The sequence below is a fragment of the Acidimicrobiales bacterium genome (genome assembly GCA_035533095.1).
Taxonomy (GTDB): Bacteria; Actinomycetota; Acidimicrobiia; order Acidimicrobiales; family Palsa-688; genus DATLUM01.
The window spans coordinates 1-40560 of sequence record DATLUM010000042.1; the positions used below are offsets into that span (position 1 = coordinate 1).

The window sequence follows — 40560 nt, forward strand, 5'->3', positions numbered from 1 at the left end:
GCCGCGACCGCAAGCTGGGCTACGAGTCGTTCGCAATGCCCGATGAGATATGGGACCGCGCCCTCGAAGTGCAGGGCGCCCTCTCCGAGCGCGGCCAGCTCCGCGCCGTGAAGTTCCCGGACCTGCTCATCGCCGCCACCGCCGAACGGCACCGGCTCGTGGTGATCCACTACGACGCCGACTATGACCTCATCGCCGGCATCACCGATCAGGGTTGCGAATGGGTCGTGCCTCAAGGATCGGTCTCCTGAGGGCTGTCTCTCGGCATCCTGCCGGGGATTCGTTGCTCACCATCAGTGAGTCCGAGGGACCACCCACGATTTGCCCAGGATTTGCGCGGGCGTGACGGTCGGCGACAGCCCGCGGCAACCACCGGCAAACGGCTCGCCCGCGAAGCCCCACGTCACACGCCAAAAACGGCGACCAGTGGCAAGCGATGACTAGAAACGGAGGCGGGTTTACGACTCGTTAGCAGTGAGTCCGATTCGGCCGCTCTCGCACCTCTCCCTGGGCACAACTCTAACCTCTTGGCAGCTTCGCCCCTCGGAGGAGGATCCTGGCCACCGGCGCGGACGTCGGCCGGCGGAGCGGGTACCTCCTCCACTTCGGGAAACGAGGGGCCGACCGGCTCTATTCGCACGGCTCACCGCTGGGATCTAATGGGGCCATGAGCGGCGACACCATGACGTTCGCTCAAGGCGCGCGCGGGCTGACCTCGGCGGAGGCGCGGGCTCGGCTGGTCCAAGACGGGCCAAACGTCCTGCCCGCCGCCCGGACGACGGCTCCCTGGCGGCTGCTCGCCGCCCAGTTCACCCACTTCTTCGCCGCTTTGTTATGGGTGGCCGCGGGGCTGGCTGCGCTGGCCGGGATGACGCAGCTGGCTGTGGCCATCGTCGCCGTGGTCCTCGTCAACGGGGGATTTGCGTTCGCCCAGGAGTACCGGGCCGGCCGGGCGGCGGCCCGCCTGCGATCGATGCTTCCCCGACGGGCTCGGGTCCGGCGTGACGGTGTACCCGTCGAGGTCGACGTCGCCGAACTGGTGCTCGGCGACGCGGTCCTGCTTACGGCTGGGGACCGGATCTCCGCCGATCTAAAGGTGATCTCGGCCCGGCTGTTCGCCGTCGACTGCTCCATGCTCACCGGCGAGAGCGTTCCGGAACTGCCGGAAGCCGGCGGGTCCTTGGCCGCCGGCACCTTCTGCGTCGAGGGTGAGGCCGAAGCAGTCGTGGTCGCGACCGGTGCCCGGACCCGCTTGGCAGGGATAGTCGATCTGACGCAGCACGCCAAGAGACCGACGAGCCCGCTGACTCTGGAGCTCAACCGGGTGGTACGGATGATCGCCGGTATCGCCATCAGCCTCGGGACCGCGTTCTTCGTCGTCGCCTGGCTGGTCGGTTTCGGCGCCAAGGACGGTTTCTTGTTCGCTGTGGGCGTCACCGTTGCTCTCGTACCCGAGGGCCTATTGCCGACGGTCACCCTCTCGCTGGCCCGCGGGGCGCAGCGGATGGCGGGCCGCAAGGCGCTGGTGCGCCACCTCGAGTCCGTGGAGACCCTCGGTTCGACCACCTTCATTTGCACGGACAAGACCGGGACCTTGACTCGCAACGAGATGACGGTTGTCGCGGCGTGGACTCTCGAGGGCGAAGCGTCGGTCAGCGGTACCGGTTACGAGCCCACGGGCGAGGTGTCCTGCGCAGCGCAAGCTCGCCCGTCCTTCGTCCGCTTGGCGCTCGCGGGGGCGCGCTGTTCAACGGGTCGGGCGGCACAGGAGGACGGGTCGTGGGTCGCTCTCGGCGATCCGATGGAAGCAGCCCTCCACACGTTCGCGCGCCGGCTTGGCGTGGACGTAGAAGCCGACGAGCGCTCCCGTCCCCTGCACGACCGGGTTCCGTTTGACACGCGCCGGCGTCGCATGTCTGTCGCTGTGGGAGGCGAACTGGTCGTCAAGGGCGCACCCGAAGCGATCCTCAACCTTTCCCACGACGCGTCGGGAGCTTCGCTCGTCGCCGATCGTATGGCCGAACGGGGCCTCCGGGTGCTGGCTATCGCGATCCGTTCGTGGGACGGAACGAGGCCGGCCACACCCGCCGACGAGCGGGACCTCGCCCTGCTAGGACTCGTCGGCCTGGAGGATCCGCCTCGCCCGAGTGCCAGGGCGGCAGTGGCGTCGTGCCGCGAGGCCGGGATCCACATTGCGGTGGTGACCGGCGACCACCCTGCCACCGCCATGGGGATCGCCCGGGAGGTGGGAATCGCCGGCCCGGACAGCGTCGCGCTCGAGGGCAAAGACCTCCCCCTCGACGAGGAGGTGCTCGGCGCCCTGCTCGACCGCGACGGCGTGGTCGTCAGTCGCGTCGACCCCGAGGACAAGCTGAGGATCGCCCGCTCCTTGCAGCGTCGCGGGCACGTGGTGGCCATGACCGGTGACGGGGTCAACGACGGGCCCGCACTGCAGGAGGCCGACATCGGCATAGCGATGGGCCGCAGCGGCACGGACGTGGCACGCGAAGCGGCGGACCTGGTTCTCCTCGATGACGACTTCGCGACCATCGTCGCCGCCGTCGCCGAAGGTCGCTCGACCTTCGCCAACATCCGCCGATTCCTGACCTACCACCTGACCGACAACGTCGCCGAACTGACCCCGTTCGTGCTGTGGGCACTCTCGGGAGGTCGCTTTCCGCTAGCTCTTGGCGTACTGCAGATCCTGTGTCTCGACATAGGCACCGATCTGCTCCCCGCACTGGCTCTCGGCGCAGAGCCACCCAGGCCGCAAAGCCTCCACCAGCCTCCGACGGGACGTCACCTCATCGACCGGCGCCTCCTGTTCAGGGTCTTCGCTGTACTCGGAGCAGCGGAGGCGGCCGTGGAGATCCTGGCCTTCACCATCGCCCTACTCCTCGCTGGTTGGCGTCCTGGTGCGGCCAAGCCCAGCGATGCAGTCCTCGCTGCTGCCTCAGGAGCCGCGTTCACGGCTGTGGTGTTCGGTCAGATGGGTAACGCGTTCGCCTGCCGCAGCGTCCGGCGAACTCCCTGGAACCTCGGCTGGCTGTCTAACCGGCTCGTGGCGGGTGCCGTGGTGGTCGAACTTGGCGCGCTGCTGGGATTCTTGTTCGTCCATCCGGTGGCTCACGCGCTCGGTCAGGCGCCGCCCGCCTTGTGGCCGGCGGTGGCGGCGGTGGCGGCGGCCCCGGCCGTCCTGCTCGTAGACGCCCTCCACAAGGCGCGGATCTGGAAGCGATCCGCACCTCTCCCCGGCCAGGATGGCTAGTCGAGGAGCGAAGCTCCGAGGCCGGCCCCGCACGATGAGCAGTACACGACTTCGTACTCCGCGCCGGCAACGGACGTGAGCACGGTGGCCGACAGCGTGGCCCGCAACGGTCTGCCGCAGGCCGCGCAGACCGGCTCGGCGCCGGCGTGCGCGACGATCCCGGCCTCCGCCGCGGCCGGCTCAACGCCCTGATCGACGGGTTCGACCGCTGGCAGCCGGGAATCGGCGGTGTCCGCTTGGGTGGCGGCGCCGGCGAGGTCCTCGCGGAGCGCCACGAGGTCCACGTTGAGGCCGCGCAGCACCTGGCCCGCGGTGCCTTCGACGTCGAGCACGCTGATCAACAGGTGCGCGCTGCCCACCTCTTCGCTCTTCATCCGAAGGGACAGCTTGCCGGCACGGTCCATGGCGCGGGCCGCCCGGTCGGTGAGCTCGAGCTCTCCCGTGCCGCGCGCCGGCGTCGGCAGGTCGCGGCGGGCGAGGGCCTCGCTGACCTTCTCGCGGCAGGCGGACAGCGGCGCGCCGGCGCCGTGGAGCAGCCGGGCAGCGGGATTGTGGCCTTCGGCGAGCAGACCGAGGAGCAGGTGCTCCGTGCCAACGTGAGGATGACCGAGCCGCCGTGCTTCCACGCCCGCCAGATCCACCGACCGGCGGGCGGCGAGGCTGTAGCGCTCGATCACGGCGCCAAGCTAGACCAAGGGCGGCGCCTCGGCTCGCATGAGGATGACTGTACCTATCGGCATTTCTCGTGACACCGAACTTGGCGGCTTGGTTGACTCGGCACGGTGAGCGAGTCCCTGAGATGGGTGTCCGAGCATCCCGACTGGATCGACCAGCTGGGAGGGCAGACAGCGCTGGTCGAGGGTGAGGGTCTAGAGCTAGCGGGAACGGTGGAGGTCGCGAACGGCGCGGTGGTCGTCCACTGCGACGAGGAATGCGGGTTCCCAGGCGACAGCCGTAACGTCGTGGTAAGCGTGTTCACGCCGCGGGTCTACTTCCGGTTGAGCGGTACGGCCACGGCGGAAGGCAAGGAGGTCTACTGCGCTCCGGACATGGCGATCGAGCGCATCGAACGACGGAGGTGGCCGCGCGCCCGCCTCGATCTGCCGGTCACGCTCTGCCCTCTGCACGGCTCCGACGTCGATTCCGTTCCCGGAAGGACGGTCGACATCAGCGTCGGCGGTGCGTGCGTGGAAACGCTGAGTCCGGTCGACCCTCGCAAGGCAAACGAGGTGAAGGTCGTGATCCGCCTGGCTGGCGGGGCGGACATCGAGTGCAGCTGTGCGACGATCGCAGTCGAGGAGACAGACGACGGATGGCGGTACCGCCTGTCGTTCCGCGACCTCGACGACGACGGCACGTGCCGGCTGCAACAGCTCACCGCGGCCTGACCACTTAGGCGGCGAGCGCGCGGTCAAGGACAGCTGACGCCAGCGGGGACTGCCGCAGCCTGAAGAGTCACTTCCTGTTCCCACCACCCCCAGTTGGTGTGGACAGACTGTCCTGGAACTGACCAGAATCCGAGCGAAACGGAGGCATCCTGCATCACAGGGGAGACCATCAATATGAGCGGCGGCTGGCTCATGCGGCCGTAGAGAACGGAGGGAACATGTACGAGCCGGCACTTTCGACAATCGCAGAACTGTCGACGGCGATCGAGAAGCGGCGTTTGTCGAGCCGTGAGCTCCTCGAGAACTACCTGCAACGGATAGACAAGCTCAACCCCGTGCTGAACGCGGTTGTGACACTGGACGCCGAACGGGCGCAGGAAGCCGCCGGCGCGGCGGATGAGGCCACCGCGCGAGGCGAGAGCAGCGGCACGTTGCACGGGCTACCGATCACGACCAAGGACGCGATCGAGACGGCCGGTATACGTTCCACGGGCGGCGCCACCGAACTGGCGGGCCATGTCCCGTCTCAGGACGCGCCGGCGGTGGCGCGGCTCAGGTCCGCGGGGGCCATCGTGTTCGGCAAGACCAACGTGCCCCGCTGGTCCGGAGACATCCAGACCCACAACGACATCTTCGGCACCACCAACAACCCCTGGGACCACTCCCGCACGACAGGAGGATCATCGGGAGGCGCGGCGGCCGCTGTGGCGACGGGTCTCACGACATTCGAGCTCGGTACCGATATCGGCGGCTCGGTCCGCATCCCGTCTAACTACTGCGGTGTGTGCGGGCACAAACCGAGCTTCGGCGTGGTACCTCAAAGGGGTTATCTCGATCGCGTCGGCGGCGGGATCACGGACGCGGACATCAACGTGTTCGGCCCGATCGCGCGCAGCCCGGAGGACCTCGCCCTGCTGCTCGAGGTGCTCGCCGGCCCGGTGGGTGAAGACGCCAAGGCGTGGCGGCTGGAGCTTCCCTCTCCCCGCCATGAACGACTCAGCGAATTCCGGATCGGTACCTGGCTGGACGATCCCGCCTGCGAGGTCGACACCGAAGTCGTGGACGCGTTGAGCCACGCGGCAGGAGCGTTGCAGTCCGCCGGTGCGAAGGTGACCGCGGACAGGCCACCGATCGAGCTCGCCGACGCGTCCGCTCTGTTCGCGTCGCTGATCACTCCCGCGATATCCGTGAGCACCGACAAGGAGACCGGCGACGCGATAAGCGGGCCCCACCGCACCTGGCTCGACCAGGACCAGGTCCGTGCCCGCATGCGGGCGGTGTGGTCCGACTGGTTCCGCGACCACGACATCCTGCTCTGCCCGGTCATGCCGATGGCGGCATTCCCGCACGACCACCACGGGACGATCATGGACCGCTCCGTCACCGTCAACGGCAAGCAGCGGCCGCAGATCGACACCCTGGCTTGGACGGGCCTGGTGGGCGTGGCCTACCTGCCGTCCACTGTCGTGCCGGTGGGGTTCACCTCGGGTGGGCTGCCGGTAGGTGTGCAGGTGGTCGGCCCCTATCTCGAGGACCGCTCATCCCTCCTCGTGGCGGCGAAGCTCGCTGAGCTGACGGGCGGGTACAGGCCGCCGCCGGGGGCCTAGCCGTCATTACAGAATCCTGATGGTTGCCTTTCAGTTCGGAAAAGACCGCCGCTCATGATCGATCGGTGGACGTCGGGGGTTCCGGCGTCGTGAACCTCACGATCAGGAGCAGCCATGTACATCAAGTCTCTCACCGGTCTTGCAGCCGCAGTGGTGACCGGAGTCGCCGGGTTCGGCCTCCCCGCCGCTGGAGCACAAAGGACGACCCAGCCGAGCAGCACGTCCGGCAATCCCGCCCACCAGCGCAGCGCGGCGTCATGCAACACCGACGCCCACTGGCCGGCGTACGTCCAAGGCAAGCCTGACGGCTTCGACGCCGGCGACGACGGCGCCTACCTCTGGCACAACCCGACGGGCGGTTGGGGCCTGCGGTTTAGCCACCCCGACCTGCCCGGCAAGGCGAACCGGGTCGTCTTCACCGGCGCGATCATCTCGAAGGGCAAGATCGGCAACCTGGTCAAGGTCCGCGATGAGAAGGGTGACGTCGTGAAAGTGGGCCCTAAGGGCCACACTCTCCGTTTCCGCTTCGTCGATTACGGCGGCGTGGACGGCGTCGACTTCACCACCACCTGCACGCCCGGGCTGCAGGTGAATCTCAAGGCAGACAAGACAACCGTGCAGACCGAGTTCGTCCACCTCGGGGACAAGAACACCCATCCGGGCAGCGACCCGTTCCGGATCCGCCGGCGCGACGGCGACACCGGAACCGTCGCCGCAACACCGAAAGCCGGTACGCAGAAAGGCGCGAAGCCAGCCGCGGGCTAGCTGCTCGATGTCATGGGCGGGCCGGGGGTCTCCGGTCCGCCCACGGCCGCGCCTGTTCGAGCTCGTAAGCGAGCTCGAACAGCGTCCGCTCGTCGCCGACACGCGCAGCGAACTGCAGACCGACCGGGATCCCCGCGGGTGTCCACCACAGCGGGACGCTCATCGCCGGCGCACCGACGAGGTTGTGGAGCACCGTGTAGTCGACGTACGCGCCGAGACGCTCGACCAGCAGATCGAACGGGGTGTCGCCGGCGATGTGGCCGGTCGGAACGGGAGGAGTCAGCATCACCGGCGAGAGGAACAGGTCATGCGTCGCGAAGGAGATCTCGTAGGGAGTCGAGAGCGCGTGCATGCGCGCCTTCGTCTCTTCGAGGGCCCCCTCCGGGAGCGACGCGGCAGTGGCTGCCATGGCGAGGGTGAACGGTTCCAGGAGGCTCTCGTCCGGTTCGGTCCCGGTGAACCCGGCAACCATGTCGCGCACACCGAGGGCGCTCGACGCGTACAAGACCGAGAAATCCGCCATCACTGGGGCCGTGTCGAAAGCGTAGGAGGCTTCTTCGACGTGGTGGCCGAGTTCGGTGAGCAGCGCGACGGTCGCGTCGACCCCGTCCTGCACCTCGCGTGAGGGCTGTCGCCCAGCCAAGCTCGTTGCGAGCAGCCCGATACGGAGCCGCCGCGGCGACCGGCCGCCGACATGGCCGACGCGAGGGAGGTCGCCTGCGCCCTCCATCTCTGCGAAGAGCGCAGCGGAGTCGCGCACCGATCGCGACAGGCAGTGCTCGACCGTGAGTGGGTAACCGGCGGCAGGGGCCTGCTCCCCCACCAGCCGGTCCCGCGAAGGCTTGAGCCCGAACAGCCCGCACGCCGAGGCCGGGATGCGGATGGAGCCCCCGCCGTCGGCGGCGTCGGCCACCGGGACGACGCCGGCGGCCACAGCCGCTGCCGAACCGCCGGAGGACCCGCCCGGGGAAAGGGACGGGTTCCAGGGGTTAGCCGTGGGACCCGTCACGAGAGGCTCGGTGGTCGGCAGGTAGCCGATCTCGCCGAGGGCGGACTTCCCGATGACAACGAGCCCGGCAGCCTCGAAGGCGTCGACCTGCGGGCTGTTGTTGGCTGCCGGCGGCAGGAAGGGCCCGAAGCGAGCGCCCCATCTCGTTGGCACGCCTTGCACGTCGAACATGTCCTTGACGAGGAACGGCACGCCAGCGAAGGGGCCGCTGCTCGCGGCGACCCTTGCGCGGGCCCGGTCGAACGTGTCGGTCACCATGAAGTTGAGGACCGGTTGGGCCTCCTCGGCTCGCTCGATCGCGGCCTCGACCACCTCAGACGCCTTGACGTCGCCGCTCCGAATGAGCCCGGCGGTGTCGGTGGCGTCGAGCCAGCGGAGTTCCTCATGTATGGCCATCGCGCGAGCTTGCCCCATCCGAGATACTTAGCTACGACAACTATTCCGGTACATTGGTCGAATGAGCTCAGCGGAGGCGGCAGACCGCTGCAAGTGGCCCAGTAATTACAAGTGGATCGCTCTGTCGAACACCACGATCGGCGTGCTGATGGTGACGATCAGCGGGTCGATCACGATCATTTCCCTCCCGGACATCTTCCGGGGAATCCGACTCGACCCGCTCGCCCCCGGCAACACCTCCTATTTCCTCTGGCTGCTCATGGGGTTCTTGCTCGTCACCGCGGTGCTGGTGGTGAGCTTCGGCCGCATCGGGGACATGTACGGCCGCGTGCGCATGTACAACCTCGGGTTCGCCGTGTTCACCGTGTTCTCGATACTGCTGTCGGTCACCTGGATGCACGGAGCCGCCGCGGCGATCTGGCTGATCGTCATGCGCGTCTTCCAGGGCGTGGGGGGTGCGTTCCTCTTCGCCAACTCGTCGGCCATCCTCACCGACGCCTTCCCGACCAACCAGCGCGGGCTGGCCCTCGGAATCAACTCCGTTGCCGCCGTCGCCGGGTCTTTTCTGGGACTGCTGATCGGCGGCGTACTGGCGCCCATCGAGTGGCGCCTCGTGTTCCTGGTGTGCGTCCCGTTCGGCCTGTTCGGAACCGTGTGGGCATACCTCAAGCTCCGTGACGGCGGGGTACGGATGCCTGCTCGAATCGACTGGGCCGGCAACGTCAGCTTCGCCGTCGGTCTGATCGTCCTGCTGACCGGCATCGTGTACGGCATCCAGCCCTACGGCGGGCACAGCATGGGGTGGACCAACCCCTGGGTGATCGGGGCGATCGCCGGCGGCGTTGTCGTCCTGGGAGTCTTCGCGTGGATCGAACAGCACGTGCCCGATCCGATGTTCCGGCTGCACCTCTTTTCCATCCGGGCGTTCACTGCGGGCAACTTCGCCAACCTTCTCGGAGCCCTCGGCCGCGGCGGCCTGCAGTTCATGCTGATCATCTGGCTGCAGGGCATCTGGCTTCCCCAGCACGGCTACAGCTTCCAGGAGACACCGCTGTGGGCAGGCATATACATGGTGCCCTTGACGGTCGGGTTCCTCATCGCCGGACCGGTGTCCGGGATCCTCTCGGACCGCTATGGCGCCCGACCGTTCGCTACCGGCGGAATGCTCGCCACCGCCGTCGCCTTCGCCCTGCTCGAGGTGATACCGATGAACTTCAACTACCTGGCGTTCGCGGCAATCCTCGTTCTCATGGGCCTGTCAATGGGGATGTTCAGCTCCCCGAACCGCGCGGCGGTGATGAACTCGCTACCGGCGGATCAACGCGGGGCGGGCGCCGGGATGATGAACACCTTCCAGAACGCCTCGCAGGTCCTGTCGATCGGGGTCTTCTTCTCGGTGATCACCCTCGGCCTCGCAGCGACGTTGCCGACGAGCCTGTTCAGCGGCCTGACCGCACAGGGCGTTCCGCCGGACGTGGCTCACAAGATCGCCGGCCTGCCACCGATCGGCAGCCTGTTCGCCGCGTTCCTCGGCTACAACCCGGTGCGCCAGCTGGTTCCGCAGGCGGTGCTCGGCCACCTCGGCGCCTCCCACGCGGCATACCTGACAGGCAGGAGCTTCTTCCCGAGCTTGATCAGCCCCGCCTTCAAGACCGGTCTCAGGTACGCGTTCGACTTCGCGATCGGATGCTCGCTGGTCGCGGCGGTGGCGTCGTTGATGCGGGGCGGACGCTACGTACACGGCGAAGGCGAGACGCTCGAGGAGGAGATCGAGGCGCACGCCCGGAGCGCGTCCCGGGCCCTATCCTCGACTCATGGGCCGGCTCGAGGTTGACGGTTCCGATCTCGTCCTCCGCCTGACCTGGAGGGAGAAGATCGCCGGGTTCCACGGCAACATCAGGGTGCCACTCACGACGATCCGGTCGGTGAGCGTCCCGAAGTACCCGTGGCAGGCCCTGCGCGGCTGGCGAATGGCCGGCACGGGCATCCCGCGCATCGCCGCGCTGGGCACGCGCCGGCACGGGACCGGGTACGACTTCGCACTGCTGCACGGAAGCCGCCCGGCCGTTCAGGTCGAGCTTGCCACCGGAAGGTTCGAGCGCTGGCTGGTATCCGTCGACGAGGGAGAGGACCCGCGCGCGGAGGCGCAGAGGGTGGCGAGCGCCGCGGGGATCCGGGTCAGCCCAGACCGCTGAGCTTGCCGGCTCCGCGCGGGGTGCTCATGGCCGCGACGAGGAGCGCGGACACACCGATCTCCAGCAGGAGGGTCGGTAACCAGCCGACGCCGAACACGTGGTCGCCGATGAACCCGCCGACGATCGCGCCGATGATGCCGGCGAGGGCGGTCACCAGGAGGCTGATCCGCTGGCGGCCGGGCACGACCAAGCGGCCGAGCGCTCCCAGCACGAGCCCGACGACGATCGTCGTGAACAGGGCCCACAGCGCCATGCCGAGGAGGGGGAACACGACGAAGAGGACGAGCAGCACCACGAAAAGGGCGAGGATCACGGGCCCAAGGTACCTCTGGTCGGTTCTTACAGCGGCCTGTGTGTCCGAAGTTGCGGATCACTTGGTCTTGAGAGGCATCCGAGGCAATCCCGAACGAGCCGGGTCGACGTACTTGTTGCTATGAAGGATCATCTCCGCGGAACGGAAGACGGGCACCGGAAGTGGATGGCCGGGGGGGTGGTCGCGGCCGCCTGCGCGGCGCTCGTCGCTGCCGGTTGCGGTTCGTCCTCTCCTACCAATACACCCGCCGCGTCGGGCTCCGGACCTGGCGGTGGGACGGCGGCTGCGTACACGATCAAGGCGGCGTCGGTCGGCAACCTCGGAACGGTCCTCGTCAACGGCCAGGGTCGCACGCTCTACCTGCTCAGCTCCGAAAAGGGCGGCAAGGTCACCTGCACCGGCTCGAACGGCTGCACAGCGATCTGGCCCGCTGTCGAGCTGCCAAATGGAGTCAACGCCGCCGTCGCCGGTGGCGGCGTCGGTGCGTCCCATCTCGGTGTCGCCATGTCGGCGTCAGGCGCCCATTACGTGACCTACGACGGCTGGCCGCTGTACGAGTACGCCGGCGATCACGCCGGGACGGCCAGCGGCGTGGGCATCACCAGCTTCGGAGGCACCTGGTACGCGGTAAGCACCTCGGGCAACCCCGCCGGTGGCTCGTCGACCTCCACGTCAGCTTCCACGAGCGGCGGCGGGGGCGGGGGCGGGGGCGGGGGCGGCTACTAAGGAGGTTCGCGTAGCCTTGCCGGCGTGAAGGTCCGCTTCGCGGTTTCGCTCGGAGCCGGAGCGCCGGATCCCGAGCAACTCGCCGGGTCGCTGTCGGAAGGCGAGGGTCTGGGCTTCGACACCGTCTGGTTCTCAGATGTCCCGCTCATGGCGTCGGCCGACCCGATGCTCGCCGTGGCGGTCGCGGCAGCCGCGACATCCCGTGTGAAGGTCGGCGCGAACTTCGTACCGTTCGGGCACGCCCCGTACGTGTTCGCCCGGCAGTTGGCGCAGCTGGACAGGCTCACCTCCGGCCGGCTGCTCGTAACGCTCGTGCCGGGACTCGACCAGCCCGGCGAACGGCAGGCACTGGGGATCGGCAACACCAACCGGGGCCGGCTGCTCGACGAGCTGATCCCCCAGCTGCGGGAGCTATGGGCAGGCGGCGGTGAGATCCCCTTGGCGGTCAGGCCCGTACAGGACCCGCTCGAGATCTGGCTCGGTGGTTCTGGGCCGCAGGCGATCCGCAGGGCGGGCAGGCTGGCTGACGGGTGGCTGGGGTCGTTGGTGAGCCCCGACCGCGCGAAAGCCGTACGAGAGGAGATCGTCCGAGCAGCGGACGAAGCGGGCAGGGTCATCGACCCCGAGCACTTCGGCCTGAGCATCGCGTACGCCCGTGAAGCAGGCGATTTGGACCACGCTGTACGACTGCGCTCACGGTCGCGCCCCGAAGTCGACCTCGGTGAAGTGGTGCCGGTCGGCCGCGACGCGCTCAGGGACCTCGTCGGGAGGTTCGTCGACGCTGGGCTCTCGAAGTTCGTGGTGCGGCGGGTGCGCGCGGTCACGTCCTGGCACGACGAGCTGCGATGGATGGCTGATGCCCTGCTCGACCTGCAGAAATGACGGCCGTCGTTACCCGCCGGGTTCGCGCGGGTAGGTCCAGTAGTCGTGGCAGCTGACCCCGCCGTGGACCGGCTAGTCGCCGGCCGCTACGAGTGCGGCGAGCGCATAGGGCGTGGGGGCATGGGTGAGGTTCATGCGGCCTGGGATCGGCGCCTCGAGCGCCGTGTGGCGATCAAGACACTGCGAGCGGATGTCGCTGCGCAGCCGTCGGCTCGCCGGCGGTTCGAGACCGAGGCACGCTCCGCGGCCCGTCTGGTCCACCCGAATGTCGTCGCCGTCTACGACTCCGGTGAGGACGGCGGGATCCCCTACATGGTGATGGAGCGTCTGCCCGGCCGGTCGTTGCGAGACGAGATCGCGGACGGACCGATGCCCGTGCGCGCGGTGCAGTCGCTCGCGTCGCAGGTGCTCGGCGCGCTCGGCGCCGCGCACGCTGCCGGGATCGTCCACCGCGACATCAAGCCGGCGAACATCTTGAAGACCGAAGACGGCCGTTGGAAGGTGAGCGACTTCGGCATCGCCAAGAGCCTGCAGATGCAGGGCGCTGACGACACGGTGACGGGGATGGTGCTCGGCACGCCGGCGTACCTGGCGCCCGAGAGGCTCTTCGGCGGTGAGGCCACCCCCGCCGGCGATCTGTACTCGCTCGGGGTGATCCTCTACGAGGCTCTCGCGGGACGGCGGCCCTTCCACGCCGACAGCCCCGAAGGTTGGGCTGCGGTGATCTCCGCCCAGGCGCCCGAACCACTGGTCGACATGAGGCGCGACGTGCCGCCGGCAATGGTCTTGACGATCGAGAGGAGCATCTCGCGCGACCCTGCGGCGAGGTTCTCGTCCGCGGAGGAGATGGCGGAGGCGTTGGGTGTGCGGCAGGGCTGGAACGGCGCCGCAGGGGTCATCGGGGCCGCAGGAGTTGGCGGCGCCGCAGAACCGGGATCTGCGGGAGGTGCCGGTCCTGCGAGTTGGCGCGAGGTCGCGCCGGCAAGCCCAGAGGACACCGAACTGCTCGGCACGGTCGGAGCCGGCGCGACGGAGGTTTTGCACGCCGGCGCTGCCCGCCGGCGTCTCGGGCTGGCGGTCCTAGCGGGGGGAGCCGCCGTCGCCGCGATCGTCGGCATCTCGGTCGCTGCCGGCACGAGCGGGAGCGGATCGCCGGCTTCCAAGACCCATCTACCCCCCACCACGCCGGCCACGGTCGCTACCACGCTGCCCACCACCACGCTTCCCCCGGCGACGGCGCCTCCGCCCGGGCCGCCGAAGCACGATCACGGCGGCGGAGGTGGTGGCCCGGGAAAAGGCGGTGACGGGGGCGGAGGCTAAAGAGGTGCCCGCCATTGGCAGCGCATCCTCTTAGCCGCCCCGGAGCGGCCACGGGTGGTCACACCAAGTCTCTACGCTCGGCGGCAGACCAACGATGCTGCGCGTCCACCGTTCCGAACGAGCCGACTTCCTTGCCGACATCCTCGCGGGCGTCCTCGGGAAGCCCCTGGACGACCCGATGGCGCCGGAAGTGGTCGCCGTCCCTACGCGCGGGGTCGAGAGGTGGCTCACCCAGCGGCTGTCCCACCAGCTCGGCTGCAGCGACGGAGGCGGTGACGGCGTCGCCGCCAACATCGGGTTCCCCTTCCCGGGGTCACTGATCGGCACGGCGGTCGCCAAGGCGACGGGAATCGATCCCGAGGCGGACCCCTGGGTCCCGGAACGGGCGGTGTGGCCGCTCGTCGATGTCATCGACACCCACCTGTCTGACCCCGCACTCTCGCCCCTCGCCGAGCACCTGGCCGCTGCGTCGCCCAGCCGGAGCGACGGGGCGCTCGCCCGCTTCGCCGCGGCCCGGCACCTCGCAGACCTGTACGACCAGTACGGCGTTCACCGCCCGCACATGGTGCGCGGGTGGGCCTCGTCGGGCGTCGACGGCTTCGCCTTTCTCGGGCGGCACGCGTGGCAAGCGCGGCTGTGGCGCATGCTCAGAGAGCAGATAGGCGTCCCGAGCCCCGCGGAAAGGTTGCACCAGGCGGTCGAGCGGCTTGCCGATCAACCCGACCTCGCGGACCTCCCCGAGCGCCTCTCGCTGTTCGGGTTGACCCGCCTCCCACCCAGCTACCTGGCCGTGCTCGAGGCCTTGGCCAACGGCCGCGACGTGCACCTGTTCCTCCTCCACCCGTCCGGGCCTCTGTGGGACGTCATCGCCGGCGCCGGCGGGGCCGCCGGGGTGCCGGCGGATCTCGCGAGGCGCGACGACACCACGGTGCCGCTCGCGCTGAACGGCCTGCTGCGCTCGTGGGGCCGCGACGCGCGGGAGATGCAGCTGGTGCTGTCGGCTCACGGAGCCGTCGAAGGTGAGTACCGGCAAGTCGACGACGCCGGGCCGGTCGAGCCGGTCACGTTGCTGCAAAGGATCCAACACGACATCCGGCTGAACGCCCCGATTCCACCGCTCGGCGGGTCCCCGCGGACGGGCGTTGCTGCCGGCCGTCCGGCTCTGGATCCGTCCGACACGAGCCTCCGGCTCCACTCCTGCCACGGCCGCTACAGGCAGGTCGAGGTCATGCGCGAGGCGATCCTGCACATCCTCGCCGGTGACCCGACGCTGGAAGCGCGCGACGTGATCGTGATGTCCCCGGACGTCGAGGCCTTCGCCCCGCTCATAGAAGCGGTGTTCGGGGGTTCCGAACCGGAAGCGTCCCCCGACGGCGATGCGGGGCAGCAGCAGCTGAGGGTGAAGCTCGCGGACCGGTCCATCCGACAGACGAACCCGCTCCTCGCCGTATCGGCGACCCTCCTCGAGCTCGCGGAAGGGCGCGTGAGCGCATCCCATGTGATCGATCTGGCCGGCCGCGAACCCGTGCGGCGCCGCTTCGCATTCGACGACGACCAGCTCGCTCAGATCGAGACCTGGGTTACGAGCATGGGGGCGCGCTGGGGGCTCGATGCGGAGCACCGAGAACGCTGGAAGCTCGGCCGGCTGCGGGAGAACACCTGGGAGTTCGGTCTCGACAGGCTTCTCCTCGGAGTGGTGATGGGCGAGGACGAGAACCGGCTGTTCGGGGGCGCCCTGCCGCTGGACGACGTACCCAGCGGCAGCGTCGATCTCGCCGGCCGTTTCGCCGAGTTCGTCAACCGACTCGGTGCTTGCGTCCGCGACCTGCGCGGTCGCAACACTCTCGACGAGTGGTGCCGCCTACTCGCTCGTGCCACCGAGAGCGTTGCCAGCCACGCGCCCGGAGAGTCGTGGCAGCTCGACCAGATGCACCGCGTCCTCGACGAGGCAGTGGTCGAGTCGGCGGGAAGCCAAGCTCTTCTCACACTGCAGGAGGTCCGCGCTCTCCTCGCCCATCGCCTTCGCGGGAGGCCCACCCGGGCGAACTTCCGCACCGGCGACATGACGGTGTGCACTCTCGTGCCGATGCGTTCGGTTCCTCACCGAGTGGTGTGCCTCCTCGGTCTCGACGACGGAGTGTTCCCGCGGCATCCGGGGCGCGACGGGGACGATTTGATCGCGGCCGAGCCGCACATCGGCGACCGCGACGCCCGCGGGGAGGATCGCCAACTACTGCTCGACGCGTTGCTCGCGGCGACCGATCACCTGGTGATCACCTACTGCGGTCGCGACGAGCGGACCAATCACCCGCGCCCGCCGGCGGTTCCAGTAGCCGAGCTCCTCGATGCCGTCGACAGGACGGTGTGCGCCCCAGACGGTTGCTCCAGGGCGAGAGAGGCCGTCGTGGTGGAGCATCCGCTGCAGTCGTTCGACCCGCGGAACTTCGTCGCTGGTGCGTTGTCGTGCGAACGGCCATGGGGATTCGGGCGGATGGAGCTTTCCGGGGCGATGTCGTTGGCGCAGGGAGGCCGTCCAAAGGGGAGATTCCTCGACGATCCACTGCCGCCGCGGAGCTCTGACATCGTCAACCTCGACGCGTTGATCAGGTTCTTCAAGCACCCGGTGCAGGCGTTCCTGCGGGAGCGCTTGGGCGTGTACGTCGCCGGCGACATCGACCGCGACGACGAGCCGGTGGATTCCCTGCCGATCGAGTCCGACGGGCTCGAGAAGTGGGCCGTGGGCGACCGGGTCCTCAGGGCACTTGTTCGAGGCCGGGAACTCGACGAAGTGGTCAGGGCTGAGCGGGCCCGCGGGATCCTGCCCCCGGGGCATCTCGCCGACGACATCCTCACCGACATCACGTCGACGGCGGAAAGGCTCGTCGCGTGGCTCGAATCGCTCGTGCAGGGAGTGACCGGGGCGAGCGCCGCTGGTCTGGGCTCCGCAGAGATCAACCTGGAGCTGCCGAGCGGACAGCTGCTGATGGGCACGGTCCCGGGATTGCACGAGGGAGTGGTTGTCAACGCCGTCTACTCCCGACTCGGGCCGAAACACAGGATCGAGGCGTGGATAAGGCTCCTCACGCTGACCGCCTGCCGACCCGAACTCGCACCCGCGGCGGTCACGGTGGCCCGCTCTCCCGGGAGTTCGGATCATCGTCCGGCGGCATCGGTCATCGGTTGGGACCTCTGCGAACCGGAGGAACTGCGCCGGTCGGCGCGCGACCAGCTGGGCCGGCTGGTCGAGCTCTACCAGAAGGGCATGGTCCAACCACTTCCCCTCTACTGCTGCACATCTCTCGCGTGGACCCAGGCCAAGCGCGGCGCAACAGACGCGTTCGAGGCCGCGTCGGGTGAGTGGGAGAGCGGGTTCTTCAAGACGGGCGAGGCAGAAGAGGCCTGCCACAAGCTGGTGCTCGGAGGAACGCAGCCGTTCAACTCGCTGCTCGGCGACCTTCCGGGACCCGGCGAGACGGGTGACGGCTGGGACGAGAGCGAGACATCCCGGTTCGGCCGTCTCGCCCGCAGGTTGTGGGACCCGCTGCTCGACCATGAGGTGATCCGGTTCCCGTGAGCGAACCGCAAGCCTTCGACTTCCTCGGGGCGCTTCCAGGCCAGGGCATCACCATGCTCGAAGCGAGCGCCGGGACGGGCAAGACGTTCACCATCGCGGCTCTGGTAACCCGGTACGTAGCAGCAGGGGTGCCCATCGACAGGATCCTCGCCGTCACGTTCACGCGCATGGCGACGGCAGAGCTGCGAGGCAGGGTACGCGATCGTCTCGTGTCCGCCCACGAGTTGCTGACGCTCGTCGTCGATGCCGGCGTGAAGCCGCCCGACGACGACATGCTCGTTAGACATCTGGCCGAAGGCGAGACGCGCGATGTCGTCGCGCGACGCGATCGTCTTTCCTCCGCAATAGCGAACTTCGACGCGGCGACGATCACCACCACCCACGGCTTCTGCCACCTGGTCCTCGCCGGGCTCGGCATCGCCGGATCGGTCGCGCCGGGCTCGGTTCTCACCGACGACCCGGGGGACACGGTCGCGGAGGTCGTCGAAGACCTCTACGTGCGCTGGGTCCTCAAGCATGGCCGCCCGTTCAGCCTCAAGGTCGCCCGGTCGGTGGCCGGCTCCGCCGTCTCCAATCCCGACACGCCGGTCGTGGGCGCCGACCCCGGCTCGGATACCGACTTAGAGGTTCGCCTCGCGAGAGCAGCCCGCGACGAGGTCGGCCGGCGACTGGTGGAAGCGGGACTGCTGACCTACGACGACCTGCTCGTGCGGCTGAAGGAGTCTCTCGTCGATCCCGAGCGAGGAAGGGTGGCCTGCCAGTTGTTGCGTGACAGCTACGCCGTGGTGCTCGTCGACGAGTTCCAGGACACCGACCCGATCCAGTGGGACGTGGTGAAGGTCGCTTTCGGCACAGGACAGACGACCCTGGTCATGATCGGGGACCCGAAGCAGGCGATCTACTCGTTTCGCGGTGGTGATGTCCACTGCTACCTGGACGCCACCGCTTCTGCGAACGCGCGCTTCACCCTGGCGGAGAACTGGCGCAGCGACGCAGGCCTGTTGACCGCGTACGACGCTCTCATCGAGCCGCTCCACCTCGGCCACCCCGACATCCCGTACAGGGTGGTGGGCACACCGGCCGTGCACAGCCTGCCCGGCATCGACGGGCTTCCCATCCCGGCCCCGATGCGGCTGCGTGTGGTGGGTGAGACTGGGCACCCGTCTCTCAAGCGCAACAAGACCGGGTTCGCCAAAGGATCCGCCGAAGAATGGATCGCGCGCGACCTGGCCGACGACATCGTGCGGGTCCTGCGCTCGGGCGCGCGGCTGACCCGCCCCCCGGATGCAGGACTCCCGGTCGCGCCGGGTCACATCGCAGTTCTCGTCAAGACCAATCGCCAGGCCGCGCACGTGGAGGTGGCGCTGTCGAGGGCGGGCGTGCCGGCCGTGATGGGCAGCACCGCGAGCGTGTTCACCACCGAAGCGAGCCGCGACTGGCTGACGCTGCTGGAGGCGCTCGAGCAGCCGGCTTCGCGCGCGCGAGTTGCCGCTCTCGCGCTGACGCCGTTCGTCGGCTTCAGCGCGCGTGAGGTCGCGACCATCGAGGAGGACCGATGGGAAGACCTCCACGCGCGGGTTCACAACTGGACGGACATCCTGCGTCGCCGGGGTGTAGCCGCGTTGTTCCTGGCGGTGATGACGGAGTCCTCGCTGCCGGGGAGGGTCCTCGCTCTGCAGGGCGGGGCGCGCCTCATGACGGACCTCGGCCACATTGCGCAGCTGCTGCACACCGAAACCTCCACCGGTGCGCAGGGTGCGTCGGCTCTACGCGCGTGGCTCGCGCGCAGGTGCACCGAGGCGAGCAGTGACGAAAGCCTCGAGGAGCGGAGCCGCCGTCTCGACTCCGACGCTGACGCCGTCCAGGTCCTGACCATTCACCGGGCAAAAGGGCTCGAGTTCCCGATCGTCTACTGCCCCTACCTCTGGGACGCGGCGCGGTTGCCTCGCGACGGTGAGCCCGTCGTCTATCACGAACGGGGCCTCGAGCCCGTCGCCGGATCGTCCCGCCGGATCGACGTGTCGGGCCGGGGCAGGTCGCAGTCCTACGAGGATCACCGCAAGCTCGCGGCGGAAGAGCAAAAGGGCGAGGATCTCAGGCTCCTGTACGTCGCGTTGACGCGCGCTCGCCATCAAGCAGTCGTGTGGTGGGTGGGCACCACCGACTCGGGAGGCTCACCGCTAGGGCGGCTTCTGTCGCGGCGAGCCGGTGACGCGGAAGCCACCACGAGCAAGCGCCCGAAGCTCGCTGACCTGATGAAGCGGATCGACGAGATGAGCAATCGTGCAGACGGGACGGTCAGCGCGGAACTGTGCGGAGAGCCGTCGGGGGAAATGTGGGAACCGACCGCGCCTGCGGTGAGGAAGCTGGAGGTGGCGGAATTCGGTCGTCGTCTGGATCGCTCGTGGCGGCGCAGCTCGTATTCGTCGATGACCGCCGCAGCGCACGCCGAAGGATTCGAGGTGGTGAGCAGCGAGCCCGAGGAGCCGGGCACGGTCGACGAACCGGACCTGGCACTTGACGAGGAGCTCGCCGGCGGGAGTGATGTGGAGGAGGGGCGTGGGGCACTGAGCGAGGTCGTTTGCCCGCTGTCGGGCGCGCCGGGAGGGACCCAGTTCGGGACGTTCGTGCACCACGTCCTCGAGCGGGTCGACTTCAGCGCGCCCGACCTGGCCCGCGAGGTGGGGGCCGCGGTGGCAGCGGAGATGGCGCTACGTCCCGCGGACATCGGCCCCGAAGACGAGCTCGTCAACGGTCTGGTCGCGGCAATCGAGACACCGCTCGGACCTCTGGCCGGGGGAATCCGTCTGCGCGATGTCGGTCGCCGTGACCGGTTGGACGAGCTGTCCTTCGAGTTCCCCCTCGCCGGCGGCGACAGGCCAACCGGCTCGGTGGGCACCTCCGACATAGCTTTCCTGCTGGAACGGCACCTGGATCCCGCCGGCCCGCTGCAGGGTTACGCGGCACGCCTGCAAGCTCCCGGGATGCACTCGGAGCTGCGCGGGTACCTCACGGGCAGCCTCGACCTGGTGCTCAGGGCGCCGGCCGGCTCCGGCGGTGGAGACAGGGGAGACACCGTCGGCGGGGGTGCCGGCGGCACAGTCAAGTACTTCGTCGCCGACTACAAGACCAACCGGCTCGGCCGGAGCGGGGGGGTGCTCACCGCATGGCACTACCGCCCCGACGCCCTCGACGCGGAGATGCAGCACGCGCACTACCCGTTGCAGGCGATCCTCTACTCGGTCGCCCTGCACCGCTACCTGCGCTGGAGGGTCGCGGGTTACCGGCCGGAGCAACACCTCGGCGGGGTGCTGTACCTGTTCGTCAGGGGTATGACCGGGACGGACTGCCCCGATGTAGGCGGCGCGCCGTGCGGGGTATTCGCGTGGGCTCCGCCCTCGCGCATGGTCACCGAGCTGTCCGACCTGCTCGACGGTGGGGATGGGCGCGGGCAGTGACATCCCTCGACGACCACCTCTCCTTCGCTCACAGTGCCTCCTGCGACCGGTTCGAACCCCGGATCGTGGTCGGGGCAGCCGGTTTGCTCGCGGTCTTCAACCAGGCGGGGGTGCTGGGCGCGTCCGACGTTCACGTCGCTATGCGCCTGGCGCGGCTGGGAGGCGAGCCGGACGAGCAGGTGGCGCTCGCTGCGGCGCTGGCGGTGCGCGGGCCGCGGCACGGTCACGTGAGAGTGGACCTGCTCGCGGCGCCGGCGACGGCCGTGATGGAGCTGGACGATGCGGTGTCGGCCGAGTCGTTGCCGTGGCCCGAACCCTCCGAGTGGATCGAGCACCTCGAAGCCAGCCCTCTCGTCTCGGTCGGCTTGGACGGACCGACCGACCGGCCACTGCGGCTCGTCGGCAGCGACCTGTATCTCGATCGGTACTGGCGCGACGAGGGCGCCGTCGCGTCCGAGCTGCAGCAGCGGACACAGGCGCGGGATGCGGACGTGGACGAAGTCGTGCTCCGCGAAGGGCTCGACCGCCTCTTCCCGGCACCCGGCGACGAATTCGGTCGCGCTGACGACCAGCGCCAGGCCGCGGAGACGACGGTTCGCCGCCGGTTGTCGGTAGTGGCCGGCGGTCCGGGCACAGGCAAGACCACGACCGTCGCGAAGGTCATCGCACTCCTCCTCGACCAGGCGAGCGCCGCGGGCCGACGCCAGCCACTCATCGCGCTGGCCGCGCCGACCGGGAAGGCCGCTGCCCGGATGCAGGAGGCGGTGCGCGCTGCCTCAACGCACCTTCCGCTGCCCGAATCCTCCAGGGCGTGCCTCGCCAAAGCGGAGGCCATGACGATCCACCGGCTCCTGCGGCGAAAGCCGGACAACTCCAGCCGGTTCCTCCACGACAGGTACAACCGGCTGCCGCACGACGTCGTGATCGTCGACGAGATGTCGATGGTGTCGCTCTCGCTGATGGCCCGCCTACTCGAGGCGGTCCGCACGGACGCCCGACTGATCCTCGTCGGAGACCCGGAACAGCTCGCGTCTGTCGAGGCCGGCGCCGTCATGGCCGACGTCGTCGCCGGCCTCGGCGACAGGATCTGCCTTCTGCGATCGAACTACCGGTTCTCGGGAAGCCTCGCCATCCTCGCGGATGCCGTCAGCGCGGGGGATCCCGACACGGTGGTCGCGGCACTGCGTGAGGCCGGCGACGAGCGTGTCACCTGGGTCGACGCACCCGGCGACGTGCCGAGCGATGTGCCCGACGGTGCACCGTGGGAGACGGCCGCCGCCGAGACTGCGAACCCGCTACGGGAAGCCGCGCGGCGGTTCGGCCGGCACCTCTTCGACGCTGCATCCGCCGGCGATTCGGCCCGCGCTCTCAGCGCCTTGTCTACGTTCCGGCTGCTGTGCGCCCACCGCCGCGGGGCCGCCGGCGTTCAAGCATGGACCCACCAGATAGAAGCCTGGCTGGCGGCGGACATCGAAGGCTTCTCGCCCGAGCCGGGCTGGTACGTGGGCCGGCCCGTGATGATCACCGCCAACGACTACACGCTCCGGCTCTTCAACGGCGACACCGGTGCAGTCATCACTCGTCCCGACTCGACTTTGACCGCCGTGTTCGACTTAGGGGGCCGCGCTGCCTCCGTCAGCCCGTCGAGGCTCTCCAACGTGGAGACCGTCTTCGCCATGACGGTGCACAAGGCACAAGGATCGGAGTTCGATCACGTGGCCCTGGTGCTGCCGCCGGCGGCGTCCCCCCTGTTGACCCGCGAGCTGCTGTACACCGCGATCACCCGCGCCCGGACTTCGCTTCTGGTGGTCGGCCCGGAGGAATCGCTCCGGGCCGCGGTCGAGCGCCGGGTCGCCAGAGCGTCGGGCTTGGCGGCGCGGCTGGGCGGCTAGAGACTGCGCTACCTGAACGCGACGACCCGGTTGCGCCCCCGCTCCTTGGCGGAATAGAGCGCCTCGTCGGCGGCTCGCAGCAGCGTGGACGGATCGGGGTCGACCTGGTCGACGCCGACGACTCCAAAAGACGCCGTGACGGGCGCGTCGGGAGGCAGCACCGAGAACCTCTCCGCGACGAGATGGCGAAGCCGCTCGGCGAGGTCGGCGGCAGCCGCCACGGACGCCTCGCGCACAAGGACCACGAACTCGTCGCCCCCGTATCGGTAGGCGGAGTCGCTCCCCCGGATCGACTCTGCCAGCAGCCGCCCGAACTCGGCGAGGATCTGGTCGGCGGCGAGGTGACCATGGCGGTCGTTGAAGGCCTTGAAGCCGTCGACGTCCATCATCACCAACGCCGACGAACGACGGTATCGACGCGCCCTCTCGCACTCCGTGGCCAGGTCGTGGTCGAGCTGCCGGCGGTTGGGTAGATGCGTGAGCGGGTCGGTGATGCTCATCGACTCGGTGACACCGTGCTCCCTCGCCACAGCGATGGCGCTCGCCCCGTGGGACGCGACAGTCTCGACGAGCGACACGTCGTCCTCGGGCATACCGCCAACCTCGCGCCCGCGCAGGTCGATCACCCCGAGGACCCTGCCTCCCGAGGTCATCGGCACGGCCAGCTGCTGGTGGCGCCCATCCGTGTAGCGGATGGTGCGCCCGTAGGCCGCTGCTTGCGCGACCGGCTCAGAAGGCTGCTGCTCCGGGGCGAACCCAGTCGTCGACTCGCTCTGGAACCCGCCGGAACCGCTTCCTGACGCGAGTGCCCCCGCTGCCACCGGCTCCTGCGTGCCCCGGCTCGCGGTCGCCCCGGCTCGCAGCCCGTCCTCCTCGGCGATCCACACCACCGCGCGCTCGGCGCCGCTGACCTCTAGCGCAGCGCGCGAAACAGACGAGAGAACGGCGGGCAGGTTGAGGTGGCCGCTGATCGTCTGGGTCAGGTCGAGTACCTGAGCGAGCCTGCGGGCGCGGTCCTCCCCGCGCGACGAGGACACCCCGACCGCGCCGCGCACACTGTCGAGCTCCAGCGCGAGGCCCGCCACGACGCGGCTCAGCTCCTCCAACTCCGCCGGCGCCTCGAGAGCTCGCAGGTCGATCACCTCACCGGCCTCGATCTGGCGAACCGACTGCAGCAACGAGCCGACCGCAGCCGACGTCGTCCTCGCGACCCGGCGCCGGGTCCACGCCACGAGGACTCCTGCGAGGATGACGAGCGACCCGTCGACGATCAGCCAGTAGAGGATCACGGTCCGCTCGTTGGCAAGCGCATCCGCGTACTGACCGCTCAGATCCGCGATCGCACGGCTCGACGCCGCGCGGTACGCGCGGTAAGGAGAATCGCCTTGCTCGATCAGCTTTGGGTCGGGTACGCCGGTCGACAGCTGCTGGAGGGCCCGCGCTGTCCAACCGTTCCAAGCCTGTTCAGTGCTGTTGACCTTTATGAGGTCGTCGAGCACCCGCCTTCCGGTGGCACCCGAGGCGAGGATCGCCGCGTCCGCCCTGTCGAGCACGGACCTCGCGGCTGCCGCCTGCTGTGCGCTCCCGGCTCCAGGCGCCGCCAAACCCGCGAAGAGAATGGAGCGCTCGTCCTGCACGGCGGAAGCCGCCGCGCGCAGGCCGCTCAGCGCCGCGCTGTACCTTGCCGCATCGGGGCGGTACCCGAGCAACAGAACCGATGCCGACGCGATGCAAACCGCCAGCGCCGCAGCGAGAACCGCGTATATGGCACGGCTGCGCCGGCGGAGCTTTCGCGAAATGCTCGGTCCACCTCCACCTAGTCCCGTGGCGGCGGCCAAGATTCAGACCCCGCGACCGCGCATGGGTCTAGCCACGCAAGCGCCCCTCGAATGCCCCATGACCAGCCATGATGACGCGGCTGGCCCACGTGGAACAACCGCCTCGACAGTGACGAGAAAAAAGGGACATCCCTGCAGACCGTAGTGTCCGTGCTGGGAGACGCTCCCGGCAACGTCAAGGCCTGTCCGGCAGGAACACCGGCCGGACCGCCGAATACTCCCAATCGGTGCAGAAAAGGCGTTTCCGGCAGTTGCTTGCGGCTGGAGTCGGCGCGACCGGCCTGGCCTTCGCCGCCGGGCCCGCGATCGGACATGCATTGGGCGCTGCCGATCATCGACGGCGTCCTCGGCGCCCTCCGACGGAGCTGAGGTGATCGATCTTCTGATCCGAGGTGCAACGGTCGTCGACGGCACCGGTTCGCCCCCGAAGGTGGCGGATATCGGCGTAAGCGGGGGGCGGATCGTGAGCATCGGCCGTTACGACGGGGAGAAGGCGTACCAAGTCATCGATGCCAGCGGCCTCGTCGTGTCGCCCGGATTCGTGGACCTTCACACGCACTACGACGCGCAGCTCTTCTGGGACCCCTACGCGACGCCGTCGTGCTTCCACGGTGTGACTACGGTGCTCGGCGGCAACTGCGGGTTCAGCATCGCTCCCGCCGGCGCGGACCATGCCGCCTACCTCTCACGGATGATGGCGCGCGTCGAAGGGATGCCGCTGGCCGCGCTCGAGGCGGGGCTGGACTGGGGGTGGGAGTCGTTCTCGGATTGGCTTGACCGTCTCGACGGACGCATCGGCGTGAACGCGGGCTTCCTGGTCGGCCACTCGGCGTTGAGGCGCGCTGTCATGGGGAGTTCCGCGACCGGCGGCCGCGCCACGCCGGAGCAGATCGAGCGGATGGTGGGAATGCTTCGCGACGGGCTCGCGGCAGGCGGCTTGGGGTTCTCGTCATCGCAGGCGCACACCCACTCCGACGGCGACGGGAACCCGGTCCCCTCGCGCCACGCGGACACCGACGAGCTGATGGCGCTGGCAGCAGAGGTAAAAGACCATCCGGGAACGACGCTCGAGCTCATCGTGCCGGGCTGCCTCGGCCGCCTGTCGGAGGAAGAGGCGGATCTCATGGCTGCGATGTCGCTGGCAGGCGACCGCCCCTTGAACTGGAACGTGCTCGGCGTCACCGCAGCGGATCCGACCGCTCACGAGCACCAGCTCGCGGTTTCGACGCGCGCGGCCCAGCGCGGCGCGACGGTGGTTGCCCTGACCCTTCCGCACCAGATGCAGATCCGTCTCTCGTTCCTCAGCGGCTTCGTGCTAGACGGTCTTCCTGGTTGGCGCGACACCTTCGCGCTTCCCGTTGCGGAGCGGATCGCCGCCCTTCGCGACCCGGCGGTACGCGGGCGTTTGGCGGCGGGCGCGCGATCAGAGGAAGCGGGCATCTTGCGGGGCCTCGCGCGTTGGGACCGGATGGTGCTCGCCGAGACGTTCGCCCCCGTCAACGACGGGCTCTCGGGCCTCACCGTCTCCTCGGCCGCGGAGCACCGCGGAGTGGGCCTCTCCGGCGGCCCCGACGCGGCGTTCGACTTTCTGCTCGACATCGTGACGGCAGACGGTCTCAGGACCGGACTGCAGCCGCCGACGATGTCCGAGAACCCCGATGACTGGAAGCTGCGCGCCGAGGTGTGGCGGGACCCCCGGACTGTGGTCGGCGGATCGGACGCAGGTGCGCACCTCGACATGATGTGCGGAGCCATCTACTCGACGTCGTTGTTGGGGGACGGTGTGCGCGAGCGCGGTCTGCTCTCGCTGGAGGAGGCTGTGCACCAGTTGACGGACGTGCCCGCGCGGCTCTACGGCCTGCGCGACCGGGGCCGTATCGCCGAAGGGTGGATCGCCGACTTGACGGTCTTCGACCCGGAGTCGGTCGGCCACGGTCCGCCGCGCACCCGCGACGACCTCCCGGGTGGAGCATCCCGCCTCTACGCGGAAGCGATGGGGGTGGAGCACGTCATCGTCAACGGAGTGCCGCTGGTGCAGAACGGCAGGCTCACCGGCAAGGTTCCAGGGACGCTGTTGCGCTCGGGAAGGGACACCGAGACCGTGCACGCTGCACCGGTCTAGGGAGGTTCGCAGCAAGGCCTGAGCAGAAGGACGCCGCTCCACCCGCGTAGGGTGTCGTCGGCTAGTCGTCTGCAATGGGAACGACGGCCGACCGGTTCGCCCGTCGGCCGGGAGGGAGGCTTCGGTGGCCGACGTGGTGAGATCGCTCGCCGGCGTGGCGGGATTGCTTGCCGATGTGGTGGGCCACTCCGAGGTCCTGACCGGCGCCGAGATCTCCCCCGACTATTCCCACGACGAGGCCCTCGGGACCGACGCGGTAGTCCCCGTCGCCGTCGTGCGCCCGGGCACGACCTCCGAGGTGGCCCGCGTCCTGCAGATCGCGTCGGAGCGCCGGATCCCGGTCACCGCGCGGGGTTCGGGAACCGGCCTTTCCGGCGGGGCGATCCCCGAATCCCGGGGTCTTCTGGTGTCGTTCGAGAGAATGAACAAGATCCTCGAGATCGACACGGACAACCACGTCGCTGTCGTCCAGCCGGGCGTCACCCTCCAGCAGCTCAACGACGCCCTCGAGCCCCATGGCCTCGTCTACCCCGTCTTCCCCGGAGAGGCCAGCGCATCGCTCGGGGGCAACGTGGCCACCAATGCCGGTGGGATGAGGGCGGTCAAGTACGGGGTCACCAGGCACCACGTTCTCGGCCTCGAGATCGTCCTGCCCGACGGCACCGTCATGCGGACCGGCGGCAAGTTCGTGAAGTCGTCCACCGGGTACGACCTGACGCAGCTGGTCGTCGGGTCCGAGGGGACCCTGGCTCTCGTCACGGAGGTCACGGTGAAGCTGCACCACAAGCCGGCTCACCAGGTGACGGCCGTGGCGCCGTTCGGAAGCCTCGACGAGGTGACGCACGCCGTTCCGGTGATAGTCGGAAGCGGATTGGGGCCGGTCGTGCTCGAGTACATAGACGCCATAAGCATGAGCGCGATCACCTCGAGCGCCGGACTCGACCTCGCGGTCCCACCAGAGGTAAAGGACAAGGCGCTGGCCTACCTGGTGGTCGTCCTCGAAAACGACCACACCGTTCGACTCGACGAGGACACCGAGTCACTGGCCACATCGTTGTCGGAGCTCGGGGCGATCGACGTGTACGTCCTGCCGCCCCAGGCCGGGCGCCAGCTGATCGAGGCGAGGGAGCGCGCGTTCTTCGTCGCGAGAGCGAGTGGTGTCAACGACATAGTCGACGTCGTCGTACCGCGATCGTCGGTGGCTGCATACATGTCCGCCGTGGCCGACCTGGCCGCCGAGCACCAGGCTTTCATGACGGGATGCGGTCACGTCGGAGACGGCAACGTGCACCTATCGGTCTTCCAACCCGACCCCGACGTGCGCGAGCGGCTGCTGCATGCATTGTTCGAGAGAAGTATGGCGCTCGGCGGTGCGATATCGGGGGAGCACGGGGTGGCGCGCGCCAAGAAGAAGCACTACCTCGAGCTGGAGGATCCCTCGAAGCTGGCCCTTCTGCGGCGGATCAAGGCCGCATTCGATCCCGAGCGGATCCTCGCCCCCGCCAACACACTCTTCGAAGACGCGACCGATCCAGGCTCAGACGACACAAGGGGATATGTGGGATGAACGGCGCACGAGTCCTGATGGAGACGTTGGTGAGATGCGGTGTCGACACCTGCTTCACCAACCCGGGAACATCGGAGATGCAGTTCGTCGCCGCGCTCGACGACGTGCGCGGGATGAGAGCCGTGCTCGGGCTCTTCGAGGGCGTCGTGACGGGCGCAGCCGATGGCTACGGGCGCATGAAGGACCACCCCGCCGCAACCTTGCTGCATCTCGGGCCGGGGCTCGGCAACGGCATCGCCAACCTTCACAACGCGCGACGCGCCCGCACGCCGATCGTGAACGTGATCGGGGATCACGCCACCTACCACCAGCAATATGACGCGCCGCTTCAAAGTGACATCCGGTCGCTGGCCTCCCCCGTGTCGACCTGGGTCGGAACCGTTGATGCTGCGGGCGAAGTGGGCTCACGCACGCTCGACGCGTACGAAGCTGCGATGGGCCCGCCTTCCGGCGTGGCCACCCTGGTGGTGCCGGCGGACATGACCTGGACCGAAGCGGGCTCTCCTGCCGGCGCTCGCCCGGCGGCTGCACCAGGAAAAATGAACGCGGACGCGGTCGCCCTCGCTGCCAAGGCCCTGCGCTCGGGTGAGCCGGCCGCCCTGTTCATCGGCGGACGAGCGACGCGGCGCGATGGCCTGGTGGTCGCGTCCCGCGTGGCGGAGGGGGCAGGGGCCAAGCTTCTGTGCGAGACGTTCCCCTCGAGATTGGAACGGGGAGCCGGGATCCCCGCTGTGGAGCGACTCGCCTACCTGGCGGAGCTGGCTGCGCTCCAGCTCGACGGGCTGAGACACCTGGTGCTGGTGGACGCCAAGTCGCCTGTGTCGTTTTTCGCCTATCCGGGAAAAGCCAGCAATCTCGTCCCCGAGGGTTGCGAGGTAATCGTTCTCGCCGGTGCTGGCGACGACGTCGTTGGTGCGCTGGACGCGCTGGACGGCGAGCTGGGCGGAGGGACCCCGGGTGGCGGGGGCAGCGGCATGTCGCGCCCGGAGCTCCCGAGCGGGCCGCTGACCGCGCAGACCGCCGCTCTGGTCATCGGTGCGCTCCTGCCCGAAGGTGCGATCGTCTCGGACGAAGCGAACACGGGCGGAATCTTCCTGGCAGGCCCGACCGCCGGCGCACCTCCGCACGACTGGCTGTGCCTGACCGGCGGTGCGATCGGGCAGGGCATGCCTGTCGCAACGGGAGCATCGGTCGCCTGCCCCGGTCGCAAGGTGCTCTCCCTGGAAGCGGACGGCAGCGCCATGTACACGCTGCAGTCGCTTTGGACCCAGGCCCGTGAGGGACTCGACGTCACGACCGTCATCTACAACAACGGCTCGTACGCGGTGCTGGAGATGGAGTTGGGCCGCGTAGGGGCGGAGGCGCCCGGCCCGAGGGCGCGCTCGATGCTGGAGTTGTCGAAGCCCGATCTGGACTTCGTAGCTCTGGCGAAGGGGATGGGCGTCCCCGCTCGGCGCGCCTCAACCTGCGAGGACTTCTCGGAACACCTGGGCAGAGCCCTCGCGGAGCCCGGGCCGTCCCTGGTCGAAGTCATGGTCGGGCGAGGGCTCGGCTAGGCGCGGCTGCCGACCCGGAGGAGACGTTGGGTCTCTGTTGGGAGCGATGTTTGACAATCGACATGTCGTATTGGGACGCGACCTCTAGCTTCGGGCACTCGGGTTCCCAGGAGGACGGCAATGGCACTCTCAGACGAAGGCTCCGTTTTTCCCACCTTTGCTCCTTTGCGGCGGATGGGTTCAGCCCACCACGTGACCGTGACACCAGAGAGCGGGGCGGTGTCGGCCGACGGCGTTTCTCCCGTTGAGGGGCGTGCTGACGAGGGACGGGCTGAGGGCCGGGCCGAGTCGGCAGAACGCCGCGGAGGGCCGGGCGAGCGCAGGGCTGTATCACCGGAGCAGAGGATGCGGGCGTTCCATTCCGAGCGGATCGCGGGCACGACGAGCGTCTCCCTCGACGAACGCCGGATCGAGTCGGATCGGGCGGAGACGGAAGACGAGCGCTCACTCAAGGTTGCGAGGGCGGAAGCCGTCGAGTTCGTGGTCAAGGCTTTCGCGGCCGTGGACCGCAACATCGCCCTGGCGGACAAGGCCCGCCTCCAGCAGGAGAAGAACCAGGCTGCTGCGGAGAAGCTGCGGGTCGAAGTCGAGAAGGAACTGGCGACGGCGCACCAGTTGCGGGAGGGCGCAGACCTCGAGATGGCCAAAGCCCGATCTCTTGCGGAGGGCGTCCTCGCTGCCGCGCGCGCCGAAGGCGCGCGGATCATCGAGGAGGCTCACGCCCGTTCCAGGGCAGAGGCAGAGTCCGCAAGGCAGCGACTCGTCGAGTCCCTCAGTCCCCTGCGCGACGTCATAGGGCAGGCCACCGGCACCATCGACGCCTTCGTCAACACACCGGACTCGGGGCAGGTTCGCGAGGAAGAGACGATCGACGTGCGTCAGGCAGACGACGACCCCGCCGCTGCAGACGACGGCTCCGCCGGTGCCACGCTGATCGCCTTGCCTTCCATTTAAAGCTGATTCAGGCGGATTGTCCTAGTCCGAACCGAGCATTTCTTCGGGTCACCCGCAGGAAACCCAGTCCTGCTCCGTTGTCGAGGTAATGCCAGGTCAGTCGAAAAACAAAATGAAGCTGGGCGCCGCGGTCGGAACGGTTGTCATCCTGTCGTTCCCGTTGGCAGCCCAGGCTTCGACATCATCATCGAGCACAGCGCCCCTGGCGCCCGTCGCGACGAGCGGGGTCACCACCGCGACCAAGACCGTGTCGGGCGGGACCCTGACAGCCCCCCTCACCCAGGCTCTCGCACCGAAGGCCAGCTCTCAGACGGTCCAGACCGTGACGACCCCGGCACCTACAGGTTCCGCGGAGGCCTACGCGGCCGAAGTCGCGGGCATCGTGGGCATCAGCCACACCAACGCGTCCGCGTCGAGTACGGGCACGTCCTCCAGCGCCAACGCGCTGGAACTGGCAGGTAAGCCCCCGGCACCCCAGTTCGGGGGCTCCCAGAACGGCGCTGGGACCAGTTCCAACGACCTCCTCGATACAGGACCGAACAGCCAGTTCCGCCTCGAGCTGACTCCGTGGTCGGCCACCAACACCGAGTCGGGCGGCCAGAACAACGCGAGCGCCATCGCGGACATCGTCGTGCTGGACCTCGGCGACCAGACCACCGCCGAGTCCGCGAGCCTGCGCCTGCTGCAGTCCACGTCCAACGCCAGCTGGAACTCGTCCGCCAGCTCGGGCAACTCGTCCAGCGACGGGGCGATCCTCACCCTCGGAGGACCGAGCGGCCTGAACATCGATCTCCTGCACGCGGACGCCAACTCCAACGGAACCGGGAGCAGCTACCTGCTCTCCGTCAACGGAACCGAGATCGGCAGCAGCGGGCAGGTCAACGGGCAGTGCACATTGACGATTCCTGCGCTGCTGTCCCTCGACTGCCTCACAGCCAGTGGCGGGACGGCAAACGGCGTCACCTCCGAAGCCTCAGGCGTTCTGAGCGTCGTGCTCGGCACACCGCCCGCCGGTGCCACGGTCGGTCTCATCCAGTCGAGCACCTCCTCGGGCTCGGCCGGTATGCCCAGCGTCAGCTCTGGCAACGGTGCAAGCTCATCCGGAAACTCAGCGGGAGGACAGCCGTCCAACAGTGGCAACGCCGCACCTGCGGCAGCGACGGCGAGCTCAGGAGCCCTTGCGTTCACCGGCGTGAGAGTGCTGACGTTGCTCCTGGCGGCCTTGCTGCTCGGGTTGCTCGGTGCCTTCCTCGTGTGGACCACCCGCCGCCTGCGGACCGGAGCCGCTTAAAGAGGTGACCGAACCTCTTCATCTCCCCCGCCGGCGCACGTCTCCGTGGACGATGCCGAACGCCAACCACGCCGCCACGAGGACTGCAAGACCCAGAAAGACAATGGTCAGCACCGGGTAGCCGCACACGAAGGCTCCCGATCCCTCAGAGATGAAATCACGGCGCGTCTGTACCCATCGCGCCCGATCCGGTTGCCCTACCCGCCCGTCGAATCCGCCTTGGCCGCGGCCGCCGACCTGCTAGCAGCAGTCTTGGTGGCAGCCGTATTCTTCGCGCGGCTCGCCCGTGGAGCCGCAGGGGCCGCATGATCATGGACATGGGCCTCGCCCTCGTGCTCACGCTCCGCGTCCCGGTGCGGGAAGTGCGAATGGCTCACGGCTGCATGGTTGTGCTCATGCGAGTGGCTGGAGTTGAGATGATCGAAACCGCCCGTCATCTCGTTGTGATTGTGAGTCACGTGAAAGTGATGGTGGGCGTGGATTAGAGCCTCGTGGTGATGCTCCTCCCAATCTCCGGCCGGAGCGTTGTCAGGCATGGTCACTCCCGGTCTCTCGTCGCGGCTGTACCCGCACCATGTCATACCCCAAGCACCGGATCCTGTAGCCAGCTCCTCGCGCCGTGGCTCCACAACTAGGCTGGCCACAATGAGCTCGGATCACGCCGAGCGCGCCCGCGACGTGGGCGTCACCACTGTGGACGCTCTCCGCCGGCGGCTCGCGCGTAAGGCCGCTGCCCTGATTCGGCGCGACAAAGAAGCGGCCGATGTGGCACTGGAACTGGGCCTCATCGACAGGACCTGGCTGGAGGCACCTGACAGTTCGCCCATCTCGACAGCAGCCCCTACCGAGATTCTGGAACGGTTCTGGGAACGTGCTGTCGAGCAGCGACCGTCCAGGATCTCGTCACTTGGCTTGAGCGCAGCCCAGCTCATCGCCGGACGATTGGCACCTTCTTCAGGTCGCCACGAACAGCTGGCCGTGGTGTTCACCGACCTCGAAGGCTTCACCGCGTTCACCGCCGAGTATGGGGACGAGGCTGCCCTGAAGCTGCTCCACGAGCACCACCGCCGAGCAGGTCCGATCGTGAGGAGATCTGGAGGACGGGTCGTCAAGAGGCTCGGGGACGGCCTGCTTTGCACCTTCGTCAACCCCGGAGGCGGCCTCCTCGCGGCGGTCGAGCTCCTGGGAACCGCACCGGAGCCTTTGAAACTCCGCGCGGGGGTCCACGTCGGGGATGCCATCGTCTCCCATGACGACATAATCGGCCACGTCGTCAACGTGGCCGCGCGCGTTGCCGAGACCGCGTCCGGGGGGCATGCAGTCGCCACCCAGGCGGCGATCGAGGCGGCGGGATCGACCCGCGGGGTCGTCCCGGTCGGGCGGCCGAAGAGGCGCCGGCTGAAGGGGATCTCTCAGCCGATCGCCCTGTCCGAGATCCGGGCAGTAGCCGCCACTTGAGTGCTTCAAGGATGCGGCCGTCTTGAAGCGCGTGTCGACCCGGATGAATGTACTGGATTTTCCGGTTTATACGAAAAGTGCGACGATGGTCACTATGACCAGGCCGGGGGAGAACACGAAAACACAGCAAGCGGAAGGCTGCTCGTCCTTCCTTCGGGCACGGGGCGAAGCCTCTGATGGCTGACCGAGCTATGAGGGCGGGTCGCGGGTGGTGGCTGGCGCTGTGCGCCGTGGCCGCACTCGCTCTCCTGCCCGCCCCAGCGATCGCGCTGGCGCACACCCAAACGGCAGCGCAGCCGTTGAAGGCGTTCGGCCGGGTGCCGTGCACAGCGACCGAGGGGGTCCTGTTCTGTGAGGGATCGACACCGGTGACGTCTCCCCCGACAGGGTGCGTCGCGTCGCCGGACAACGTGGTGCCCTGCGACGACCAGGTGTACGACCCAGCCGTCCCCGACACCCGGGTGCCGAGCTGGGACGGCACACCCCTGGACGTCAACGTCACGCTTCCCCTCGGCAGCGACACAAGCCTGCCGCTCATCATCATGATCAGCGGGTTCCCGTCTCAGAAGACCCCGCTGGACTCCGTTGCGGAGTACGCGGGGCTGAGCCCTCTGCAGTGGGCGCTCCGCGGCTACGCCGTATTGAGTTACAGCAACCGCGGCCAGGGTGGATCGTGCGGATGGCCGGCGTCACGCGTCGGCCAACCGGCTTGTGTGACCGGCTGGCAGCACCTCGACTCCATGGCCTACGAGGCGCGCGACACTCAGTACCTAGCCGGGCTGCTCGCCGACCAGGGGATAGTCAACCCGGCGAGTATCGGGGTGACGGGAAGCTCCTGGGGCGCAGGTCAGTCGGTGGAGTTGGCAGCGCTCCGCAACCGGGTGATGCTTCCCGACGGCAAGTTGGTGCCCTGGGTTTCGCCCCAGCGTCACCTGAACATGACGATCGCCGCGGCCGCGCCGATGGCCGCCTGGAGCGACCTGATCCCCGCGGTGATGCCCAACGGGCACGACCTCGACTACACCCTGACCCCGTTCGGTCAAGCCGTCCAACCTTTTGGCGTGGTCAAGGCATCGGTCCTCAACGGCCTCTACGCGGAGCTTCAGGCCAACTCCTACATGCCGCCACCGGGGTTCGACCCGCCCGTCAGCGAGGCGGTACTGGATGCGAACGCCGGGTGGCCACTGCTCACAGACTCCAACCCTCGGGTCGCGCCCGCGATAGCGAACCTCGAACATTTCAACTCCGCCTATTACCTGCCCTACGACGAGTCGCCGGCGCCGACTCTGTGGGCCAATGGGTGGAACGACGACATCTTCCCAGTGAGCCAGGAGCTGAACTGGGTGAACCGGGTGCTCTCGGTCCACCCTGACGCGCAGGTCTCCATGTTCCTGTCCGACATCGGGCACCCGCGCTCACAGAACAAAATGTCCGACCAGACTCTCCTCACCCAGGCGATCATCGCCTGGTTCGCGCATTACCTGCTCGGGGAGAACACGCCGGTGCTCCGCGGCGTGGAGGCGCTGACCACGACCTGCCCTGCGAGCACCCCCTCGGGTGGACCGTATTTCGCGTCGACGTGGCCCGCAATGCACCCCGGCGAGGTGCGCTACCAGGGCGGCGCCGCCCAGACGGTGCTGTCCGCCTCGGGCAACCCGGTCGTCGACGCCCAGATCGATCCGATCGTGGGGCCCGGGGTGTGCGCATCACCGCCGGCGACCTCGACCGCGCCCGGCGCTGCCACGTACGCCTTTTCGGTCCCTGATGGCGGCTTCACGATGATCGGCAGAGCGACCGTGGTCGCAACGCTCACACCGACCCAAGCCGGGAACGCCCCCTACCCGTACATCGCCGCGCACCTCTTCGACGTGGCGCCCGGAGGCCAGACCGAAACCCTGGTCGCGCGACAAACCTACCGGCTGGCGGGATCGGGCCCCCAGGTGTTCCAGCTCTACCCCCAGGCATGGCACTTCGCGCCAGGTCACACGATCGAACTCCAGCTTCAAGGCCAAGATGCTCCGTACAGCAGGCCAGATACTCTCCTGGCGTCCATCACGGTCGCCGACCTTCAGCTACGACTTCCCACCCTCGATCCGCCCACCTGCACCACCATCCTCAGCCCGGCGCCGCTGGTGATCCCCTCCGGCGAGGTACTCGCCCCCGGGGTGGCCGCTCAGCCGGGCGACACCTGCACGGGCGACCCATGACGCAACTGTCGCCTATCGGAGCGGTCATCGTTGGTGCCGCGGTGCGGGTCCAGCAGTTCATAGCCCGACGCCTGCCGTAGCAGCCAGGTCGCTGAGGGTATCTGCGAGGCTCATCGGACGCCTCCTCCTGTCGAGAGTCGGGTCGCGGTCCTACCCGGTCGTCGCGGTCAATATGGAAACCCGCTGAGGCCCGCGGCTGTTTCCAGATCCGCGCCGGAGGGAAGCCGGCGCCAGACTGGGCGGGTTCCGAAGGCACAGGGAGGTCCCAGGTGGCTCAGCAAGCAGACGTGATCGTGGTCGGGCTTGGCGTGGGCGGCGAAGCCCTCGCCGGCGAACTGGCCGAGGCCGGCCTGGATGTCGTGGGGATCGAGAACCGGCTGGTCGGCGGGGAATGCCCGTACTGGGCGTGCGTGCCGACCAAGATGATGGTGCGGGCAACGGACGCGCTGGCCGAGGCTCGCCGAGTTGCCGATCTGGCCGGCTCCGCCACGGTGAGCCCAGATTGGGCACCGGTGGCCCGGCGGATACGACGGGAGGCCACCGACGACTGGGACGACAAAGTGGCGGTAGAGCGCTTCGAATCAAAGGGCGGCCGGTTCGTCCGCGGCAAGGCTCGGCTCACGGGAAGGACAACTGTCGAGGTGGACGGGACGCAGTTCGCGGCGTCCCGGGCACTCGTGATCGCCACAGGAACCGGACCGTCGATCCCACCGATCGAGGGGCTGGCGGGGCTGCCGTACTGGACCAACCGGGAAGCGGTCGAGACGACCGAGGTGCCCGCTTCGTTGACGGTAATCGGTGCCGGGGCGGTCGGGGCCGAGTTCGCCCAGGTGTTCGCCCGCTTCGGAAGCCAGGTGACGGTCGTGGAGGTGGCCGAGCAGCTGCTGCCGCTGGAGGAACCCGAGGCCGGCCAGCTCCTGGCCGAAGTCTTCACCCGGGAGGGGATCAAAGTGGTGACCGGAGTTCGCATCGACGCCGTCGGACACGACGCCTCGAGCTTTTCGGTTCGCCTGGGCGACGGCACGGCGCTGGCGAGTGAGCGGCTATTGGTGGCCACCGGCCGAAGCGTCGATCTCCAGGGGCTTGGTGTTGATACCGCCGGCCTGGACGCCTCCGCCCGGTTCGTGGCGGTCGACGCCAACCTGCGCGCCGCCGAAGGCGTCTGGGCGGTGGGCGACATCACGGGCAGAGGAGCGTTCACGCACGTCGCCACCTACCAGGCCCGGATCGCCGCTGCCGACATTCTCGGCCAGCCGCACGAGCCGGCCGACTACCGGTCGCTTCCCCGGGTCACGTTCACCGACCCCGAAGTCGGTGCGGTCGGGATGACCGAGCACCAAGCCCGCGAGGCGGGGGTGTCGGTGCACACGGCGATGACGCAGATACCGTCCTCCGCCCGGGGGTGGATCCACAAGGCGGGCAACGACGGGTTCATCAAGCTGGTAGCCGACGCGCGACGCGGCGTGCTGGTAGGGGCCACCTCGATGGGTCCTGCAGGCGGCGAGGTTCTCGGCGCGTTGGCGGTCGCGGTGCACGCCGCGGTGCCCGTTGAGGTGCTCGCTCAGATGATCTATGCATACCCCACCTTCCACCGGGCGATCGAGGACGCTGTCAAAGGGCTTCACTGACCCGAGCGGCGGGGCCGTGCCCTCCGTGGCGGTCTTGGTCACACGCCTGCGGCTGCTGGCGCGCTGGGACCGCAAATCCGGCAGCGCCCCAGACGGCTCTAGAGTCGTCTTCACTTCGCGTGAACCAGGGAGGCCGAGTTTGGCCGAGGGAACCGAGCGGGCCAGGGTTTGCCGTGAGCCGAGCGACGCGAGCCTCCTATGACCACAATCGTCACCGACGGCGCCGCCGATCTTCCTCAGGCAGAGCGAATTCCCGGGAATGTCGTCGTGGTGCGGGGGTCGGTTCGCATTGGCAGCGAGCCATGGCACGGTGACCTTCGCGAGTTCTGGCAGGAGATAGGCAAGGGTCCGGAACTCCCTGCCACGGAGGCGCCGACGGTAGCTCAGCTCGCCGCGGCATACGCGGGCGACGAGCCAGTCCTCGCCGTGCACGTCTCCTCAGAGTTGTCGCGCACGCTGGCGCATGCCGAGGAGGCAGCGGCGGGAGTGGCGGGACCGGTCGAAGTGGTGGACAGCCGATCGCTCAGCGTGGGGACCGGGTTGGTGGTGTTGGCCGCGTCGGAGGCTGCCGATGCAGGCGTGGTGGGAGAGCGTCTGAGGTCCATGGTCGACGGCTGGGTCGACCAGCTGCATGTGCACGGGTTGATCGACGATGTCGGGTTCTTGGTGCACGGCGAGCGAGCCGGCCTCGTAGTAGCGAAGGTCGGTCGCCACGCGCACCGCCATGTCGTGGCGGTAAAGGGGCACGTGATACCGATCCGCCAGGTGCGCCATCGCAGCGAGGCGCTCCGGGAACTGAGCGATCACATTCGGGAGCACGTCGTCGGTGGGGTCTCTCGGTGGGCGGTCGGCCACGGTGACGCTCCGGATGTCGACGAGTTTGTGGAGCGGCTGGCGGGGGTGTTCGGTTGCGATCCGTCCTACGTGTCGCTCATGGGTGCCCCGGTCGGTTCGCACATGGGGCCACGGTCCTTGCTGGTCGGCTTCTTCTCCGACAGTTAGCCATGCGAGTCGTCGTCGAGCGGGTGGGTCTCCGTGTCTCGGTAGATGTGGTAATCGACGTCTTCGACGGTTACCAGACCTTCCTGGATCATCCGGTCCAGCATGGGAACGAACTTGTCGATGCGGTGGCCCTCGTCGACTATCTGGATGACGATGGGCAGGTCATCGGAGGAGGACAGCATCCGGGTGGTCTTGAGACGGCCGCTGGGCCCGAATCCCTCTATGCCGCGCATGATGGTCGCCCCGGCCAGGCCTTCCTCCCTGGCCCGTTCCAGAATGGCGTCGGCGAGTGAGTTGTGATGATACCGGTCGTATTCTCCGATGAAGACACTGACCCGTTTGCCTCGACTCTGGTTAGCCATCGACTCTCCTTGCTGTTGACGGGGGTCTCGACTGGCTCGCGGCGAACACGGTCACCACGATGAATCCGATGGGCATCACGACGGCCATGTCAGACGATGTAGGCGAGGGCCATGCCGGCCCCGGCAGCCAAGAGTCCGACGATGAGCGATCCGACCACGTTCCAGGCAGCCGCCGAGAGCGTTCCTTCTTCGATCAGGCGTACCGTCTCCCACGAGAAAGTGGAGAACGTTGTGTAGGCGCCGCAGAAACCGGCACCGACGACGGCAGAAGGGACGTTCCCCAAGCGGTGGTACACCATCAGGCCGCTGATGACACCGAACATGAAGGCGCCGGTGGCATTGATCACATAGGTGCCCCACGGGAACAAGCCTTTGGTTCGTGAGTTGACCAGTTGGTCGACGATATAGCGAGTGGGCGCCCCGATCAGTCCGCCTGCACCTACTTCGACCAGGGTGATCACCCGTCCCGCCTTTCGGGACTGGCCTGGCTGCTGCGGTGGATCACCACTTCCACCGGTTGGCGTACCAAGAGACCGTGGGGCATCAGATGCTCGATTTCAGGTACGAAGGCGTCGATCCGCTCCGGCGTGTCGATAATCGTGATCACCACCGGCACGTCGTCTTTGACCGCAAGGGCGTGGCGGCGGTGGACTCCAACCGATTCACCGAAGCCTTCCACTGCCTGCAGGACCGTCGCCCCCGCCATGCCCATAAGGCGGGCGCGCCGGACGATCTCGACGAACCCCGCAACCCCGCCATGGCGTGCGGGCTGGTCGAGGTAGACCGTCAGCCGCTCGGCCTTGGCGGGGAGGGTCACCTGGTTCCTTGTCGGTCGGGGCGACCGAGCACCGGCGGCCAAGTTCGAACCACCATTATTCCGAGGTACATGGCGCCCAATCCCGCGACCAGGCTAGCTGTGACATAGCCGGCCGCCAGAATTACCCGCCCGGATTTGATGAGATCGTCGGTCTCGACCATGAAGGTCGACCAGGTTGTGTACGCCCCGAGGAATCCGGTGGCGGCGAAGGGTCGGATGTACTCGGTCGGTTTGAGTCGTTCGAGTATCAGGACCAACAAGACCCCGAGTACGAAGCTGCCGCCGACGTTGATGATGAACGTTGAGAGCGGGAACGTCCCCGGCCGGCTCGTCACGGCCAGGCTGAGCTCGTAGCGAGCGCAGGCACCCAACGCCCCTCCCAAGCCGATCACCCACAGGATACGAGGTCGGGCCCAGACCGGATGCTGTAGTAGCCGAGAGCGAGGGGGCTCCGTTCCGGATGTCTCGAGCTCACGGCGGCGGCCCCCGGACATGAACCTGGCGAACTGCACGTGTTTCACCCGTACGCGGCGGCCACCCCGCCTGAGGCGAGCACTGAAAGGTCCATCCAGCAAGCCACGTTGGCGAACCCCGCGGCGGGAGAAACGGCCGGGTAGAGCACTCCAATCAGGACCGCTCGCACTCCGGCTCCGAGCGATACCTCACGACCGGCGCCCACCGCTTCATCGTCGTTAGGGGGCAGACCCCCGTCTTCGTCAGCCACCGGGAACCGCCGCGGCCAGGTCTCGAGCTCCACGGACGCTACCGATCATCATGCGAACCATCACCTCCGGGCGAAACACGCGTGAGATACAACTAGGAGTCATCAGCCCGGCGGCGGTTATGGCGAACTCCATCGCCGCCCCCACCGTAGCGGAACGCTCACGGCGTCACCGTTCCCCTGGCCCAGTCAGGCGGGAATGCAACGTGCGCGCTCGGAGGGATTCGAACCCCCAACCTTCTGA

Annotated in this window: 31 protein-coding genes and 1 riboswitch; of the genes, 22 read left to right on the top strand and 9 right to left on the bottom strand. The window is 68.4% G+C overall.

The features are described 5' to 3' along the window. On the top strand, positions 1-251 hold a 251-nt coding region (locus tag VNF71_04255), incomplete at its 5' end, for a PIN domain-containing protein (GenBank protein HVA73757.1). Positions 252-667: 416 nt separating this feature from the next. Continuing rightward, the gene (locus VNF71_04260; protein HVA73758.1) at positions 668-3268 is read left to right on the top strand and encodes a cation-transporting P-type ATPase; all 2601 of its coding nucleotides are present in this window, start codon (positions 668-670) and stop codon (positions 3266-3268) included. Here VNF71_04260 and VNF71_04265 read toward each other — a convergent pair. After that, positions 3265-3945, bottom strand: coding sequence for a Clp protease N-terminal domain-containing protein (locus VNF71_04265; GenBank protein ID HVA73759.1), 681 nt, complete (start codon positions 3943-3945; stop codon positions 3265-3267). The genes VNF71_04260 and VNF71_04265 overlap by 4 nt on opposite strands. 105 nt (positions 3946-4050) lie before the next feature. Here VNF71_04265 and VNF71_04270 point away from each other — a divergent pair, with 105 nt between their 5' ends. The 3 genes from VNF71_04270 (at position 4051) to VNF71_04280 (ending at position 7028) form a co-directional block, all read left to right on the top strand. Further along, positions 4051-4656: a PilZ domain-containing protein gene (locus VNF71_04270; protein ID HVA73760.1), complete on the top strand. Its 606-nt coding sequence runs from the start codon at positions 4051-4053 to the stop codon at positions 4654-4656. Positions 4657-4874: 218 nt separating this feature from the next. Further along, the gene (locus tag VNF71_04275; protein HVA73761.1) at positions 4875-6263 is read left to right on the top strand and encodes an amidase family protein; all 1389 of its coding nucleotides are present in this window, start codon (positions 4875-4877) and stop codon (positions 6261-6263) included. Positions 6264-6377: 114 nt separating this feature from the next. After that, on the top strand, positions 6378-7028 hold the full coding sequence (locus tag VNF71_04280) for a hypothetical protein (protein HVA73762.1): 651 nt from the start codon (positions 6378-6380) through the stop codon (positions 7026-7028). A gap of 10 nt (positions 7029-7038) precedes the next feature. Here VNF71_04280 and VNF71_04285 read toward each other — a convergent pair whose 3' ends face one another. Beyond that, positions 7039-8433, bottom strand: coding sequence for an amidase family protein (locus VNF71_04285; protein ID HVA73763.1), 1395 nt, complete (start codon positions 8431-8433; stop codon positions 7039-7041). Between the two features lie 61 nt (positions 8434-8494). Here VNF71_04285 and VNF71_04290 point away from each other — a divergent pair, with 61 nt between their 5' ends. After that, complete coding sequence (locus VNF71_04290) at positions 8495-10267, top strand: MFS transporter (GenBank protein ID HVA73764.1); 1773 nt, start codon at positions 8495-8497, stop codon at positions 10265-10267. Then, the gene (locus tag VNF71_04295; GenBank protein HVA73765.1) at positions 10248-10628 is read left to right on the top strand and encodes a hypothetical protein; all 381 of its coding nucleotides are present in this window, start codon (positions 10248-10250) and stop codon (positions 10626-10628) included. Before VNF71_04290 ends, VNF71_04295 begins: the two co-directional genes overlap by 20 nt. Here VNF71_04295 and VNF71_04300 read toward each other — a convergent pair. Beyond that, a complete protein-coding gene (locus tag VNF71_04300) occupies positions 10612-10941 on the bottom strand; it encodes a hypothetical protein (protein HVA73766.1) in 330 nt (109 codons plus the stop codon). The genes VNF71_04295 and VNF71_04300 overlap by 17 nt on opposite strands. Before the next feature lie 120 nt (positions 10942-11061). Here VNF71_04300 and VNF71_04305 point away from each other — a divergent pair, with 120 nt between their 5' ends. From VNF71_04305 to recD, 6 genes are all read left to right on the top strand, one after another. Beyond that, the gene (locus VNF71_04305) at positions 11062-11667 is read left to right on the top strand and encodes a hypothetical protein (GenBank protein HVA73767.1); all 606 of its coding nucleotides are present in this window, start codon (positions 11062-11064) and stop codon (positions 11665-11667) included. Between the two features lie 24 nt (positions 11668-11691). Then, the gene (locus tag VNF71_04310; protein ID HVA73768.1) at positions 11692-12549 is read left to right on the top strand and encodes an LLM class flavin-dependent oxidoreductase; all 858 of its coding nucleotides are present in this window, start codon (positions 11692-11694) and stop codon (positions 12547-12549) included. Positions 12550-12594: 45 nt separating this feature from the next. Continuing rightward, entirely contained in the window at positions 12595-13869 is a 1275-nt protein-coding gene (locus tag VNF71_04315; protein ID HVA73769.1) for a serine/threonine-protein kinase, read from the top strand. 94 nt (positions 13870-13963) lie between these two features. Continuing rightward, complete coding sequence (recC, locus tag VNF71_04320; protein ID HVA73770.1) at positions 13964-17443, top strand: exodeoxyribonuclease V subunit gamma; 3480 nt, start codon at positions 13964-13966, stop codon at positions 17441-17443. Further along, a complete protein-coding gene (locus VNF71_04325; protein HVA73771.1) occupies positions 17440-20901 on the top strand; it encodes a UvrD-helicase domain-containing protein in 3462 nt (1153 codons plus the stop codon). The genes recC and VNF71_04325 overlap by 4 nt, the downstream gene beginning before the upstream one ends. Further along, positions 20898-22793, top strand: coding sequence for an exodeoxyribonuclease V subunit alpha (recD, locus tag VNF71_04330; GenBank protein ID HVA73772.1), 1896 nt, complete (start codon positions 20898-20900; stop codon positions 22791-22793). The genes VNF71_04325 and recD overlap by 4 nt, the downstream gene beginning before the upstream one ends. Positions 22794-22801: 8 nt before the next feature. Here the strand turns inward: recD and VNF71_04335 are convergent, their stop codons facing one another. Further along, positions 22802-24631, bottom strand: a complete 1830-nt coding sequence (locus VNF71_04335) for a sensor domain-containing diguanylate cyclase (protein HVA73773.1) — start codon at positions 24629-24631, stop codon at positions 22802-22804. A 370-nt stretch (positions 24632-25001) separates the two neighbouring features. On the opposite strand from VNF71_04335, the gene VNF71_04340 reads away from it, so the two are divergent. The 9 genes from VNF71_04340 to VNF71_04380 all read left to right on the top strand — a co-directional run bounded on the left by VNF71_04340 (position 25002) and on the right by VNF71_04380 (position 38416). After that, a complete protein-coding gene (locus tag VNF71_04340) occupies positions 25002-26753 on the top strand; it encodes an amidohydrolase family protein (GenBank protein HVA73774.1) in 1752 nt (583 codons plus the stop codon). 124 nt (positions 26754-26877) lie between these two features. Then, positions 26878-28320, top strand: coding sequence for an FAD-linked oxidase C-terminal domain-containing protein (locus VNF71_04345; GenBank protein ID HVA73775.1), 1443 nt, complete (start codon positions 26878-26880; stop codon positions 28318-28320). After that, entirely contained in the window at positions 28317-29876 is a 1560-nt protein-coding gene (locus VNF71_04350) for an acetolactate synthase large subunit (GenBank protein ID HVA73776.1), read from the top strand. Before VNF71_04345 ends, VNF71_04350 begins: the two co-directional genes overlap by 4 nt. A gap of 120 nt (positions 29877-29996) precedes the next feature. After that, positions 29997-30830 carry a hypothetical protein gene (locus VNF71_04355; GenBank protein HVA73777.1) on the top strand — a complete coding sequence of 278 codons (834 nt, stop codon included), beginning with the start codon at positions 29997-29999 and terminating at the stop codon, positions 30828-30830. A 112-nt stretch (positions 30831-30942) separates the two neighbouring features. Then, positions 30943-32121 (top strand): hypothetical protein, encoded by a 1179-nt coding sequence (locus VNF71_04360; protein HVA73778.1) that lies wholly within the window; start codon positions 30943-30945, stop codon positions 32119-32121. Between the two features lie 645 nt (positions 32122-32766). After that, a complete protein-coding gene (locus VNF71_04365) occupies positions 32767-33579 on the top strand; it encodes an adenylate/guanylate cyclase domain-containing protein (GenBank protein ID HVA73779.1) in 813 nt (270 codons plus the stop codon). A 176-nt stretch (positions 33580-33755) separates the two neighbouring features. After that, complete coding sequence (locus tag VNF71_04370) at positions 33756-35786, top strand: CocE/NonD family hydrolase (GenBank protein ID HVA73780.1); 2031 nt, start codon at positions 33756-33758, stop codon at positions 35784-35786. 269 nt (positions 35787-36055) lie between these two features. Then, entirely contained in the window at positions 36056-37414 is a 1359-nt protein-coding gene (locus VNF71_04375) for an NAD(P)/FAD-dependent oxidoreductase (GenBank protein ID HVA73781.1), read from the top strand. A 198-nt stretch (positions 37415-37612) separates the two neighbouring features. Next, positions 37613-38416, top strand: coding sequence for a DegV family protein (locus VNF71_04380; GenBank protein HVA73782.1), 804 nt, complete (start codon positions 37613-37615; stop codon positions 38414-38416). Here VNF71_04380 and VNF71_04385 read toward each other — a convergent pair. From VNF71_04385 to VNF71_04405, 5 genes are all read right to left on the bottom strand, one after another. Continuing rightward, entirely contained in the window at positions 38413-38778 is a 366-nt protein-coding gene (locus VNF71_04385; protein ID HVA73783.1) for a DUF190 domain-containing protein, read from the bottom strand. The genes VNF71_04380 and VNF71_04385 overlap by 4 nt on opposite strands. A gap of 89 nt (positions 38779-38867) precedes the next feature. After that, a complete protein-coding gene (gene crcB / locus VNF71_04390) occupies positions 38868-39239 on the bottom strand; it encodes a fluoride efflux transporter CrcB (GenBank protein ID HVA73784.1) in 372 nt (123 codons plus the stop codon). After that, positions 39236-39595, bottom strand: coding sequence for a DUF190 domain-containing protein (locus VNF71_04395; GenBank protein ID HVA73785.1), 360 nt, complete (start codon positions 39593-39595; stop codon positions 39236-39238). The genes crcB and VNF71_04395 overlap by 4 nt, the downstream gene beginning before the upstream one ends. After that, positions 39592-39987: a CrcB family protein gene (locus VNF71_04400; GenBank protein HVA73786.1), complete on the bottom strand. Its 396-nt coding sequence runs from the start codon at positions 39985-39987 to the stop codon at positions 39592-39594. Before VNF71_04400 ends, VNF71_04395 begins: the two co-directional genes overlap by 4 nt. A 125-nt stretch (positions 39988-40112) precedes the next feature. Then, on the bottom strand, positions 40113-40352 hold the full coding sequence (locus VNF71_04405; GenBank protein ID HVA73787.1) for a hypothetical protein: 240 nt from the start codon (positions 40350-40352) through the stop codon (positions 40113-40115). A 53-nt stretch (positions 40353-40405) separates the two neighbouring features. Beyond that, positions 40406-40465: riboswitch (Fluoride riboswitch) on the bottom strand. Between the last annotated feature and the right edge of the window lie 95 nt (positions 40466-40560).

What these genes read in the sequence shown, in the direction of transcription:
- VNF71_04260 (HVA73758.1), top strand. Translation starts at nt 668, where the DNA reads ATGAGCGGCGACACCATGACGTTCGCTCAAGGCGCGCGCGGGCTGACC.
- VNF71_04275 (HVA73761.1), top strand. Translation starts at nt 4,875, where the DNA reads ATGTACGAGCCGGCACTTTCGACAATCGCAGAACTGTCGACGGCGATC.
- VNF71_04280 (HVA73762.1), top strand. Translation starts at nt 6,378, where the DNA reads ATGTACATCAAGTCTCTCACCGGTCTTGCAGCCGCAGTGGTGACCGGA.
- VNF71_04285 (HVA73763.1), bottom strand. Translation starts at nt 8,433, where the DNA reads ATGGCCATACATGAGGAACTCCGCTGGCTCGACGCCACCGACACCGCC.
- VNF71_04290 (HVA73764.1), top strand. Translation starts at nt 8,495, where the DNA reads ATGAGCTCAGCGGAGGCGGCAGACCGCTGCAAGTGGCCCAGTAATTAC.
- VNF71_04295 (HVA73765.1), top strand. Translation starts at nt 10,248, where the DNA reads ATGGGCCGGCTCGAGGTTGACGGTTCCGATCTCGTCCTCCGCCTGACC.
- VNF71_04305 (HVA73767.1), top strand. Translation starts at nt 11,062, where the DNA reads ATGAAGGATCATCTCCGCGGAACGGAAGACGGGCACCGGAAGTGGATG.
- recC (HVA73770.1), top strand. Translation starts at nt 13,964, where the DNA reads ATGCTGCGCGTCCACCGTTCCGAACGAGCCGACTTCCTTGCCGACATC.
- VNF71_04350 (HVA73776.1), top strand. Translation starts at nt 28,317, where the DNA reads ATGAACGGCGCACGAGTCCTGATGGAGACGTTGGTGAGATGCGGTGTC.
- VNF71_04355 (HVA73777.1), top strand. Translation starts at nt 29,997, where the DNA reads ATGGCACTCTCAGACGAAGGCTCCGTTTTTCCCACCTTTGCTCCTTTG.
- VNF71_04360 (HVA73778.1), top strand. Translation starts at nt 30,943, where the DNA reads ATGAAGCTGGGCGCCGCGGTCGGAACGGTTGTCATCCTGTCGTTCCCG.
- VNF71_04365 (HVA73779.1), top strand. Translation starts at nt 32,767, where the DNA reads ATGAGCTCGGATCACGCCGAGCGCGCCCGCGACGTGGGCGTCACCACT.
- VNF71_04370 (HVA73780.1), top strand. Translation starts at nt 33,756, where the DNA reads ATGGCTGACCGAGCTATGAGGGCGGGTCGCGGGTGGTGGCTGGCGCTG.
- VNF71_04380 (HVA73782.1), top strand. Translation starts at nt 37,613, where the DNA reads ATGACCACAATCGTCACCGACGGCGCCGCCGATCTTCCTCAGGCAGAG.
- VNF71_04385 (HVA73783.1), bottom strand. Translation starts at nt 38,778, where the DNA reads ATGGCTAACCAGAGTCGAGGCAAACGGGTCAGTGTCTTCATCGGAGAA.